Annotated in this window: 45 protein-coding genes, 1 pseudogene and 1 riboswitch (1 of these 47 running past the window's edge); of the genes and pseudogenes, 17 read left to right on the top strand and 29 right to left on the bottom strand. The window is 55.3% G+C overall.

Going from position 1 to position 56,349, the window contains the following annotated elements; genetic code table 11:
- The 15 genes from cpsG to OGY07_RS09530 form a co-directional block, all read right to left on the bottom strand.
- On the bottom strand, positions 1–1,136 hold a 1,136-nt coding region (cpsG, locus tag OGY07_RS09600), incomplete at its 3' end, for a colanic acid biosynthesis phosphomannomutase CpsG (RefSeq protein WP_286598898.1).
- A 121-nt stretch (positions 1,137–1,257) separates the two neighbouring features.
- A complete protein-coding gene (cpsB, locus tag OGY07_RS09595) occupies positions 1,258–2,694 on the bottom strand; it encodes a mannose-1-phosphate guanyltransferase (protein ID WP_060569271.1) in 1,437 nt (478 codons plus the stop codon).
- Positions 2,695–2,697: 3 nt separating this feature from the next.
- The gene (wcaI, locus tag OGY07_RS09590) at positions 2,698–3,921 is read right to left on the bottom strand and encodes a colanic acid biosynthesis fucosyltransferase WcaI (RefSeq protein ID WP_286600192.1); all 1,224 of its coding nucleotides are present in this window, start codon (positions 3,919–3,921) and stop codon (positions 2,698–2,700) included.
- Positions 3,918–4,397 carry a GDP-mannose mannosyl hydrolase gene (locus tag OGY07_RS09585; RefSeq protein ID WP_042284315.1) on the bottom strand — a complete coding sequence of 160 codons (480 nt, stop codon included), beginning with the start codon at positions 4,395–4,397 and terminating at the stop codon, positions 3,918–3,920. The genes wcaI and OGY07_RS09585 overlap by 4 nt, the downstream gene beginning before the upstream one ends.
- Before the next feature lie 2 nt (positions 4,398–4,399).
- Positions 4,400–5,365: a GDP-L-fucose synthase gene (gene fcl, locus OGY07_RS09580; protein WP_286600189.1), complete on the bottom strand. Its 966-nt coding sequence runs from the start codon at positions 5,363–5,365 to the stop codon at positions 4,400–4,402.
- 2 nt (positions 5,366–5,367) lie between these two features.
- A complete protein-coding gene (gene gmd, locus OGY07_RS09575) occupies positions 5,368–6,489 on the bottom strand; it encodes a GDP-mannose 4,6-dehydratase (RefSeq protein ID WP_042284320.1) in 1,122 nt (373 codons plus the stop codon).
- Positions 6,490–6,519: 30 nt separating this feature from the next.
- Positions 6,520–7,113: a colanic acid biosynthesis acetyltransferase WcaF gene (gene wcaF, locus OGY07_RS09570; RefSeq protein ID WP_060569275.1), complete on the bottom strand. Its 594-nt coding sequence runs from the start codon at positions 7,111–7,113 to the stop codon at positions 6,520–6,522.
- 15 nt (positions 7,114–7,128) lie between these two features.
- Positions 7,129–7,875 carry a colanic acid biosynthesis glycosyltransferase WcaE gene (gene wcaE, locus OGY07_RS09565; protein WP_286600187.1) on the bottom strand — a complete coding sequence of 249 codons (747 nt, stop codon included), beginning with the start codon at positions 7,873–7,875 and terminating at the stop codon, positions 7,129–7,131.
- Between the two features lie 13 nt (positions 7,876–7,888).
- Entirely contained in the window at positions 7,889–9,109 is a 1,221-nt protein-coding gene (wcaD, locus tag OGY07_RS09560; RefSeq protein ID WP_042284327.1) for a colanic acid polymerase WcaD, read from the bottom strand.
- Positions 9,084–10,301, bottom strand: a complete 1,218-nt coding sequence (gene wcaC / locus OGY07_RS09555) for a colanic acid biosynthesis glycosyltransferase WcaC (protein WP_200034289.1) — start codon at positions 10,299–10,301, stop codon at positions 9,084–9,086. Before wcaC ends, wcaD begins: the two co-directional genes overlap by 26 nt.
- Positions 10,298–10,786, bottom strand: a complete 489-nt coding sequence (wcaB, locus tag OGY07_RS09550; RefSeq protein WP_199956717.1) for a colanic acid biosynthesis acetyltransferase WcaB — start codon at positions 10,784–10,786, stop codon at positions 10,298–10,300. The genes wcaC and wcaB overlap by 4 nt, the downstream gene beginning before the upstream one ends.
- Positions 10,787–10,788: 2 nt before the next feature.
- Positions 10,789–11,631 (bottom strand): colanic acid biosynthesis glycosyltransferase WcaA, encoded by an 843-nt coding sequence (gene wcaA, locus OGY07_RS09545; protein WP_042284758.1) that lies wholly within the window; start codon positions 11,629–11,631, stop codon positions 10,789–10,791.
- A 61-nt stretch (positions 11,632–11,692) separates the two neighbouring features.
- On the bottom strand, positions 11,693–13,855 hold the full coding sequence (gene wzc, locus OGY07_RS09540; RefSeq protein WP_286600181.1) for a tyrosine-protein kinase Wzc: 2,163 nt from the start codon (positions 13,853–13,855) through the stop codon (positions 11,693–11,695).
- Positions 13,855–14,301, bottom strand: coding sequence for a low molecular weight protein-tyrosine-phosphatase Wzb (wzb, locus tag OGY07_RS09535; protein ID WP_286600179.1), 447 nt, complete (start codon positions 14,299–14,301; stop codon positions 13,855–13,857). Before wzb ends, wzc begins: the two co-directional genes overlap by 1 nt.
- A gap of 5 nt (positions 14,302–14,306) precedes the next feature.
- Positions 14,307–15,443, bottom strand: a complete 1,137-nt coding sequence (locus OGY07_RS09530) for a polysaccharide export protein (RefSeq protein ID WP_042284340.1) — start codon at positions 15,441–15,443, stop codon at positions 14,307–14,309.
- 674 nt (positions 15,444–16,117) lie between these two features.
- On the opposite strand from OGY07_RS09530, the gene OGY07_RS09525 reads away from it, so the two are divergent.
- On the top strand, positions 16,118–17,701 hold the full coding sequence (locus tag OGY07_RS09525; protein ID WP_286600177.1) for a TerC family protein: 1,584 nt from the start codon (positions 16,118–16,120) through the stop codon (positions 17,699–17,701).
- A 68-nt stretch (positions 17,702–17,769) separates the two neighbouring features.
- Here the strand turns inward: OGY07_RS09525 and asmA are convergent, their stop codons facing one another.
- From asmA to udk, 3 genes are all read right to left on the bottom strand, one after another.
- The gene (gene asmA / locus OGY07_RS09520; protein WP_286600175.1) at positions 17,770–19,623 is read right to left on the bottom strand and encodes an outer membrane assembly protein AsmA; all 1,854 of its coding nucleotides are present in this window, start codon (positions 19,621–19,623) and stop codon (positions 17,770–17,772) included.
- A gap of 21 nt (positions 19,624–19,644) precedes the next feature.
- Positions 19,645–20,226, bottom strand: coding sequence for a dCTP deaminase (dcd, locus tag OGY07_RS09515; RefSeq protein ID WP_042284348.1), 582 nt, complete (start codon positions 20,224–20,226; stop codon positions 19,645–19,647).
- 91 nt (positions 20,227–20,317) lie between these two features.
- Positions 20,318–20,959 (bottom strand): uridine kinase, encoded by a 642-nt coding sequence (gene udk, locus OGY07_RS09510; protein ID WP_042284352.1) that lies wholly within the window; start codon positions 20,957–20,959, stop codon positions 20,318–20,320.
- Between the two features lie 259 nt (positions 20,960–21,218).
- On the opposite strand from udk, the gene OGY07_RS09505 reads away from it, so the two are divergent.
- Positions 21,219–24,191 carry a diguanylate cyclase domain-containing protein gene (locus tag OGY07_RS09505; protein WP_286600170.1) on the top strand — a complete coding sequence of 991 codons (2,973 nt, stop codon included), beginning with the start codon at positions 21,219–21,221 and terminating at the stop codon, positions 24,189–24,191.
- Here OGY07_RS09505 and alkA read toward each other — a convergent pair.
- Positions 24,159–25,028, bottom strand: coding sequence for a DNA-3-methyladenine glycosylase 2 (gene alkA / locus OGY07_RS09500; RefSeq protein WP_200034313.1), 870 nt, complete (start codon positions 25,026–25,028; stop codon positions 24,159–24,161). The two genes, OGY07_RS09505 and alkA, sit on opposite strands and share 33 nt — an antisense overlap.
- A 136-nt stretch (positions 25,029–25,164) precedes the next feature.
- Between alkA and yegD the strand changes: the two genes are divergently transcribed.
- Entirely contained in the window at positions 25,165–26,517 is a 1,353-nt protein-coding gene (gene yegD / locus OGY07_RS09495; RefSeq protein WP_181822929.1) for a molecular chaperone, read from the top strand.
- A 101-nt stretch (positions 26,518–26,618) separates the two neighbouring features.
- On the opposite strand, the pseudogene OGY07_RS09490 reads toward yegD, so the two are convergent.
- Positions 26,619–26,675: pseudogene (locus OGY07_RS09490) on the bottom strand (type I toxin-antitoxin system Ibs family toxin); the annotation flags it as partial.
- 279 nt (positions 26,676–26,954) lie between these two features.
- Here OGY07_RS09490 and OGY07_RS09485 point away from each other — a divergent pair.
- From OGY07_RS09485 to yegS, 8 genes are all read left to right on the top strand, one after another.
- Positions 26,955–28,202, top strand: coding sequence for an MdtA/MuxA family multidrug efflux RND transporter periplasmic adaptor subunit (locus OGY07_RS09485; RefSeq protein WP_286600166.1), 1,248 nt, complete (start codon positions 26,955–26,957; stop codon positions 28,200–28,202).
- Entirely contained in the window at positions 28,202–31,324 is a 3,123-nt protein-coding gene (locus tag OGY07_RS09480; RefSeq protein WP_286600164.1) for an MdtB/MuxB family multidrug efflux RND transporter permease subunit, read from the top strand. The genes OGY07_RS09485 and OGY07_RS09480 overlap by 1 nt, the downstream gene beginning before the upstream one ends.
- Positions 31,325–34,405, top strand: a complete 3,081-nt coding sequence (mdtC, locus tag OGY07_RS09475; RefSeq protein WP_211935554.1) for a multidrug efflux RND transporter permease subunit MdtC — start codon at positions 31,325–31,327, stop codon at positions 34,403–34,405.
- Positions 34,402–35,817 (top strand): MFS transporter, encoded by a 1,416-nt coding sequence (locus tag OGY07_RS09470; RefSeq protein ID WP_286600161.1) that lies wholly within the window; start codon positions 34,402–34,404, stop codon positions 35,815–35,817. Before mdtC ends, OGY07_RS09470 begins: the two co-directional genes overlap by 4 nt.
- Complete coding sequence (baeS, locus tag OGY07_RS09465; protein ID WP_042284375.1) at positions 35,814–37,217, top strand: envelope stress sensor histidine kinase BaeS; 1,404 nt, start codon at positions 35,814–35,816, stop codon at positions 37,215–37,217. The genes OGY07_RS09470 and baeS overlap by 4 nt, the downstream gene beginning before the upstream one ends.
- Positions 37,214–37,936, top strand: a complete 723-nt coding sequence (gene baeR / locus OGY07_RS09460; protein WP_042284377.1) for an envelope stress response regulator BaeR — start codon at positions 37,214–37,216, stop codon at positions 37,934–37,936. Before baeS ends, baeR begins: the two co-directional genes overlap by 4 nt.
- Before the next feature lie 172 nt (positions 37,937–38,108).
- Positions 38,109–39,470: a prephenate-dependent tRNA uridine(34) hydroxylase TrhP gene (gene trhP / locus OGY07_RS09455; RefSeq protein ID WP_286600157.1), complete on the top strand. Its 1,362-nt coding sequence runs from the start codon at positions 38,109–38,111 to the stop codon at positions 39,468–39,470.
- 306 nt (positions 39,471–39,776) lie between these two features.
- A complete protein-coding gene (gene yegS / locus OGY07_RS09450) occupies positions 39,777–40,676 on the top strand; it encodes a lipid kinase YegS (protein WP_060569289.1) in 900 nt (299 codons plus the stop codon).
- 55 nt (positions 40,677–40,731) lie between these two features.
- Here yegS and fbaB read toward each other — a convergent pair whose 3' ends face one another.
- On the bottom strand, positions 40,732–41,784 hold the full coding sequence (fbaB, locus tag OGY07_RS09445) for a class I fructose-bisphosphate aldolase (RefSeq protein ID WP_042284383.1): 1,053 nt from the start codon (positions 41,782–41,784) through the stop codon (positions 40,732–40,734).
- A gap of 249 nt (positions 41,785–42,033) precedes the next feature.
- Between fbaB and OGY07_RS09440 the strand changes: the two genes are divergently transcribed.
- Genes OGY07_RS09440 through OGY07_RS09430 form a run of 3 tightly spaced genes read left to right on the top strand, consistent with a single transcriptional unit; the run spans position 42,034 to position 45,265 of the window.
- Positions 42,034–43,305 (top strand): nucleoside permease, encoded by a 1,272-nt coding sequence (locus OGY07_RS09440; protein WP_181823253.1) that lies wholly within the window; start codon positions 42,034–42,036, stop codon positions 43,303–43,305.
- Positions 43,302–44,306, top strand: coding sequence for an ADP-ribosylglycohydrolase family protein (locus OGY07_RS09435; protein ID WP_286600155.1), 1,005 nt, complete (start codon positions 43,302–43,304; stop codon positions 44,304–44,306). The genes OGY07_RS09440 and OGY07_RS09435 overlap by 4 nt, the downstream gene beginning before the upstream one ends.
- A complete protein-coding gene (locus OGY07_RS09430; protein ID WP_286600153.1) occupies positions 44,303–45,265 on the top strand; it encodes a PfkB family carbohydrate kinase in 963 nt (320 codons plus the stop codon). Before OGY07_RS09435 ends, OGY07_RS09430 begins: the two co-directional genes overlap by 4 nt.
- Before the next feature lie 69 nt (positions 45,266–45,334).
- On the opposite strand, the gene OGY07_RS09425 is transcribed toward OGY07_RS09430, so the two are convergent.
- The 3 genes from OGY07_RS09425 to thiM are packed head-to-tail and all read right to left on the bottom strand — an operon-like array spanning position 45,335 to position 47,708.
- Complete coding sequence (locus OGY07_RS09425; protein WP_042284394.1) at positions 45,335–46,081, bottom strand: GntR family transcriptional regulator; 747 nt, start codon at positions 46,079–46,081, stop codon at positions 45,335–45,337.
- Positions 46,082–46,122: 41 nt separating this feature from the next.
- Complete coding sequence (thiD, locus tag OGY07_RS09420) at positions 46,123–46,923, bottom strand: bifunctional hydroxymethylpyrimidine kinase/phosphomethylpyrimidine kinase (RefSeq protein ID WP_199956712.1); 801 nt, start codon at positions 46,921–46,923, stop codon at positions 46,123–46,125.
- The gene (thiM, locus tag OGY07_RS09415) at positions 46,920–47,708 is read right to left on the bottom strand and encodes a hydroxyethylthiazole kinase (RefSeq protein ID WP_286600148.1); all 789 of its coding nucleotides are present in this window, start codon (positions 47,706–47,708) and stop codon (positions 46,920–46,922) included. Before thiM ends, thiD begins: the two co-directional genes overlap by 4 nt.
- 31 nt (positions 47,709–47,739) lie before the next feature.
- A riboswitch (TPP riboswitch) is annotated at positions 47,740–47,836 on the bottom strand.
- 499 nt (positions 47,837–48,335) lie between these two features.
- Between thiM and OGY07_RS09410 the strand changes: the two genes are divergently transcribed.
- Positions 48,336–48,731, top strand: a complete 396-nt coding sequence (locus tag OGY07_RS09410) for a hypothetical protein (RefSeq protein WP_286600147.1) — start codon at positions 48,336–48,338, stop codon at positions 48,729–48,731.
- A 243-nt stretch (positions 48,732–48,974) separates the two neighbouring features.
- Positions 48,975–49,307, top strand: a complete 333-nt coding sequence (rcnB, locus tag OGY07_RS09405; protein WP_042284405.1) for a Ni(II)/Co(II) efflux transporter accessory subunit RcnB — start codon at positions 48,975–48,977, stop codon at positions 49,305–49,307.
- Between the two features lie 43 nt (positions 49,308–49,350).
- On the opposite strand, the gene OGY07_RS09400 is transcribed toward rcnB, so the two are convergent.
- The 5 genes from OGY07_RS09400 to apbC form a co-directional block, all read right to left on the bottom strand.
- Positions 49,351–50,373 carry a fimbrial protein gene (locus OGY07_RS09400; RefSeq protein WP_286600145.1) on the bottom strand — a complete coding sequence of 341 codons (1,023 nt, stop codon included), beginning with the start codon at positions 50,371–50,373 and terminating at the stop codon, positions 49,351–49,353.
- Between the two features lie 15 nt (positions 50,374–50,388).
- Positions 50,389–52,875, bottom strand: a complete 2,487-nt coding sequence (locus OGY07_RS09395) for a fimbrial biogenesis outer membrane usher protein (RefSeq protein ID WP_042284410.1) — start codon at positions 52,873–52,875, stop codon at positions 50,389–50,391.
- Positions 52,876–52,903: 28 nt separating this feature from the next.
- Positions 52,904–53,584, bottom strand: a complete 681-nt coding sequence (locus OGY07_RS09390) for a fimbrial assembly chaperone (RefSeq protein ID WP_286600142.1) — start codon at positions 53,582–53,584, stop codon at positions 52,904–52,906.
- 55 nt (positions 53,585–53,639) lie between these two features.
- On the bottom strand, positions 53,640–54,173 hold the full coding sequence (gene yehD, locus OGY07_RS09385) for a fimbrial protein YehD (protein ID WP_042284416.1): 534 nt from the start codon (positions 54,171–54,173) through the stop codon (positions 53,640–53,642).
- A 436-nt stretch (positions 54,174–54,609) separates the two neighbouring features.
- Complete coding sequence (apbC, locus tag OGY07_RS09380; RefSeq protein ID WP_286600139.1) at positions 54,610–55,719, bottom strand: iron-sulfur cluster carrier protein ApbC; 1,110 nt, start codon at positions 55,717–55,719, stop codon at positions 54,610–54,612.
- A gap of 165 nt (positions 55,720–55,884) precedes the next feature.
- Between apbC and metG the strand changes: the two genes are divergently transcribed.
- Positions 55,885–56,349 carry the 5' end (the start) of a methionine--tRNA ligase gene (metG, locus tag OGY07_RS09375; protein ID WP_286600137.1) on the top strand. 1,569 nt of this gene lie beyond the right edge of the window, so only the first 465 of its 2,034 coding nucleotides appear in the window; the start codon lies at positions 55,885–55,887; its stop codon lies beyond the right edge, outside the window.

The following is a 56,349-nucleotide window of genomic DNA, read 5'->3' as shown; positions in this document are numbered from 1 at the left end:
ATTTCACCGCTCGCCGGGAACGCCGCCATCCGGTCGCGGACCAGCTCGCCCAGCGACTGCCCTTTCAGGCATACCAGCTCCGCCACCAGCAGCCACGGGATCATCCCGCTGTCGCAGTAGGCGAAATCACGGAAGTAGTGGTGGGCGCTCATTTCGCCGCCGTAAATAGCATCTTCCGCACGCATCCGCTCTTTGATGAACGCATGACCGGTTTTCGACATCACCGGCGTGCCGCCTGCGGCCTTCACCACGTCGACAGTGTTCCAGGACAGGCGCGGGTCGTGGATGATCTTCGCGCCCGGGTGTTTTTCGAGGAACGCTTCCGCCAGCAGGCCGACGATGTAGTAGCCCTCAATAAACTGCCCTTTTTCGTCGAACAGGAAGCAGCGATCAAAGTCGCCGTCAAAAGCAATCCCCATGTCCGCGCCGTGCTCAATCACCGCATTGCGGGTATCGTCGCGACATTCCGGCAGCAGCGGATTAGGAATACCGTTCGGGAAGTTGCCGTCCGGGGTGTTATGCACCTTGATGAACTCCACCGGTACGCCCCGGGCCTTAAAGCGCGCTTCAATAGCGTCCACCACCGGACCCGCCGCGCCGTTACCCGAGTTGATCACCAGCTTCAGCGGGGTGAGGTTGTTGACGTTGATGTAGCCAAACAGATGATCGATATAGGCGTCGCGCAGGGTGATCTGTTTATAGCTGCCGCGCTTATCCATATTGACCGGCGGAAAGTCATTGGCTTCCGCCAGGCGCTGGACGTCGCGCAGGCCGGTGTCGCCGCTGATTGGGCGCGCGCCCTCACGCACCAGCTTCATGCCGTTGTAGTCCATCGGGTTATGGCTGGCGGTGACTTCAATGCCACCGTCAACGCCGAGGTGGAAGGTGGCGAAATAGATCTCTTCGGTGCCGGAAAGGCCAATATCCAGCACATCGACGCCCGCGTCCTGTAACCCCTTCGCCAGCGCCAGCTTCAGCGCCTCACTGGTCAGACGCACGTCGCCGCCGAGTACAATGGTTTTCGGTTTGAGAAATTCGCCGTAGGCGCGGCCAATCCGCCACGCAATATCTTCGTTTAATTCTTCGCCCAGTCTGCCGCGAATATCGTAGGCTTTGAAACAGGTTAATTTTGTCATGTTTTTTTACCCTTCTTCAGGCAACAGTTAGCCCTCTCCCGGAAGGAGAATTATCATTTCGGATACCCATTCGATTTCGCGTTACAGGAAGCCTGCGCCCCTGCGCCGCGAAAGATGATGGTCAGACGCGGCCGTAGCGATCCTCGAAGCGAACGATGTCGTCCTCTTCCAGATAGGCGCCGGAGCGCACCTCAATTAAGTCGAGCGGAATTTTTCCCGGGTTTTCCAGACAGTGGGTCGCGCCCAGCGGAATATAAACAGACTCGTTTTCACCAAGCAGTTTGATCTCGCCGTTGATGGTGACTTTGGCGGTGCCCGCCACCACCACCCAGTGTTCGGCGCGGTGGTGGTGCATCTGCACCGACAGCCCCTCGCCCGGTTTAACGGTAATGCGTTTCACCTGGTAGCGGTCACCGGCGTCGATAGAGTCGTATTTGCCCCACGGACGGTACACTTCACGGTGAATATGGTGTTCATGACGCCCGTCGGCTTTGATTTGTTCAACCACTTTTTTGACATCCTGCACCGCGTTGCGATCGGCAATCAGCACCGCGTCTTTGGTCTGCACCACCACCAGGTCTTTAACGCCAACGGTCGTCACCAGGCCAGACTCGGCATAGACGTAGCTGTTCTCGGTTTTGTGGCTGATCACATCGCCGTGGTGTACGTTACCTTCGGCGGTATGCGCGCTAATCTCCCATAGCGAGGACCAGGAGCCCACGTCGCTCCAGCCCGCGTCCATCGGCATCACTACCGCATCCGCCGTGCGTTCCATTACCGCGTAATCCACCGATTCTTCCGGACAGGCGAGAAACGCCTCTTCATCCACCCGAATGAAGTCCAGATCCGGGTCAACGACGCTCATCGCTTTTTCGCAGGCCGACAGAATATCGGGACGGTATTTTTGCAGTTCTTCCAGATAACGACCGGCGCGGAACAGGAACATACCGCTGTTCCAGTAGTAATCGCCGGTTGCCACATACGCCTGAGCGGTCTCCAGATTCGGTTTTTCGACAAACTGCGCCACCTCAAAGGCCACCGCGTCTTTCTCGCCCGGCACCACCTCGCCGCGACGAATATAGCCATAGCCGGTTTCCGGCAGATCCGGCACGATGCCAAAAGTCACCAGCTTACCCGCCTCAGCGTACGGCATGGCGTTACGTACGGCCTCACGGAAAGCGTCTTCGTTGGCAATCACATGATCGGCCGCCAGCACCAGCATCAGCGGATCGCTGTCCGGACTGTGGCGTTTTGCCGCCAGCGCAGCCAGCGCGATCGCCGGCGCGGTGTTACGACCCGCCGGTTCGAGAATGATGTTTTCCGTGAGTTTATTGAGCTGTCGCAGCTGTTCGGCGACAATAAAACGGTGCTGCTCGTTGCAGATCACCACCGGGCTTTCGCACTCCACGCCGTTCAGACGACAAATGGTCGTTTGCAGCATGGTCAGATCGCCCTTCAGGCATAAAAACTGCTTTGGATAAAGTACGCGGGAAAGCGGCCACAAACGGCTACCGGAGCCACCAGCCATCACAACCGGATAGAGTTTATTTTGCCCCATGATTCATCCCCGAATATCTGTAATAAATTGACGTAACACGTTCTCTTTATCGAGCGTGCGTTCGGCATATTCACGTGCCACCGTGTTGTGTTTTGGCATGGCGAGTGCGGTGGTAATCCCCGCGACCAGCGCCGGGACCGATTCCGGCTCAACGCAAACGGCGATACCCGGCGCGTTGCTGCACAGCTGGCCCAGTTCCGTTTCCGGTTCGGCGGTGATGACCGCGTTGCCGCCGACCGCCAGAATGTTGGTTAACTTGGACGGTAAAACCGCATCCGCCGCGCCGCGCTTTTGCACCACCAGATGGCAATCGCCCATTTTCAGCAGCGCAGGCAGCGCTTCGTAAGGCTGCAACGGATAAAACCTGATGTTATCGAGGCCGCGCTCACGGGCCATTTTTTCCAGTCGCGCTTTGCCGCCGCCCTGCCCGACAATGGCGAACACCAGCGGCTTATCGCACAACTGAGCCGCGGCTTCGATGACGTTTTCCAGCCCCTGCTTTTCTCCGATATTGCCGGAATAAAGCACGATTTTTTTGTCATCCGGCAGACCAAGCTGATTGCGCAGCGCAAGCACATCCGCGTCATTGACGTTCTGAAAGCGCGCCACTTCCGACCAGTTCGGAAAGAAAATCACTTTTTCCGCCGGGACACCTTTTTCCTGCGCTTTATTCATCATTGAACGCGAAATGGTGGAAACGTTGTCGACGTTATGCAGGCCGCTGCGCTCAAAGGCGGAGGCCAGCTTTGCCACTTTGCCGCTCTTGCCCTTTCCGGCCAGACCGAGTCCAAGCATCGCGTCCACTTCATAATCCTGAATATGCAGTAAGGTGCGCGCGCCAGAGAGCTTCGCCAGCAGGCGCATGCCCGGTGTGCAAAACAGCGTCGGCACCACGCCGATAATGCGATCCGGCTTCCAGCGGCGCTGGGCCATCAGCGGGAAAAAGCTGCTCAGCGCGAAACTGCCGAGATGCAATAATCGTTTCAGCGTCGAGGGCTGCTTCGGCACATACAGCGGGCAACGCCAGACGGTGGCATCGCCCTCTTCCCGGCGGTAGCGCCAGGCGGAATAGCGCTCGCCCACCTTCCACTGCGGGTAGTACGGCGGCGCGGTAATGACCCGCACCTCATGCCCCTGACGCGCCATCCACTCGACCATCTCGCCGGTGTATTTGCCGATGCCGGTCAGCTCCGGCGAGTAGTTGATTCCATACACCAAAATTTTCATAAGCCCGGCACTCCGGACTGACGATCAGCCAGGAAATAGGCACGACTGTTGTCGTGCACGTTGTCACTGGCAAGCAGCGCCTCTGGCGACAGCCAGCGGTAGTCGTCATGCTGAGAATCAGGCAGAGGCAGGTCAGCCTCTCTCACCTTCAGACGGAACCCCAGCACGATGTAGTGCGTGGTGAAGTCGCTGCCCGAAAAGTTATCGTCATAGAAGTGCTGCCAGACCCCGTAAAACTGGCCCGCTGCCATCGGCAGTCGCAGGCCCAGTTCCGCCAGAGTAAGGCGCGCAAAGGCATCGCTGAGCGTTTCATCCTTCTGCACACGCCCGCCGGGCACGAACCAGAAGCCCTGTGCAGGACGATTCGTTCGTTTTCCCAGCAGGAACTCGCCGCGTTCGTTTTCCACAATCAAATCAATGGAGATCAGCGGCGTGGAACGAACGATCGTGGCAAAATCTTCCTGACGTAAAAACATGCTTACCCCCGAAACCGGTGCTGATTCTCAAGGAACCACTGGTAGGTGCTGGCGAGTCCAGCGTCCAGCGAGATCTCGTGATACCAGCCCAGTTGATGCAGGCGGGTGACGTCGAGCAGTTTGCGCGGCGTGCCGTCCGGTTTGGTGGCGTCGAACACCACGCGGCCCTTGTAGCCCACCACCTGCGCGATCGTCTGCGCCAGCTCGCGGATGGTGCAGTCAATGCCGGTACCGACATTAATGTGCGACAGCATCGGCTGGGTGTTTTCCTGCCAGACTTCGCGATCCAGCTCCATCACGTGAATGCTGGCGGCGGCCATGTCGTCAACGTGGAGGAATTCACGCATCGGCGTACCGCTGCCCCACACCACCACATCCGGCGCGTTTTCCACGGTCGCCTCATGAAAACGACGCAGCAGCGCCGGGATCACATGGGAATTGCTCGGGTGGAAGTTGTCGTGCGGCCCGTACAGGTTGGTCGGCATCACCGAGCGATAGTCGCGGTCATACTGACGGTTGTAGGACTCGCACAGCTTGATCCCGGCAATTTTGGCAATGGCGTAAGGCTCATTGGTTGGCTCAAGCGTTCCCTGCAACAGCTCGCTCTCAGCCATCGGCTGTTTCGCCAGCTTCGGGTAGATGCACGATGACCCGAGGAACAACAGCTTATTGACGTTATTCAGGTGCGCGGCATGGATGATGTTGCTTTCCATCATCATGTTCTCAAAGATGAAATCCGCCGGGTAGGTGTTATTCGCGACAATGCCGCCCACTTTCGCCGCCGCCAGATACACCTGATCGATGCGTTCACTGGCGAAGAAGTCATGAACGGCACGACTGTCCAGCAGGTTCAGTTCCTCGCGGGTGCGCACGATCAGTTCCGCGTCGCCGCGCTGTTCAAGCTGGCGTTTTATCGCGGAACCGACCATCCCGCGATGGCCGGCAATGAAAATTCGTTGTTTGCTCATTCTCAGGACTCCAGCGCGATGGCAACCTCGTAGCCGTGAGACTTCAGCAGGGAGTGTTTCTTCGCCGCTTCCAGATCTTTCGCGACCATTTCGGAAACCATTTCCTGCAGGGTAATTTCCGGTTTCCAGCCCAGCTTCTCGTGCGCTTTACTCGGATCGCCCAGCAGGGTTTCCACTTCCGCAGGACGGAAATAACGCGGGTCGACGGCAACAATCACATCGCCTGCCTTCACGCCTGGCGCGTCGTGGCCCGTGACGGAGACGACAATGCCTTTCTCATTTACGCCTTCGCCTTCAAAGCGCAGTTTGATGCCCAGCTGTGCCGCGGCCATCTCAACGAACTGACGCACTGAGTACTGCACGCCGGTGGCGATAACGAAGTCTTCCGGCTGTTCCTGCTGCAGCATCATCCACTGCATCTTGACGTAATCTTTCGCATGGCCCCAGTCACGCAGGGAATCCATGTTGCCGAGGTACAGGCATGACTCCAGACCCTGCGCGATGTTAGCGATCGCACGGGTAATTTTGCGGGTGACAAAGGTTTCGCCGCGGCGTGGGGATTCGTGGTTGAACAGAATGCCGTTACAGGCGTAAATGCCATAAGACTCGCGGTAGTTAACGGTGATCCAGTAGGCATACAGTTTCGCCACGGCATACGGTGAACGCGGATAGAACGGCGTGGTCTCTTTCTGCGGAATTTCCTGCACCAGACCGTACAGCTCAGAGGTGGACGCCTGATAGAAACGGGTTTTCTTTTCGAGGCCCAGGAAACGAATCGCTTCCAGCAGACGCAGGGTCCCCATGGCGTCAACATCGGCGGTGTATTCCGGCGACTCGAAGGAGACCGCAACGTGACTCATCGCGCCCAGGTTATACACTTCATCCGGCTGCACTTCCTGCAGGATACGGGTCAGGTTGGAAGAGTCCGTCAGGTCACCGTAATGTAGATGGAATTTGGGGTTGCTGGCGTGCGGATCCTGATAAATATGATCAACACGTTCCGTGTTAAAAGAAGAGGCACGACGCTTAATACCGTGCACTTCATACCCTTTTTCCAGTAGCAGCTCTGCCAGGTAAGAACCATCTTGTCCGGTAACGCCGGTGATGAGAGCGACTTTAGACATGTTTATTTTCCTCTGTACTTATCAAAGTTTTCAAACCCTGCTCATAAGGCTATCTGTCTTGCCATTCTGAACCGGGCTCTTCGTTTCAACGCGTTCGCGTATCACCACTGCGGGATTGCCACGGCAAATCGTATTTGCCGGTAGCGATTTAAAAACGCTGCTGCGGGCGCCAACGACCGTGCCATCGCCAATCGTCACACCGGGCGCAACGAAGACATCGGTTGCCAGCCAGCACTTCTCGCCAATCACAATCGGCGTGGCGGTAATATCAAAATGCGCGCTGGCGTGATCGTGACTGCCGGTACATAAATAACTTTTTTGCGAAACCACCGAGTTTGCGCCGATAATAATCTCGCCGAGGGTGTATAAATTGACCTCATCGCCGACCCAGGCGTAATCCCCTAACGTTAATTTCCACGGATAGGTAATTTTTACCGAAGGTCGGATGACTACGTTTTTTCCGATTTTCGCGCCAAATAAACGGAGCAAAAATGCGCGCCAGCGATAAAGGACCTGCGGAGACCAGGCAAATAATGTCGCCTGTACCGCCCACCACAATTGAACTTTTATGCCATTCGCGCCACGAAAACCTTTCGGCACGGAAAAGCCGCGTAAATCCTGCATATTATTTCCTTATATTTATGATTTGTTATATAAGGCTTTCGTTTTACCCGTCGTGCGCTGGCGTAAATGCCATGACAACTCCGCCCAGAAACCGGGGACATGTAATATGTTACGCTGAACCTTTTTCGCATCTTCGCAGAGTTCAAGATTATTCGTTGTCGACACGCCGCCCATAGAAAATTCAGACACCAGGCCATTTAATTTTTTAAAACGATAACCCGCTTTATACATTCTGGCGGCCAGCGCATAGTCGGATGACACTTTATATTGCAAATCGTAATACCAGATTTTTAACCCTCTGACCGGGAAAAAGATCGCCTGATGGCTGGCTGGCAGACTGTGATAGATATACCAGCCGGGTTTCGCGCTGCGTTTAATTTTATGACCATTGCCAAAATCCAGCAGCGCATCACCGGTCATCATGGCGTCATCTTTTTGTGTCTTCAGCTGACGCACGAACCGGGCAGCATCCGGATGAAAAATATCACCGGAATTGAGGAACAGCGCAAACGTTCCCTGCGCCATCTCTATGCCTTTATTCATCGCATCATAGATGCCATTATCCGGTTCGCTCACAAAGCGTAAGTCGTACTCACCATTGAGGTTTTCGAGAAACTCGCGGGTCCCGTCGTTCGAGCCGCCATCCACCACAATCCACTCGAAGCTGATATCATTTGCCTGGGCCAGGTGCGCAAGTGACGCATGGGTTTTGACAATGCCGTCCAGATTGCGAAACGCGACGGTGATAATGCTGAGCAGCATAGGAATAACCTCATCATACTTTTGTAATATTGAGCGCTTTGCGCAAAATAAACGGACAGACAATTAGAAACGCATATTCCGGGCTAAATATTGAACCGGTAAAAAACAGTGACACCGGGGTAAAAAGATAAAGCTGCACCCGAAAATTCTGATTATCACCAAACGCATTAAGCGTCATTTTTACCACTTTCCCCATGTACCACAGAGTCATGAGTACCGCGAACCAGGAAAAATAAATAATCAGCAGATACAAACCATTGTCTATTGTTTTTCCGACATCCGCACCGTTAAAGATTCCGAATGATGCGACATATTCGTAAAGTGAGCCAAATCTGACAACGCCGTCAATATGGGTCAAAGAATAGCCGACCATAACCAGCGGGCCGACGATACGATAATAAGACGATGACCCTTCTGTGCCTAAATCACCGAGGCGCGTGGAGATATAAGGAAATGCGAACATCACCCCCACCAGAAATACGGTTAATGAAATTATCGCCAGCGGCAGTTTTTTCTTAATCGCATCCTTATTCAGATACTGAAATGCCCATTCCAGCAGGTAAAACAAGATAAATGTCATTACCCCTGAAAACGATCCTGATAATACTATCCCTGCCAGAATCATAGCATCGGTTTTAGGTGTTTTGATACCAAACTGTTTGATGCTGAGCCAAATTGAGATTAACGCCAGAGCAAAAAAGGCCGGTTCGAAATAGAGTGCGGTGGTTCGCTTGCCGCCAAATTTAATAAAGTTCAGTACATAACTGTTACTGTAAATAAGATATTTCGAAATCGCTTCCATTAAGCTACTGCCGCCGGTGAGGATAATTTGCGCCATCTCGGCAGCGGCGAGCAGTACCACCAGCCCTACCACCAGATAAAAAAAGCGCAGGATCTTGCGGTGGTTGTGCGGCGAAATGGTTTTAAAGCGAATACTCCAGACCATGCCGATAATGATCACAATGTAAACAAACAGCATGGTGGAAGTGACGTACTTGCTGGCGTCCAGCGACTGGCCGAAAAGGTAGTTAAACGCCGTCAGCCCGGCGCCGATCCCCAATGCAATCATCAGTTTTTTCAGGTTGATGCGTTCCACATAAAGCAGCAGCAAAACCGGCAAAAAGGTGACGATGGTGATGGGAAAACTTTCGCCCAACTGGGCAATTTTGACGTTGACCAGCAGGTAGATCAGCGGCAGCAGCAGATAGCTACAGATTCTGATAGAACGAGACATATTCCTCCAGCATCTGTTGTCCACTGTAAGCCGCCCGGCTGCGCTCGCGAAAGGCGTCGAGCGAAGTGCCAAAGACGGCCTGCGCGATATCGGCTTTGCTTAACTGTACCAGGCGAAGTACGTCGCTGTCGTCGAAGGTTTTACCGCCGGATTTTTGCAGGACCTCCTGCGCCGCCTCGCTATGGGTGGCGATAACCGGCACGCCAATCGACAATGCTTCGCAGAGAATCAACGGATAGTTATCCACCCGTGAACTGAACACCAGCGCGTCCATCTGGTTCAGTGCGCTCATCAGCTTACGCTTGTCGGTTTCAAATCCGTGATTGACCACGTTCGTTCCGTCAAACGGCGAAAACTTACCGAAGGTATGTAATTCGATCGCCTCGCCCAGCGCCATCATTTCGCGCACCAGCCGCTGGTTGGTTTTACCGTCATAGCGCAGATCGTGGGCCACCACCGCGATTTTCGGTTTTCCTTCCGTCGCGCTGACCGGGGTCAGCTCCGCGAGAATCGCTTCGGTCGCCACGTCGATACCGTTATTGATGATGCGGCAACGCCCTGCCCCGTACAGGCTGTTAAAGGCATCGGCGACGTGCTGGCTTGGTGAGATAAACTGACAGCCGAGCGCCAGCATGTCACGGAAAAGCTGGCGCTTACCGTGCACCAGCGCATGGGCGCGGTCGACCTTCACCGGTGGGTAATTGTTCAGCGTCGGGCATTTCCGGCAGTCCGACTTCCAGCCTTCGCAACCGTCGGTAAAGGCGCAGCGGCCAGTTACGCTCCAGTGGTCGTGCAGCGTCCAGACCAGCGTGACGTCCGGCTTGTGGTTTTTCACCTTTTCGCAAAACGCCACCACCTCGGCCAGATTCAGCCAGTAGCTGTGCAGGACGTGAAAATGCAGCACCAGCGGCCCCGGCGTGCGGGTGACGCTGCGGTATACATTATTGAGATTGCCAAACAGGTCGCGGTTAAACAGACGAAACAGAGCGATATTCGCCACCGACGTCAACCGTGGCGTCTGCTTACTCACATGCGGATAATGATTGTGGCTGACGCTTTTCTTTCCGCCTTTGCCGTAGCCGTACACGAAACGTGAAGCCAGTCCTTTTTGCAGCGCGCGCTGATGCAGATCTAATGCCACTCCAGCCGCACCGCCTTCCGCCAGCCGCACATTAAATTGCAGAATGTTCATTTTATTCCCTTCACTCGTGCCTTCTCGCCTACCACCAGCGCATTGTCCGGCACGGCGTCAAGCACCACGCTCCCGGCGCCAATGGTCACGTTATTACCAATAGTGATATCACCCAGCACAATGACGTTCGCGCCCAGCTCCACCCCGTTGCCAATCACCGGGCAGGCGAGGCTGTCGGCGCCGCGGTTGCCGATGGTGACACCATGACGAATCGTAAAATCGTCCCCGGCGACCACGTTTTTATTTATCACCACGGCATAACCGTGATGAATAGTGAAACGTCGGCCAATGGTCGCTGCGGCCTGTATCTCGTAGCCAAACAGGCACTCGGTGATCAGGCGATACAGCACCAGCACCGGCGCGGCCCACAGGTTGTTAAGGACATTTTTTTTGCGCCAGACGGAACAAAAGTGGGCGACGCGATAAGCCAGCACCATGCAGCACGGGCGCAGACTCCAGCTGTTGGCGCGAATATCTTCCAGCATGCTTAACGCCCTCGCAGTCCGTCAGCCAGCCGTTTGCCGTTACGAACGGACAGCAGCGTGAGCAACGTGCGCCAGGTCATCCGTTTATTGCGGATCTGGTAAAGGGTGAACAGCTGATATTTCTTGCTCGCGCGGTCGAATTTATCTTTGTGCTTGCGATAAAAATGGAAATAGCCGGAGAATTTTTTCGGCGACGAGGTGATCTGCATTTCGCCGTGGTTGATATGCAGGATCTGCGTCGCGTCTTCCACCTTCCACGGTTCGCCGTACTCCACCACCATGCGCAGGAAAATATCGTAATCCTGCGCCGCCTTCAGTTCAGTGTCGAACAGGCACTCTTTAAAACGCCACGCCCAGGTAAACACCTGGTTGCCGATGATGTTGCGCTTGTAGAACAGGCGGCGAGAGTACGGGGACTTCGGGTAGAGCGGCAGACTGGCCGGTTGCGAATAGACTTCGCCTTCACAGACATAATCGTTCGCGTAAAGGAACGCATGAGTGACCAACTGATGCTTATGGGCGAGAAACACGCTCAGGCGATTTGGCGTCCATTCATCGTCATCGTCAATACCCGTGATGTACTGCCCGTTCGCCTGTCGGATCGCCTGGTTACGCACCGCGCAGGCGCCGGAATTGACGTCGTTATGGGTATAACGCACCCGTGGATCGTTTAATCCTTCGACGAACTGTTGCAGCTGTTCATAGGCGCTGGAGCAATCATCGACAATGATCATTTCCCAGTGGGTATAGTCCTGGCGCAGCACCGATTTGATGGCCCGAATCGCCAGTTGTTGCCTGTTCCAGGTGGGCATATAGATTGAAATCAGCGGGTTGTCTTTATTCATGCTCGTTCCCCAAAGCGTTTTCGCAGGATGGCGTTTCGCTGCCATCCGGCATTCTCGTTTTTTATTTGGAATCTGACTTATATTCGTACTCGTAATACCCGTAATCCTGGTATCCGGTGGCGCGACGGAAGATAGAGTTGAGGATCACCCCTTTCACCTGAATGCCGTTTTGCCCGAAGCGGCTGAGGCTGGTCTCCACCTCTTTCAGGGTATTCACGGCGTAACGCGCCACCATCAGGGTGGTTCCCGCGTGGCGACCAACAATCGCCGCGTCAGTCACGGCCAGAATCGGCGGCGTATCGATCAGCACCAGGTCATAGTGACTGCTGGCCCACTTAATCAACTCGCCAAAACGTTCACTCATCAGCAGTTCCGACGGATTTGGCGGCACCTGGCCGCGCGGGACGAGATCGAAGTTTGGGATAGAGGTTGGTCTGGCGCAGGCGGAAATATCTCCCTTGCCGACCAGAATATCGGACAGACCGTTCACGTTGTTGGTGCCGAGCAACTCGTGGGTGTACCCCTTACGCATGTCGCAGTCGATCAACAACACGCGCTTGTTGGTCTGGCTGATGACCGCCGCCAGGTTGGCGCAGACAAAAGTTTTACCGATTGATGGGCTGACCCCGGTCAGCATCAGCACGTTGTTCTGCGCCTGCATCATGGCGAAGTGCAGGCTGGTACGCAGACTACGCACCGCTTCAATCGCCAGATCGGTCGGGTTCCCTACCGCCAGCAACTGGCTCTGCTTGTAACGCTTCACGCCTTTGATGGTTTTCACGTTATCGCGCGCTTTCTGCCATTCCGACAGCGGAATGCTGGCGTAAACGCTGATCCCGTTCTCTTCAAGCACCTGCGGGCTTTCGATACCGCGATTGAACAACGAACGCAGCAGGACGCCGACGATTGACAACATCAGGCCAAGAATAATGCTGCCCAGTATGATCAGCCCCTTCTTCGGCTTCAGTACACCCGGTTGGGCAATCGCCGGGTCAACAATTCGCACATCGCCGACGGTGCTGGCCTCGTTGATCTGCAGTTCCTGTTGCTTATTCAGCAGCTGCATGTAGACCTGCTGACCGGACTCCACGTCACGGGTCAGACGCACGATCTCCTGCTGCGTTTTCGGCATTGCCGTCACGCGCCCGTTGAGCTTCGCTTTTTCATCCTCCAGCGCCTGGCGTTTTTCCAGCAGTGTGCGGTAAGCCGGGTGCGCTTTGGTGTACAGCTTGGAGATTTCCGCTTCTTTAAAGGTCAGCTCATTCAACTGGGCGTCGATATTGACCATTGAGTCCAGCACCGCTTTTGCTTCCAGCGGCAGGTCAACGGAGTCTTTATCCTGGCGGAAGGCGTTGAGTTTGTTCTCCGCGACGTCCAGACGGCTGCGCACTTCCGGCAGTTGTTTTGCCAGGAATGCCAGGCTTTTCGCTGCCTCTTCCGATTTACGCGCCACGTTCTGTTCAAGGTAGTTGCGGGTAATGCTGTCGAGAATTTCGCGAATTTGTTCGCGATCCTCACCGGTAAACGTCAGGCTTAACACGCCGGTGTCTTTGCCGGTTTCGGTTACCGTCAGGTTGTTTTGCAGGGTGTTGATCATCCCGAGCGTGGAGAATTTATTGACGGTAAATTCGGTGTCCGGGCGGGCATGGATCTCGCTCACCACCATCGTCACGCCGTCTTTGTTCAGGGTTTGACCGATCTGCCCACGGGCGCTAAACCCGCCGTCGCTGGTCAGCGAGTAGGACTTATCGTCCAACACGTTCAGCGTGAAAACCTGGTCGTTCATTCCCTTCGGCAAGGTAAAGGTGGTGACTTTCACCGTCTCATTCTGGCGTCCCATCAGCCGTTCCCAGCCTGCGCCAAACAGCGGGAAGGTGTTTTTGCTGACGGAGATATCCAGGTCCAGGTCATCCACCGTTTTGCCTAACACCAGACGCGAGCGAATCAGCTGAATTTCGGCCTCAGAGGCGGGGGGTTTATCGGACAACGCCGAGTTGATATCCTGCACCAGCGAGCTGCCAGCGTTCTGTTCAATCTGCACCAGCGCATCCGCACTGTAGATTGGCGTGGCGAAGAGCGTGTAAATCACTGCGCAAAATGCGAATAATGCCGTAATCCCCAGCACCCACCAGCGTGCTTCAATGACGGTGCCCACCAGGCGGCCGATATCGATTTCATCGTTGCCCGTTACCGGAGCGGCAGACTGTCTTACTTTTTCTGTCATTATTTTACCTGCTCTGCGTTCAATGCCTGCGCCCACTGGCGGGCAGACCGTTCAAGTAATGCGTACACCGCTTCAAACGCCTCGCGGCTTTTACGATACGGGTCGGGAATGTCGCGCTCATCGTCCCAGTGACCAAACAACATGACTTTGCCGCGCATTTCCGGCGCCAGCTCATGCAGAGACGCAATGTGTCTTTTCTCCATTGCCAGGATCAGGTCATAGTCCCGGCACAGCCGTCCGGTGATCTGCCGCGCGCAGTGTCCGTCCAGCGACAGGCCGTGATCGGCCGCCACGCTAAGGGCAGACGCATCTGCGCCCTTACCCACCAGCGCGCCAAGCCCCGCCGACTCGACGGTCAGCGCCGGGTGGTAGCGCTTCAATAAGCGTTCTGCCGTTGGGGAACGGCAAATGTTCCCCACGCAAACAACTAATATTTTGTTAAACATGACGATTACCAGGCGTGAATGTCGCTGGCCGTATCCGTCATATAACGGACACCGCTGATGGTCGGCAGCAACTGATTGATCAGACGGTTCCAGCGCGCAACCGGTGCGGTGGTGACATACACCACGTCATAAGGCTGCAGACGGAATTCCGTCGCCATGACCAGAGAGGTCGCATCAGACATATCGAGCTGATAAATATTGGCAATCTTGCCGCCCGGACCTTTGCCTTTCAGCGGACGGATCACGAAGATGCCGCTGGCGTTGGAGGTGGTCAGATCGATACCTTCGGCGTTGCCCAGCGCTTCGGTCAGCGTCATGCCGCTGAAGTCCATTTTGAGCGTGCTCTGTTTCTTCACTTCACCCATCACAAACACTTTCAGATCGTCATTGCGCGGAACATAAAGAATGTCGCCCGGATACAACAGGCGGTTCTGGCTGAGATCGCCGTTTTGCATCAGCGCCTGCAGGGAAATCCGTTGTTCTTTGCCGTTATGGGTCAGCACGACGTTGCGCCAGTCGGCGTCTTCGGTCAGGCCGCCTGCGGCGTTGATCGCATCCAGTACGGTGAGCGGCACGTTGGTGATCGCCTGCTGGCCGGATTTGTTCACCTGGCCGGAGATATAGGCTTTTTGCGAACGGAACGCGGCGATATTAACGTCCACCTGCGGGTCAGCGATGTACTTCGCTAAGCGCCCGGTAATATCACTGCGGATCTCTGCGAGTGTTTTCCCCACCACGCTAACCTTGCCGATATAGGGATAAAACATCGTGCCGTCCGGCTGCACCCAGTTGCCGGTGTCGCTGGAGCTGCGGTACTGCCCCGCTGGCGTTGTCAGCTCAGGGTGGTCCCATACCGTCACGTTCAGAACATCCCCTGCCCCGACGCGGTACTGATAGCTGGCAAGCTCCTGGTCCAGCGACATATTCGGTTGCGCCACGTTTGGCCGCGGACGCAATTGCTCAACCAGTCGCGGGGTGAGTGGATACACATTCACCATCCGGTCGAGATCAAAATCAGCGTCCTGCTGTTTAATCACGTCTTTACCCATCGTAGACATATTGCTGCCCGGAAGTACTGTGCAACCGCTTATCAAGGTTACCGACACCAATAATGGCATCAATTTCATTTTGGATTTCATCATTGATTATTTATCACTTTGGCAGAGTAATTATCCTGTGCAATTTAAATAGCGACTTCGCCGTACACATTTACATTGCAGTTAATTGAAAAGAAATTTAACTGGCATCAGTCCTAAAAAATTTGAATTCATCCGTAAGCTATTGACAGAATAATGCAGACTCGTCATCAGGCGTTCAGGCACGCTACCGCCCTTGGCTTTTTAGCTACCAATACACTGATTAAGTTAGATTTTTGCAAACCTCGTGATTTTTCTCCTGCCACAACAGAGAAATACGTAAGGTAATAAGAATGTCGGCGGTTAATGATTAACGATGCCGGTCAATATATTTCTTCACACCTCATTAACGCTGGAAGAATTGTTACAGCTAACGTATTAGCAGGCAAGGCAACAAGCCTGCTATTTTGTCTTTTTAAGATTAATATTAAGTCATATAAAGCAGCATTTTTAGGAATTACTTGATGTTGACAAAATGCATATATTCCACCGACCCTGCGATATATCCGAAATTGTTTTTAATCCAGAATTTATTCCCGACAGAAACATTAAGGTTATTATTACGGGTGGGACGAAATACAAAAGCAGGATAAATCCCGCTCTGGCATTGCATTTTCCGCCAGCTTTATCCATGATCGAATTGTGACAATTGTCATATAACGAAGGGTTTTACGCTTACTATGGAATGGATTGCCGATCCGTCAATCTGGGCCGGTCTCGTCACGCTGGTGGTGATCGAGCTGGTCCTCGGCATTGATAATTTAGTCTTTATTGCCATCCTCGCCGAAAAACTGCCGCCCGCGCAACGAGACCGCGCGCGCATCACCGGCCTGATTCTGGCGATGCTGATGCGCCTGCTCTTGCTGGCGTCAATCTCCTGGCTGGTCACCCTGACGAAGCCGCTCTTTAGCGTTCAGAGCTTAAGCTTTAGCGCGCGCGACCTGATCATGCTGTTCGGCGGGTTCTTCCTGCTGTTTAAAGCCACGATGGAGCTTAACGAGCGGCTGGAAGGGAAAGACAGCGACAACCCCACCCAGCGCAAAGGGGCTAAATTCTGGGGCGTGGTGGCGCAAATCGTGGTGCTGGACGCCATCTTCTCGCTCGACTCGGTCATTACCGCCGTCGGTATGGTGGATCACCTGGCGGTGATGATGGCGGCGGTGATTATCGCGATTACGCTGATGCTGCTCGCCAGCAAATCACTGACCCGTTTTGTCAACAGCCACCCGACCATCGTCATTCTCTGTCTGAGTTTCCTGTTAATGATCGGCTTTAGCCTGGTGGCGGAAGGTTTTGGTTTCCACATTCCGAAGGGTTACCTGTACGCCGCCATCGGCTTCTCGGTGATGATTGAAGCCCTGAACCAGTTGGCTATCTTTAACCGCCGCCGCTTTCTTTCCGCAAACCATACGCTGCGCCAGCGAACGACCGAAGCAGTGATGCGCCTGTTAAGCGGGAAGAAAGAGGACGCCGAACTGGATGCGGAAACAGCCTCGATGCTGGTGGATCATGACGACACGCAAATTTTCAACCCGCAGGAGCGGCGGATGATTGAGCGCGTACTCAACCTGAACCAGCGCACCGTCAGCAGCATTATGACCTCGCGCCATGATATCGAGCATATCGATCTCTGCGCGCCTGAGGCGGATATCCGCGCCCTGCTCGAAAAAAACCAGCATACGCGACTGGTAGTCACCGGCGAAGATGACCAGGAGGATCTGCTTGGCGTGGTGCACGTTATCGATCTGCTCCAGCAGTCGCTGCGCGGAGAGCCGCTCAACCTGCGGGTACTGGTGCGCCAGCCGCTGGTGTTCCCGGAAACGCTCCCGCTGCTGCCGGCGCTGGAGCAGTTCCGCAACGCCCGCACGCATTTTGCCTTTGTGGTTGACGAGTTTGGGTCTGTCGAAGGGATTGTGACGCTGAGCGACGTGATGGAAACCATTGCCGGTAATTTGCCGAACGAAGTGGAAGAGATCGACGCCCGCCATGATATTCAGAAAAATCAGGACGGTTCGTGGACGGCAAACGGTCATATGCCGCTGGACGATCTGGTGCAGTATGTTTCCCTGCCGCTCGATGAGAAACGCGAGTATCACACCATCGCCGGCCTGTTGATGGAATATCTGCAACGCATACCGAAAGAGGGTGAGGAGGTTCAGGTGGGCGACTACTTGCTGAAAACGCTACAGGTAGAAAGTCATCGCGTACAGAAGGTGCAACTGATTCCGTTACGCGCGGACGAAGACGGGGAATACGACGCGTAGTGGCAATCGCCGGACAGCGGCGCTTCGCGCCCTGTCCGGCCTTACAAAAAGGGACTCGCCACAGGCGGTTACAGCTTATCCAGCAGCTTCCTGACATCTTTGCCGTCGCGGGTATCTTTGTTCCGCTCCGCCCAGTCGTTGAGACGACGTTTCGCTTCATCCTGGACATGCTTACGCAGCACCTGGTCAACCTGCAGGTTATAATTCAGCGCCTGCCACTTACCGTAAACCCGCAGCGGCACCGGCGTGTTTTTCAGGAAATCGATCAACTTACCTTCCCCTTTCCAGCCGCCGAGCACCCGCACGTTAAACTGCGTGTCGCACGACTCTCCGACCAGATCGAGCGTACCTTTACCAGTCAGGGCCAGCACAGAGGATTCGCCTTCCATGCTGTTCAGCCCCAACTTACCGTGGTCGAGCGTCAGGTCAGTGACGAAACGATCGAGACGGGTGGCGTTATCGTAATTACGCATCGCCTCAACGTCGCCGCCGCTGCGCTCCACCGCCTGCTGAACCAGCTGCTGAAAGTTCATGCCATCCATCCGCGTATCGCGCATCTCGACGCGCGCCTGACCTTGCCAGTTATGGCGAAACGCCTGGGCATCAATGTCCGCGCCGGAGAAATCGCCCGTCAGCGACATTTTACCGGTCAGGGCAATGGGATAATGGAACGCGTTCAGAATCGTGCCTATCTCCACATCATTAAGACGCGGCTGGAACACCACGCGCGGAGTGTCAGCGCTGGCATCCAGCGTGCCGGGCAGTGAAATCGTGCCGCCATCAAGCTTGCCCTCGAGCTGCGCGATTTTCAGCACGCCGGCCTGATTCGTCATTCGCGTCGAAACGGACGAGAAATTCATCCCGCGCCATAATACGCTCTCTGCATTCAGCGCGATCTCCGCGGAAAACCCCTTCAGCCCCTGATAGGCCGGTTCATCGACCCGGCTGGCGATGACCGGTCGGGCCAGAGACGATGACGTCACGCCCTGCTCGCCACCGCCGTTAGCGCCGCTGCTGTTTTCCGACAGCGGAATAATGGAATCCAGATTCAGCTTGCCGAAATTCAGGTTAATGCGCCAGGCCGGTTGCTCCGTCAACGTCACCTGGGCGCTTCCGGTCAGCGTACTGTCGTTCGCGGTCAGATCAAGCTGGCTGAACGAGAGTAATTTCGCGTCTTCCTGCCACTGCGCCTGAAGCTGTCCTTGTCCCTCAATCCCCTGTTTCGGCAGATCGGCACCCTGGAGCTGCCAGCTAAGCTGCTGGATCCCGGCAGAGAGGTTATGCGGATAGTCGGACGCATCCACCGTACCGTTTAAGGCCAGATTCAAATCACGCTGATCGCGGTTAATCCGCCCGGAAAACTCAAAAGCGCCGCGATGCTGCGCATCCTGCTCCATTTGCAGGCGGATGTCGCGAACGGTGACCTGTTCATCATTTTCATGCTGGAACACCAGCACGCTGTCGGCCACCCGCAGGCTGGCGATATCAAACGACCAGCCGCGATCTTCCGCGACGTCCGGTAAGTTATTGTCTTTAGGAGGCACCGGCGCGTTTTCGTTGCGCGCCGCTTCCGTTTGCGGGGTGAGCTGAATCACCGCGCCTTTGAGCATCACCTGCTTGACGCTCAACTGATGGCTAAGCAGCGGCCACAGCGCAACGTCAAGCCGCATGTTATCGGCGCGCACCAGCGGTTCACTGGCGCCTTTCGCCGTCAACGCCATGCGTCCGGAGAGGATACTGAGCTGAGGCCAGACGTGCCAGCGCAGTGGGCCATCCAGCTGTAGCTGATAGCCGCTACGCGCCGCGACCTGTTGCACCATATAGGTACGGAAGTCGTTCGGGTTGACCAGCATTACTAACGCAGAAAAGCCGGCCACCAGCACGACCAGCAAAATCATCAGCGTCGTCAGAAATCGTCTCATGCTATCCTCAGTGGATCAGACTCAGTCTTTATCAATCCGGCTGGCGACCGCGCCCTGCTGATCGCGATATTTGGCATCTTCGCGACGGTTATAGGGGCGAAGCGCCGGACCGGAAAGCGGTTCAAAGCTCAGCGCGCCGATCAACATGCCGGGGCGCAGCGCCAGCGGCAGTTTACCGGAGTTATAAAATTCCAGCACGATACAGCCGGACCAGCCGGGATCGATACGGTGGGCGGTCACGTGCACCATCAAGCCAAGACGCGCCAGGGAAGAGCGGCCATCCAGCCAACCGACTAAATCCGCGGGTAAGGTCACCGACTCATAGGTCACCGCCAGCGCCAGTTCGCCCGGATGGAGATAAAACGCTTCGCCGTCGGCCAGCGCAATCTCGTCGCTCATTACGCGGTCGAGCGCGGCGCTGACTTCATCTTTTGGCCCACTTAAATCAATAAATGCTGCGGTGTGGCCGCTGAAGGTACGGAATTTATTGCCAAGGCGCACATCCACCGTCGCGCCATTAATACGCTCCACAGGCGGACGCGGGTTGATCGACAAACGGCCTTCATCAAGCCAGGCTTCAATATCTCGGTCACACAGACGCATGGCACTTTCTCCTTTCGTGCAGCAGGCCCTTAACGCATTGTGTCGTAAGGGCAAACCAGGTTATCACTGAACGGTACACAATTCGCAGGGCTTATTCAAAGAACTGACTGATTTTCGCTTTCAGAATATCGATGGCGATGCGGTTTTTCCCGCCGCGCGGCACGATAATATCCGCATACTGCTTGGATGGCTCGATAAACTGCAGGAACATCGGACGCACCGTTTTCTGGTATTGCGCCATCACGGAATCCATGGAACGCCCACGCTCGTTAACGTCGCGCTTGATGCGGCGCATCAGGCAGATATCCAGCGGCGTATCGACAAAAATAGAGAAGTTCATCTCTTCGCGCAAACGGGCGTCGGTGAGCAGCAAAATGCCTTCCAGAATAATGACTTTCTTCGGCTCCACGCGCACGGTTTCTTTCATGCGGGTGTGTTCGACGTAGCTGTAGACCGGCAGTTCAATCGCGCAGCCGCGCTTAAGCGCTTGCAGATGTTGAAACAACAGGCTGTGATCCATCGCGTTGGGATGGTCATAGTTGGTTTTTACGCGTTCTTCCATCGACAGATGGCTTTGATCTTTATAGTAGCTGTCTTCGGGGATCACGCCGATATGTTCGTCACCGACTTGTTCACGTAATTCACGATAAAGAGTACTGGCAATAAGACTTTTGCCAGAAGCCGATGCGCCAGCAATACCGATAATGACGCACTGATGAGACTGATCAGTCATAAATTTAGCGACCTGAATAACCTGTAAGGAAGGGAGACGCCGGAGCGTCAAACGCCGGCAATTATACACAAATTCAGACAAGATGCATCGCGGCGAAACGTCACGCCAGCCCCGTCCCTGCGCCCTGATGACTTCTAGATTGACGGCAAATTATGCGCAGCCGGGATATAAAAGGTAAAAAGTTTGTACTAGCATAAACACAGACTCACACTGACGCGTCCTGGCGTGCTTCGACGTTCCCGGCTATTCGGATAGGGTAATGAGTAAACCAACCCAACATGTTTTAGTTCCCTTGCCGCACCCTCTGCTGCGCTTCGTCAGTTTAGGTCTGGCGGCGTTTGTTTTTACGCTCTTTTCACTGGAATTATCCCAGTTCGGCAATGCGTTAGCGCCTCTGTGGTTTCCTACCTCCATCATGATGGTGGCTTTTTACCGCCATGCCGGTCGCATGTGGCCGGGCATCGCCCTCGCCTGTTCTCTGGGCAGTATTGGCGCCTCGCTGGTGCTGTTTCCCCCGGACGCGCTCAACTTTACCTATACGGCGATAAACATTATTGAAGCGGCAACAGGCGCGCTGTTGCTGCGCAAGCTCCTGCCTGGGTATAACCCGTTACAGAATCTGAACGACTGGATCCGTCTGGCCTTCGGCAGCGCGGTGATCCCCCCACTGCTCGGCGGGATGCTGGTCTGGATGTTGTCTCCGCACGATACCCCGCTGCGGGCGTTTCTGTTCTGGGTGCTGTCAGAATCCATCGGCGCGCTGGCGCTGGTGCCATTGGGCTTGCTGTTTAAGCCACACTATCTGCTGCGCCACCGCAACCCTCGCCTGCTGCTGGAAACGCTGCTGACGCTGATCGTCACGCTGGTGCTAAGCTGGCTGGCGATGAAGTTTGTCCCCTGGCCGTTTACCTGCGTCATCGTGCTGCTGATGTGGAGCGCGGTGCGCCTGCCGCGCATGGAAGCTTTTTTAGTCTTTCTCGCCACGGTGATGGTGGTTTCACTGATGCTGGCCGCCGACCCGTCGCTGCTGGTTACGCCGAAGGTGAATCTGCTGACGCATCTGCCGTGGCTGCCGTTCCTGATGATCCTGCTGCCGGCGAATATCATGACCATGGTGATGTATGCGTTTCGCGCGGAACGTAAACACATTACGGAAAGCGAAGAACGCTTCCGTAACGCCATGGAATATTCCGCCATCGGCATGGCGTTGGTCGGCACCGAAGGACAGTGGTTACAGGTCAACAAAGCGTTGTGTCAGTTTCTTGGCTACCCGCAGGACGAACTGCGCACGCTCACGTTTCAGCAACTGACCTGGCCGGAAGATCTGCATAACGATCTGGAGCAGCTCGACATGCTGGTGCGTGGCGACATCAACAGCTATTCGCTGGAGAAGCGCTATTACACCCGCAGCGGTGAAGTGGTGTGGGCGCTGCTGGCGGTTTCTCTGGTCCGTCATACTGACGGCACGCCGCTCTACTTTATTGCTCAGATTGAAGACATTAACGATCTTAAACACACGGAATGGGTAAATAAGCGCCTGAATGAAGCGCTGTTTCAGGAAAAAGAGCGGCTGCACATTACCCTCGACTCCATCGGCGAGGCGGTGATCTGTGTAGACGTCGATATGAAAATCACCTTTATGAACCCGGTCGCTGAAAAAATGAGCGGCTGGCAGCAAGAAAACGCCATCGGCGTACCCTTACTGACAGTGCTGCACATTACCTTCGGCAATAACGGTCCGCTGATGGAAAACATCTACAGCGCGGATATGTCCCGCTCGGCCATCGAACAGGACGTGGTGCTGCACTGTCGCAACGGCGGCAGCTACGATATTCACTACAGCATCACTCCGCTCACGACGCTGGACGGCGGGAACATTGGTTCGGTTCTGGTGATCCAGGATGTCACCGAGTCACGCAAGATGTTGCGCCAACTGAGCTACAGCGCCACGCATGATGCGCTCACACAGCTGACTAATCGCCCCAGCTTTGAGACCCGGCTAAAGCAGTTGCTGCAAACGGTGCGCAGTACCCACCAGCATCATGCGCTGGTATTTATCGATCTCGACCGTTTTAAAGCTGTCAATGACAGCGCCGGTCACGCCGCGGGCGACGCGTTACTGCGCGAACTCGCCCAACTGATGCTCGGTTTGCTTCGTCCTGGCGACGTACTGGCGCGTCTGGGTGGTGATGAGTTTGGCCTGTTGTTACCGGACTGTCATCTTGAAAGCGCGCGCGTTATCGCCACCCGGCTCATCACCGCGGTTAACGAGTACCCTTTTATGTGGGAAGGCCGTCTGCACCGGGTTGGGGCCAGCGCGGGCATCACCCTCATTGACGACGACAACTGCCAGCCGGTGGAAGTGATGTCACAGGCCGACATCGCCTGTTACGCCTCGAAAAATAGCGGTCGCGGTCAGGTCACCGTCTACGAGCCGCAGCAGGAAATGGCGCAGCACCCGCGCGCCATGATGTCGCTGGATGAACAGTGGCACATGATAAAAGAAAACCATCTGCTGATGTTAGCCCGCGGCGTCGCGTCGCCGCGTATTCCGGAAGCGCGCAGCCTGTGGCTCATCTCACTTCGTCTGTGGACCAGCGAGGGCGAGGTTATGGAAGAACAGGCGTTTCGCGCCGGGCTGGCAGACCCTGCGCTCAATCATGCGTTGGATCGGCGGGTCTTTCATGCCTTTTTCCATCATGCCGCCCCGGCGGTCGCGCACAAAGGACTGAGCATCGCCCTGCCGCTGTCCGTCGCCGGATTAACCAGCGCGACACTGATAGACGAACTGCTGCAACAGCTGGAAAAAAGTCCGCTACCGGGGCGTCTGCTGCACCTGATTATTCCGGCGGAAGCACTGCTGCTCCACGCGCAAGAAGCCGCGCCCGCCTTGCAGACCCTTCGTCAGGCGGGCTGTCGCATTATCCTCAGCCAGATCGGGCGCGACCTGCAAATCTTTAATCTGCTGGCCCCCAATATGGCCGACTACCTGCTGCTCGACAGCGAGCTTAGCGCCAGCATCCACAGTAACCTGATGGATGAAATGCTGGTATCGATCATCCACGGTCACGCCCAGCGTCTGGGATGCAAAACTATCGCCGGCCCGGTGCAGGCGGCGGTAGTCATGGATACGCTGTCGGGTATCGGCATCGACCAGATCTATGGCGACATCATTACGGAAGCCCAGCCTCTGGATCTGCTACTGAATACCAGTTACTTCGCCATCAACTGACGGTTGCCAGCCGTCGGTATACCAAATGTGCAACAGGGCGTAGGAGCGCCAGGGTTTCCAGCGCTCCGCGTAGCGCCGGATCTGCGCCGACGTCATGCCCGCAAAACGCTGTTTGATCAGGTAATCATCCGGCAAAAACACGTCTTTCGCCTGCCAGCCTCTGAGTGCGAAATAGTTCGCCGTCCAGCGTCCAATCCCCGGAAACGCCTGTAGCGCTTTCACCCCAGACTCAACATCTTCAGGCGCGCTGGTGGGCAGTATCCCGTCACGCGCGGCCAGCGCGAGGTGGATCAGCGCCTCAGCGCGTTTAAGCGGCATCCCCAGCGCTTTCAGATCCAGCGGATCGGCGCCGGCAAGGATGTCAGGGCCGGGGAAACAGACGTAGCCTGGCGCGTCGGCCAGCGGTTCGCCATAGCGCTGCGCCACTTTTGCAGTGAGCTTTGCCGCCATCGCCACGCTGACTAACTGCCCCAGGATTGCCCGTACCCCCTGCTCAAAGGCATCTACCGAACCGGGCAGGCGCAACCCCGGACGCGCCGCGCCCAGATCGCCAAGTGCCCGGGTGATTTTCGTCGGCTCGCAGCCGAGATCGAACAACCGCGCCATTTTTTCCAGACAGACATCCGCTACCGGCAGCAGCCCCCCGGTTAAGGTGACCGCCAGCGTATGCGTCCGTTCATCGGGCACCACGCTGACTATCCCCCGATGCTCCCCTACCGCCAGGCTGCGCGTATAGCGCATATCACCGACCCTTTCCACACCGCTCACCGCACGAGCGGCGAGAAAACCCAACATCCAGGACCAGTCATAAGGCGGCTGCCAGTTCAGGAAAAACATCACCCACTCCTTTTTCTGCAAACCCTGAGCATAACCCCTATTCCATTGTTACGCCTTGCTTTCATATTCCAGTTGTCGGCGCGATGACATTTCGCTAAAGTCACGCCCCTTCTTCACTGGCATGGGGATTTATAAGGTGTTTATTGGCTTTGATTACGGTACCGCGAACTGCTCGGTCGCGATCATGCGCGACGGCGCGCCGCAGTTACTGAAAATGGAAAACGACAGCACGCTGTTACCGTCAATGCTCTGCGCGCCCACCCGGGAAGCCGTGAGCGAATGGCTGTTCCGCCATCACGCTGTACCAACGCCGGATGAAGAGACGCAGGCGCTGCTGCGCCGGGCGATCCGCTTCAACCGCGACGAAGATATCGAGGTTCACGGCGGCAGCGTCCAGTTCGGCCTGTCTTCGCTGGCGCAATACGTTGACGATCCGGAAGAGGTCTACTTCGTTAAGTCGCCCAAGTCTTTTTTGGGCGCCAACGGACTCAAACCACAGCAGGTTGCGCTGTTTGAAGATTTGGTTTGCGCCATGATGCTGCACATCCGAAATCAGGCGCAACATCAGCTTGCCGACGCGATTACCCAGGCCGTCATCGGTCGCCCGATCAACTTTCAGGGGCTGGGCGGTGACGAAGCCAACCGTCAGGCGCAGGGCATTCTGCAGCGGGCCGCTACCCGCGCCGGATTCCAGGATGTGGTCTTTCAGTACGAGCCGGTCGCGGCAGGGCTGGATTATGAAGCCACCCTGCAGGAAGAAAAACGCGTACTGGTCGTGGACATCGGCGGCGGAACCACCGACTGTTCGCTGCTGCTGATGGGACCCCAATGGCACCATCGCGCCGACCGTGGTTCCAGCCTGCTCGGACACAGCGGCTGCCGCGTTGGCGGCAACGACCTCGACATCGCGCTGGCGTTCAAAAACCTGATGCCGCTTCTCGGCATGGGCGGCGAGACCGAAAAAGGCATTGCCCTGCCGGTGCTGCCGTGGTGGAACGCCGTGGCCATCAACGACGTTCCGGCGCAGAGCGATTTTTACAGCAGTGCCAACGGTCGCCTGTTGGACACGCTGGTACGCGATGCCCGCGAACCGGAAAAAGTGGCGTTGCTGGTGAAAGTCTGGCGTCAGCGGCTGAGCCATCGTCTGGCGCGCCGCGCCGAGGAGTGCAAAATCGCCCTTTCCGACCAGCCAGAATTTACCGCCACACTGCCGTTTATTAGCGATGAACTGGCGACCGCCATCAGCCAGCAGGGGCTGGAAACAGCGCTGGATCAACCGTTAACGCGCATTCTGGAACAGGTGCGACTGGCGCTGGATAACGCTCAGGAGAAACCGGATGTGATCTACCTGACCGGCGGCAGCGCCCGCTCGCCGCTGATTAAAAAAGCGCTGGCGAGGCAATTGCCGGGCATTCCGATTGCCGGCGGCGATGACTTTGGTTCGGTGACCGCCGGACTGGCGCGCTGGGCGGAAGTTGTTTTCCGCTAACCGCCTCGCTGGCTGCAAGCAAACGCATTGACATGAGCGTTGGTGTGGCTTAGTTTCAGGATTGAGGGTAAGGGAGGGTCGCCCCTCCCCCTGGTGTCTGAGTAAGCCTGGAAGCTCATGACTAAGAGTCTCACCAGTATGATGACTGACTTCATCATAACCCTTTCCTTATTCTGGCCCCTTCCTCGGGAGGGGCTTTCCCTTTTCAGCGTCATGCTGAAATCCGTGGCTTACTTCCTTCATCGCCTTGCCGCCACTCTAACGCCATTTTCCGCCAGCGCTTTTTTCGTTATCGATTGTTGCGTAACGTCTCGCAACGCGCGCCACCATTAGGATGAATCCGTACCGGGTTTCATAATTCCTCCATTTTTCTCCCTTGATGGCTGTCTAAACTAGTATCATTCCGTGAAACGTTTCAGGATGAGAAACTCATAACGATGAAAGGCAGTAACAAATCCCGCTGGGTGATAGCTCTCGCGGTGGTCGTGGCGGCCATCGCCGCAGTCTGGTTCTGGCAAAACCATAGCGAGCCGCAGAGCGCGGCCCCGGGTGCGACCGGGCAGGCGAAAGCGCCTGCGGGCGCGGGTCGTCGCGGGATGCGCGCCGGTCCGCTGGCGCCCGTACAGGCGGCGACCGCAGTAGAACAGGCGGTGCCGCGTTATCTCAGCGGATTAGGAACGATTACCGCCGCCAATACCGTGACGGTGCGCAGTCGCGTCGACGGGCAGCTACTGGCGCTGCACTTCGAAGAAGGCCAACAGGTCAAAGCGGGCGACCTGCTCGCTGAAATCGACCCCAGCCAGTTTAAAGTCGCGCTGGCACAGGCGCAGGGCCAACTGGCGAAAGATAAAGCGACGCTGGCGAACGCCCGCCGCGATCTGGCCCGTTACCAGCAACTGGTCAAAAGCAACTTAGTTTCTCGCCAGGAGCTGGACGCCCAACAGGCGCTGGTCAGTGAAACCGAAGGCACGATTAAAGCCGATGAAGCCAGCGTTGCCAGCGCGCAATTGCAGCTTGACTGGAGCCGCATCACCGCGCCAGTGGACGGTCGCGTGGGGCTGAAACAGGTGGATGTGGGGAACCAGATTTCCAGCGGCGACACCACAGGTATTGTGGTGATCACCCAGACGCATCCGATCGATCTCATTTTTACCCTGCCGGAAAGCGATATCGCCACGGTGATGCAGGCGAAAAAAACCGGTAAGCCGCTGGTGGTGGAAGCCTGGGATCGCACCAACGCGCAGAAGCTGAGCGAAGGCGTGCTGCTGAGCCTCGACAATCAGATTGACCCCACCACCGGCACCATCAAAGTGAAAGCCCGCTTCACGAACCAAGATGACACGCTGTTCCCCAATCAGTTTGTTAACGCGAGAATGCTGGTGGATACCGAACAGAACGCGGTGGTTATACCCACCGCCGCCCTGCAGATGGGCAACGAAGGTCACTTTGTCTGGGTGTTAAATGACGAAAACAAAGTCAGTAAGCATCGGGTACAAACCGGTATTCAGGACAGCCAGAAGGTGGTGATCAGCGCCGGGATTTCCGCTGGCGACCGCGTGGTTACCGACGGTATTGACCGTCTTACCGAAGGGGCGAAAGTGGAGGTGGTGGAAGCGCAAAGCGCCACCGCGCCTGACGCAAAAGCCACCGCGCGCGAATACGCCAAGAAAGGAGCGCGCTCCTGATGCAGGTATTACCTCCAGGCAGCACCGGCGGCCCGTCGCGTCTGTTTATTATGCGTCCTGTCGCCACCACCCTGCTGATGGTGGCGATACTGCTGGCCGGGATCATCGGCTATCGTTTTCTGCCCATCTCCGCACTGCCGGAGGTGGACTATCCAACCATTCAGGTGGTCACGCTCTATCCCGGCGCCAGTCCGGATGTGATGACCTCCGCCGTCACCGCCCCGTTGGAACGCCAGTTCGGCCAGATGTCCGGCCTCAAGCAAATGTCGTCGCAAAGTTCCGGCGGCGCTTCGGTGGTCACGCTTCAGTTCCAGCTCACCCTGCCGCTGGACGTGGCCGAACAGGAGGTGCAGGCGGCGATTAACGCGGCGACCAACTTGCTGCCAAACGATCTGCCGAACCCACCGGTGTACAGCAAAGTCAACCCGGCGGATCCGCCCATCATGACGCTTGCCGTCACCTCCAGCGCCATGCCGATGACGCAGGTTGAAGATATGGTGGAAACGCGCGTCGCGCAGAAAATTTCCCAGGTATCCGGCGTCGGTCTGGTGACCCTCTCCGGCGGGCAGCGTCCGGCGGTGCGGGTGAAGCTCAACGCCCAGGCGATCGCCGCGTTGGGACTGACCAGCGAAACGGTACGCAACGCCATCACCGGCGCCAACGTTAACTCGGCAAAGGGGAGCCTTGACGGCCCGACTCGTGCGGTGACGCTCTCTGCCAACGACCAGATGCAGTCCGCCGAGGAATACCGTCAACTGATCATCGCCTATCAAAACGGCGCGCCGGTGCGGCTGGGCGATGTCGCTACCGTCGAACAAGGGGCGGAGAATAGCTGGCTCGGCGCCTGGGCCAATAAAGAACAGGCGATTGTGATGAACGTTCAGCGCCAGCCCGGCGCCAATATCATCGCTACCGCCGACAGCATTCAACAGATGCTGCCGCAACTGAAAGAAAGCCTGCCGAAGTCGGTAAACGTGACGGTGCTGTCCGACCGCACCACGAACATTCGCGCTTCGGTCAGCGACACCCAGTTTGAACTGATGCTGGCGATCGCGCTGGTCGTGATGATTATTTATCTTTTCCTGCGTAACGTTCCCGCCACCATTATTCCCGGCGTCGCCGTTCCGCTGTCGCTGGTGGGCACCTTCGCGGTGATGGTGTTTCTGGATTTCTCGATCAATAACCTGACGCTGATGGCGCTGACCATCGCGACCGGTTTTGTGGTCGACGACGCCATCGTGGTGATTGAGAATATTTCGCGGTATATCGAAAAGGGCGAAAAACCGCTGGCCGCCGCACTGAAAGGGGCGGGCGAAATTGGTTTTACCATTATCTCCCTCACCCTCTCGCTGATTGCGGTACTGATTCCGCTGCTGTTTATGGGCGATATCGTTGGACGCCTGTTTCGCGAGTTTGCCGTCACGCTGGCGGTGGCAATACTTATTTCTGCCGTGGTGTCGCTTACCCTGACGCCGATGATGTGCGCCCGAATGCTGAGCCAGGCATCCTTGCGCAAGCAAAATCGTTTTTCCCGGGCCTCGGAACGTCTGTTTGAGCGGGTGATCGCCGGGTATGGCCGCTGGCTGGCGAAAGTGCTTAACCACCCGTGGTTGACGCTCAGCGTGGCGTTGGGCACGCTGCTGTTAAGCGTGATGCTGTGGGTGGTCATCCCGAAAGGCTTCTTCCCTGTGCAGGATAACGGCATTATTCAGGGCACCCTGCAGGCGCCGCAGTCCAGCTCGTTTGTCAGCATGGCGCAGCGTCAGCGGCAGGTGTCCGACGTGATCCTCAAAGACCCGGCGGTGGAGAGCTTAACGGCGTTCGTTGGCGTCGATGGCACTAACCCGTCGCTGAACAGCGCGCGGCTGCAAATCAACCTGAAGCCGCTCGACGATCGTGACGATCGGGTGCAGAAAGTGATCGCCCGTCTGCAGGAGGCGGTGGCGCGTGTTCCCGGCGTTAACCTCTATCTTCAGCCGACGCAGGATCTGACCATCGACACCCAGGTGAGCCGCACCCAGTATCAGTTTACGCTTCAGGCCACGTCACTGGACGCCCTCAGCACCTGGGTGCCTCAGTTGATGGACAAACTGCAGCAGTTGCCGCAGCTTTCCGATGTCAGCAGCGACTGGCAGGACAAGGGCCTGGTGGCGTATGTGAAGGTCGATCGCGACAGCGCCAGCCGGTTAGGCATCAGCATGGCGGATGTCGATAACGCCCTGTATAACGCTTTTGGCCAGCGGCTGATTTCCACGATTTATACCCAAGCTAATCAGTACCGCGTGGTCCTGGAGCATAATACCGAAAGCACGCCAGGACTGGCGGCGCTAGACACCATTCGCCTGACCAGCAGCGACGGCGGCATCGTGCCGCTGAGCGCTATCGCCAGCGTTGAACAGCGCTTTGCGCCGCTCTCCATTAACCATCTGGATCAGTTTCCGGTCGCCACCCTGTCGTTTAACGTGCCGGACGGCTATTCGCTGGGCGATGCGGTGCAGGCGATTCTCGACGCGGAAAAAACGCTTAATCTGCCTGTGGACATCACCACCCAGTTCCAGGGAAGCACCCTCGCCTTCCAGGCTGCGCTGGGTAGTACGGTGTGGCTGATTGTCGCGGCGGTGGTGGCGATGTACATCGTGCTCGGCGTGCTGTACGAGAGCTTTATTCATCCGATCACCATCCTGTCCACCCTGCCAACCGCTGGCGTCGGCGCGCTGCTGGCGCTGATGATCGCCGGAAGCGAACTGGATGTGATAGCGATCATCGGCATCATTTTGCTGATCGGCATCGTCAAGAAAAACGCCATCATGATGATCGACTTTGCCCTTGCCGCCGAACGCGAACAGGGCATGGCGCCGCGCGACGCGATTTATCAGGCCTGCCTGCTGCGTTTTCGCCCGATCCTGATGACCACCCTTGCCGCGCTGCTGGGCGCTCTGCCGCTGATGCTCAGCACCGGCGTTGGCGCAGAGCTGCGCCGTCCGCTGGGGATTGGCATGGTCGGCGGTCTGCTGGTGAGCCAGGTGCTGACGTTGTTTACCACGCCGGTTATTTATCTGCTGTTTGATCGGCTGTCGCTGTACGTAAAAAGCCGCTTCCCGCGTCAGGATGAGGAAGCGTAAATGAAATTTTTCGCCCTGTTCATCTATCGCCCGGTGGCGACGATTTTGATTTCCGTCGCCATTACCTTGTGCGGCGTGTTGGGGTTTCGTCTGCTGCCCGTCGCCCCGCTGCCGCAGGTGGATTTTCCCGTGATTATGGTCAGCGCCTCGCTACCGGGCGCGTCGCCGGAAACCATGGCGTCGTCGGTGGCGACGCCGCTGGAGCGATCGCTGGGTCGCATCGCCGGCGTCAGCGAAATGACCTCAAGCAGTTCGCTTGGCAGCACGCGGATCATTCTGCAGTTTAATTTTGATCGCGACATTAACGGTGCGGCGCGCGACGTACAGGCGGCGATCAATGCCGCGCAAAGCCTGCTGCCCAGCGGGATGCCGAGCCGCCCCACCTACCGTAAAGCCAACCCATCCGATGCGCCGATCATGATCCTGACGCTCACCTCGGACACGTATTCGCAGGGCGAGCTGTATGACTTCGCCTCCACGCAGCTGGCGCAGACTATCGCGCAGATAGACGGCGTCGGGGATGTTGACGTGGGCGGCAGTTCGCTGCCCGCCGTGCGCGTGGGATTAAATCCGCAGGCGCTGTTTAATCAGGGCGTGTCGCTTGACGACGTGCGCACCGCCATCAGCAATGCCAACGTGCGAAAACCGCAGGGCGCGCTGGAGGACGCCAGCCATCGCTGGCAGATCCAGACCAACGACGAACTGAAAACCGCAACAGACTATCAGCCGCTGGTGATCCACTATAACAACGGTGGCGCGGTACGCCTGGGGGACGTCGCAACGGTGACCGACGCTGTGCAGGACGTGCGCAACGCCGGGATGACCAACGCTAAACCGGCTATTTTGCTGATGATCCGCAAGCTGCCGGAAGCCAATATTATCCAGACGGTCGACAGCATTCGGGCAAAGCTGCCGGAGCTACAGTCCACCATTCCGGCGGCAATCGATCTGCAAATCGCCCAGGACCGCTCTCCCACCATCCGCGCCTCACTGGAAGAAGTCGAGCAGACGCTGGTGATTTCCGTCGCGCTGGTGATTCTGGTGGTCTTTTTATTCCTGCGCTCCGGGCGGGCAACGCTGATCCCCGCCGTGGCGGTACCCGTTTCGCTGATAGGCACCTTCGCCGCGATGTATCTCTGCGGCTTTAGCCTGAACAACCTGTCTCTGATGGCCCTGACGATTGCTACCGGCTTTGTCGTCGATGACGCCATCGTCGTGCTGGAAAATATCTCGCGTCATCTGGAAGCAGGGATGAAACCGTTGCAGGCGGCGCTGCAGGGAACGCGCGAGGTGGGCTTTACCGTCCTCTCGATGAGCCTGTCGCTGGTGGCGGTGTTTTTACCGCTGCTGCTGATGGGCGGCTTACCGGGACGCCTGCTGCGCGAATTTGCCGTCACGCTGTCGGTCGCCATTGGCATTTCGCTGCTGGTGTCCCTGACGCTGACGCCGATGATGTGCGGCTGGATGCTGAAATCCAGCAAACCGCGCGAACAAAAACGGCTGCGCGGCTTTGGCCGGATGCTGGTTGCCCTGCAGCAGGGATACGGCAAATCGCTAAAATGGGTATTGAATCATACCCGCCTGGTGGGCGTGGTGCTGCTCGGCACCATTGCCCTTAACGTCTGGCTGTATATTTCGATTCCGAAAACCTTTTTTCCGGAACAGGATACCGGCGTGCTGATGGGCGGGATCCAGGCCGACCAGAGTATCTCCTTCCAGGCAATGCGCGGGAAACTCCAGGACTTCATGAAAATCATTCGTGACGACCCGGCCGTGGATAATGTTACGGGTTTCACTGGCGGTTCGCGCGTTAACAGCGGGATGATGTTCATTACCCTAAAACCTCGCGGCGAGCGTAATGAAACGGCGCAGCAGGTGATTGACCGCCTGCGCGTGAAGCTGGCAAAAGAGCCGGGAGCAAACCTGTTCCTGATGGCGGTGCAGGATATTCGTGTCGGCGGACGCCAGTCGAACGCCAGCTATCAGTACACGCTGCTGTCGGACGATCTGGCCGCCCTGCGGGAATGGGAGCCGAAGATCCGTAAAGCGCTGGCAGCCCTGCCCCAACTGGCGGATGTCAATTCGGATCAACAGGATAACGGCGCCGAGATGAATCTGGTTTACGATCGCGAAACCATGTCGCGCCTCGGTATCGACGTGCAGGCGGCGAACAGCCTGTTGAACAACGCCTTTGGCCAGCGGCAAATCTCCACCATTTACCAGCCGATGAACCAGTACAAAGTGGTGATGGAAGTCGATCCGCGCTATACCCAGGACATCAGCGCGCTGGAGAAAATGTTCGTGATAAACAGCGATGGCAAGGCAATTCCGCTCTCCTATTTCGCTAAATGGCGACCGGCTAACGCGCCGCTGTCGGTGAATCATCAGGGGCTGTCTGCGGCCTCGACCGTTTCCTTCAACCTGCCGACCGGTTCGTCGCTGTCTGAGGCCAGCGAGGCTATCACCCGCGCGATGACCCAGCTTGGCGTGCCGTCGACCGTACGCGGCAGTTTCGCCGGCACCGCGCAGGTGTTCCAGGAAACCATGAATTCACAGGTGATCCTGATTATCGCCGCCATTGCCACGGTTTATATCGTGCTCGGAATACTGTATGAAAGCTATGTTCACCCGCTCACGATTCTCTCCACCCTGCCTTCAGCGGGCGTTGGGGCATTGCTGGCGCTGGAAATTTTCAACGCCCCGTTCAGCCTGATTGCGCTGATTGGCATCATGCTGTTAATTGGTATTGTAAAGAAAAATGCCATTATGATGGTCGACTTTGCGCTGGAAGCGCAAAGACAGGGTAACCTCAGCCCGCAGGAAGCGATTTTCCAGGCCTGTCTGCTGCGTTTTCGCCCGATAATGATGACCACGCTGGCCGCGTTATTTGGCGCGCTGCCGCTGGTGCTTTCCGGCGGCGACGGCTCCGAACTGCGCCAGCCGCTGGGGATCACCATTGTCGGCGGTCTGGTGATGAGCCAGTTGTTAACGCTCTATACCACACCGGTGGTGTATCTTTTTTTCGACCGCCTGCGGCTGCGTTTTTCCCGGAATAAAGGTGACCCGATAACTGACCTATGACTGAACTTCCTAACAGCACCCGCTGGCAACTATGGATTGTGGCCTTCGGCTTTTTTATGCAGTCGCTGGATACCACCATCGTTAATACCGCGCTTCCCTCGATGGCGACAAGCCTCGGGGAAAGCCCGCTTCACATGCATAGGGTGATTGTGTCATATGTACTGACCGTGGCGGTGATGCTCCCCGCCAGCGGCTGGCTGGCGGATCGGGTGGGCGTGCGGAATATCTTTTTTACGGCGATTACGCTGTTTACGCTGGGATCGCTGTTCTGCGCGTGGTCCAGCACGCTAAATGAACTGGTGATGGCGCGCGTATTACAGGGCGTGGGCGGCGCAATGATGGTGCCGGTTGGCAGGCTGACGGTGATGAAGATCGTTCCGCGCGCGCAGTACATGGCGGCGATGACTTTCGTCACGCTGCCGGGTCAGGTCGGCCCGCTGCTGGGACCCGCGCTGGGCGGGATCCTCGTGGAATACGCCTCCTGGCATTGGATCTTTCTGATTAATCTGCCGGTGGGCATCGTCGGCGCCATTGCCACGCTGATGCTGATGCCCAACTACACCCTGCAAACCCGGCGTTTCGACCTGTCGGGTTTTCTGCTGCTGGCCGCAGGCATGGCGCTGCTGACCATTGCGCTGGACGGCAGCAAAGAGACGGGAATGACTCACTTCGCCCTCGGCGCGCTGGTGGTATGCGGCATCGCGGCGATTTTGCTGTACCTCAACCATGCCAGAAACAATCCACGCGCCCTGTTCAGCCTGACCCTGTTTCACACGCCGACCTTTTCGCTCGGTTTGCTGGGCAGCTTTGCCGGACGCATCGGCAGCGGTATGCTGCCCTTTATGACCCCGGTCTTTTTGCAGATTGGTCTTGGCTTCTCGCCGTTTCACGCCGGGCTGATGATGATCCCGATGGTCCTTGGCAGCATGGGCATGAAGCGCATTGTGGTGCAGGTGGTTAACCGCTTTGGCTATCGTCGGGTACTGGTATGCACCACGCTGGGGCTCGCAGGCGTAACGCTACTGTTTATGTCCGCCGCCCTGCTGGGCTGGTACTACGTGCTGCCGTTTGTCCTGCTGTTGCAGGGGATGATTAACTCGACGCGTTTCTCATCCATGAACACCCTGACGCTGAAAGATCTGCCGGATGAGTTGGCCAGCAGCGGCAACAGTTTATTGTCGATGATTATGCAACTGTCGATGAGTATCGGCGTGACCGTGGCTGGCCTGCTGTTGGGTATGTTCGGACAGCAGCACATCACCGCCGACAGCGGCGCAACCCACACCGTTTTTCTATACACCTGGCTTTGCATGGCGGTGATCATCGCTCTGCCCGCCATTGTCTTTGCCCGTGTCCCCAATGACACGCATAAAAATGACGTCATTGCGCGGCGCAAAAGGAGAACCAGATGAAGCTCTGGCGGCCCGGCATTACCGGCAAACTGTTTCTGGCGATTTTCGCCACCTGCATCGTACTGCTTATCAGTATGCATTGGGCGGTTCGCGTCAGCTTTGAGCGCGGATTTATCGACTACATTAAGCACGGCAACGAGCAGCGCTTAACCCTGCTGGGCGACGCGCTGGGCGAACAGTATGCGCTGCACGGCAACTGGCGCTTTTTGCGAAATAACGACCGCTTTGTGTTCCAGATCCTGCGCTCGTTCGAGCATGAGAGAGATGACGACAAGCCCGGGCCCGGCATGCCGCCGCATGGCTGGCGCACTCAGTTCTGGGTGGTCGATCAAAACGCCAGAGTCCTGGTCGGCCCACGCGGTCCGGTGCCGCACGACGGCTCACGGCGGCCGATTATCGTCAACGGTGTGGAGGTTGGCGCAGTGATCGCCTCTCCTGTAGAGCGCCTGACCCGCAATACCGACATTAATTTCGACAAGCAGCAGCGGCGTACCAGTTGGCTTATCGTCGCGCTCGCCACGCTGCTCGCGGCCCTGGCGACCTTCCTGCTGGCGCGTGGGCTGCTGGCCCCGGTCAAACGCCTGGTTGACGGGACTCACAAGCTGGCGGCGGGCGATTTTACTACCCGGGTGACCGCCACCAGCGCTGACGAGCTGGGCAAACTGGCGCAGGACTTTAACCAGCTGGCCAGTACGCTGGAAAAGAACCAGCAGATGCGCCGCGATTTCATGGCCGATATCTCTCATGAACTGCGCACGCCGCTGGCGGTACTGCGCGGAGAACTGGAGGCGATTCAGGACGGCGTTCGCCAGTTCACGCCGGAGTCGGTGGCATCATTACAGGCTGAAGTGGCGACGCTGACCAAGCTGGTGGACGATCTGCACCAGCTTTCCATGTCCGACGAAGGCGCGCTGGCCTATCAAAAAACGTCCGTGGATTTAATCCCGCTGCTGGAAGTGGCGGGAGGCGCGTTCCGGGAACGCTTTGCCAGCCGTGACCTGACGTTACAGCTTTCCCTGCCGGACAGCATCCAGATGTTTGGCGATCGGGATCGTCTGATGCAGCTTTTTAACAATCTGCTGGAAAACAGCCTGCGCTACACCGACAGCGGCGGAAAATTGCACATCAGCGCCGAACAGCGCGACAAACGGGTGCTTCTCGTTTTTGCCGATTCTGCGCCGGGCGTCAGCGATGAGCAGTTACATAAACTGTTTGAGCGCTTTTACCGCGCCGAAGGCTCCCGCAACCGCGCCAGCGGCGGCTCCGGACTGGGGCTGGCGATTTGCGTCAACATTGTTGAAGCGCACAATGGCCGCATCCACGCTGCCCATTCGCCTTTTGGCGGGGTTAGCATTACAGTAGAATTTCCGCTGGAACGCGATATACAGAGAGACGTATGACTGAGTTACCCATTGATGAAAACACACCGCGTATTCTAATCGTGGAAGATGAACCCAAGCTGGGGCAGTTACTGATCGACTATCTGCGCGCCGCGAGCTATGCCCCGACGCTGATTAGCCATGGCGACAAGGTGCTGCCCTATGTGCGCCAGACGCCGCCCGACCTGATCCTGCTGGATCTGATGCTGCCGGGGACTGACGGCCTGACCCTGTGCCGTGAAATACGCCGCTTCTCTGACGTGCCGATTGTGATGGTCACGGCCAAGATTGAAGAGATCGACCGTCTGCTGGGGCTGGAGATTGGCGCGGATGATTACATCTGCAAACCGTACAGCCCGCGAGAAGTGGTCGCCCGCGTGAAGACCATCCTGCGCCGTTGTAAGCCGCAGCGCGAGCTACAACAGATGGACGCCGAAAGCCCGCTGATTGTCGACGAAGGCCGTTTCCAGGCCTCCTGGCGCGGGAAGATGCTCGACCTGACCCCGGCGGAATTTCGTCTGCTTAAAACCCTTTCGCACGAACCGGGAAAAGTGTTTTCCCGCGAACAGTTGCTCAACCGTTTGTATGATGATTATCGCGTCGTCACCGACCGCACCATTGACAGCCATATCAAAAACCTGCGCCGTAAGCTGGAAGCGCTGGACGAAGAGCAGTCGTTTATCCGCGCGGTGTACGGCGTAGGCTACCGCTGGGAAGCGGACGCCTGCAGGATGGCCTGATGACGCCACGCTTATCCGGCCTGTTTATCCTCCGTCAGGTCGGATAAGGCGTTTCCCTTTACTTTACCTGCCTTCTCTGCGGCGCTACAATGCCCGCCCTTAACGTGAGGACTCTCCTCCTGCCGCTTCATCAGGTGAAGCGGATCTGACCTGTCATCAGAACGAGAACACTATGTTTAAACCGGAACTCCTTTCCCCGGCGGGAACGCTGAAAAACATGCGTTACGCTTTCGCCTATGGCGCTGACGCCGTGTATGCGGGCCAGCCGCGCTACTCCCTGCGCGTGCGCAATAACGAATTCAACCACGAAAACCTTCAGCTTGGCATCAATGAAGCCCATGCGCTGGGGAAAAAATTCTACGTGGTGGTGAACATCGCGCCGCACAACGCAAAGCTGAAAACCTTTATCCGCGACCTCAAACCGGTGGTGGAAATGGGTCCGGATGCCCTGATCATGTCTGACCCCGGGCTTATCATGCTGGTGCGGGAAAACTTCCCCGATATGCCGATCCATCTCTCCGTACAGGCCAACGCCGTCAACTGGGCAACGGTAAAATTCTGGCATCAGATGGGGTTAACGCGCGTGATCCTTTCCCGCGAACTGTCGTTGGAAGAAATAGAAGAGATCCGCAATCAGGTGCCGGACATGGAGATCGAAATTTTCGTGCACGGCGCGCTGTGCATGGCCTACTCCGGCCGTTGCCTGCTCTCTGGCTACATCAATAAACGTGACCCGAATCAGGGCACCTGCACTAACGCCTGCCGCTGGGAGTACAACGTCCAGGAAGGCAAAGAGGATGTGGTCGGCAATATTGTTCACAAATACGAACCGATTCCGGTGCAAAACGTCGAGCCGACGCTGGGTATTGGCGCGCCTACCGATAAAGTGTTCATGATAGAAGAAGCCCAGCGGCCCGGCGAGTACATGACCGCGTTCGAGGATGAGCACGGCACCTATATCATGAACTCAAAAGATCTGCGCGCCATCGCTCACGTTGAGCGCCTGACCCACATGGGCGTGCACTCGCTGAAAATTGAAGGCCGCACCAAATCTTTCTACTATTGCGCCCGCACCGCGCAGGTGTACCGGAAAGCCATTGACGACGCCGCCGCCGGTAAACCGTTCGATCCGCAGCTGCTGGAAACCCTGGAAGGTCTGGCGCACCGTGGCTACACCGAAGGCTTCCTGCGTCGTCATACCCACGACGACTACCAGAACTATGACTATGGTTATTCGGTGTCTGAGCGCCAGCAGTTCGTGGGGGAATTCACCGGCGAGCGTAAAGGTGAGTTAGCCGCCGTTGCGGTGAAGAACAAGTTTTCTGTCGGCGACAGCCTTGAGCTGATGACGCCGCAGGGCAACGTCAACTTTACTCTGGAACAAATGGAAAACGGCAAAGGCGAAGCGATGTCGGTCGCACCGGGCGACGGCTATACCGTATGGATCCCTGTACCGCAGGATCTTACGCTGGATTATGCTCTGCTGATGCGCAATTTTTCCGGTGAATCAACGCGTAATCCGCACGGTAAATAGTTAATCAGGGTTATTTTTTCATGCCAGGATGATTCTTAGAAACCGATCACATACCGCTTCGTTCTTTAAGGGTATTATCCGCCGTGCTGAAAAACATAACCCATAAATGCTAGCTGTACCAGGAACCACCTCCTTAGCCTGCGTAATCTCCCTTACGCAGGCTTATTTTTTGGGCGGCTGTTTTTTTTATTTCCAGACGCCCTTCTGCAAAAAGCGGAACCCTTTTTCAGTCAGTTCTGTCCGCGCGGTTTTTCATTCTGCTATACACTTCTTGTGTTCTGATAAAACAATAAGGCAAAAACGAGAATGGCTAATTTTCCCGCCAGTTTACTGATTCTGAACGGCAAGGGGGCCGATAACCCCACGCTTCGTGAAGCGATTGGGCTGCTTCGTGACGAAGGCGTAGAAATTCATGTTCGCGTTACGTGGGAAAAAGGCGACGCGCAGCGCTATGTTGAAGAAGCCCGCCGTCTCGGCGTGGAAACGGTGATTGCCGGCGGCGGCGACGGAACAATTAATGAAGTGGCGACCGCGTTAATTCAGTGCGAAGGCCAGGCCGTTCCGGCGCTGGGTATTCTGCCGCTCGGCACAGCCAACGATTTCGCTACCAGTGTCGGCATACCAGACGCGCTGGATAAAGCGCTGAAGCTGGCCATCGCCGGGAACGCCGTCGCGATTGATATCGCAAAAGTGAACGACAAAACCTGCTTTATCAATATGGCGACCGGTGGATTCGGTACCCGCATTACCACCGAAACGCCGGAAAAGCTGAAGGCCGCGCTGGGGGGCGTGTCGTATATCATCCACGGGCTGATGCGCATGGATACGCTGAAACCTGACCGCTGCGAAATTCGCGGCGAGAACTTTCAGTGGCAGGGTGACGCGCTGGTGATCGGCATTGGCAACGGTCGCCAGGCGGGTGGCGGACAGCAGCTCTGCCCGGACGCGCTGATTAACGACGGTTTACTGCAACTGCGAATCTTTACCGGCGAGGAGATCCTGCCCGCGCTGTTTTCCACCCTCAAGCCGCCGGAAGAAAATCCCAATATCGTCGACGGCGCCTCCTCGTGGTTCGAGATACGCGCGCCGCACGACATTACCTTTAACCTGGACGGCGAACCGCTGAGCGGTCAGTCTTTTCATATTAAAACCCTCCCCGCCGCGCTACGCTGCCGTTTACCACCGGACTGTCCGTTGTTGCGTTAATGCTTACTTCTGGTCGTGATGAAAAGGCTGCGACCACGCGCCGCAGCCCTGCTGGTCAGGCGATAGTGACCTTATTGTCGAGGTAGACATCCTGTACAGCGTTGATCAGCTTCACGCCGTCCGCCATCGACTTTTTGAAGGCTTTGCGGCCGAGGATCAGCCCCATACCGCCAGCACGTTTGTTGATGACCGCCGTACGTACCGCGTCGGTCAGATCGGTCTCGCCGCCCGCCGCGCCGCCGGAGTTAATCAGACCCGCACGTCCCATATAGCAGTTCGCCAACTGGTAACGCACCAGATCGATCGGGTTGTCGCTGGTCAGTTTGCTGTAGACGCGATCGTCGGTGTAGCCGAAATTAACCGCTTTATAACCGCCATTATTTTCCGCCATTTTCTGCTTCACGATATCCGCGCCGATGGTCGCCGCCAGATGGTTAGCCTGCCCGGTGAGATCCGCAGAAACGTGGTAATCGGTCCCCTCTTTCTTAAACGCCGAATTACGCAAATACGCCCACAGCACGGTGACCATCCCCAGCTCATGCGCCCGTTCAAAGGCCGCGGAAATCTCTTCAATTTGCCGACGGGACTGCTCGGAACCGAAGTAGATCGTCGCGCCGACGGCGACCGCCCCCATATTGAACGCCTGCTCGACGCTGGCATACAGGGTCTGATCGTATTCCGTTGGGTAGCTTAACGTTTCGTTGTGGTTCAGCTTCACCAGGAACGGAATACGGTGGGCGTAGCGGCGCGAGACGGAAGCCAACACGCCGTATGTGGATGCCACACAGTTACAGCCGGCTTCAATCGCCAGCTCAACAATATTCTTTGGATCAAAATAGAGCGGGTTGGCGGCAAACGACGCGCCTGCCGAGTGTTCCACGCCCTGGTCAACCGGTAAAATAGACAGATAACCGGTTCCCGCCAGACGTCCGGTATTATACAGCGTCTGCATGTTACGCAGCACCGCAGGCGGACGGTTATTGTCCACCATCACGCGGTCAACGTAGTCATGTCCTGGCAGATAAAGTTGGTCAGAAGGTATGGTCATACAACGATGCTGTAACAGGCTGTCGGCGTCTTTGCCAAGCAACTGCGCAATATCAGTCATAGCTATGCTCCCGTAAGTTCCGAGGGATTCGGAATGTGGATTGCCCTGACCCGCTTTTGCGGGCAGCATTAAGCCTGGTACCGACCGGCCATTTTTTCCATTTTCAGCGCACTTTTCAGCGCTATCTGCTGGCACGATTCACTGACGAAAAAGTGTTATGACGGTCAAGATTTCGCCGCAAAGGTATTTTAAAGGTATTATTTAATGGTACTGTCATGACGTACCTTACCTGTCATGAAGGATTTAATGATGAAAACTACAGTGAAACTGTCATTCATGATGTTCGTTGAGTGGTTTATCTGGGGGGCCTGGTTCGTTCCGCTGTGGCTCTGGTTAAGCAAAAGCGGCTTTACTGCCGGTGAGATTGGCTGGTCTTACGCCTGTACGGCGATAGCGGCGATCCTCTCGCCGATCCTTGTGGGTTCGCTGACCGACCGCTTTTTCTCGGCGCAAAAGGTGCTCGCTGTGCTGATGTTCGCAGGCGCGGCGCTGATGTATTTTGCCGCCCGACAAACGACCTTTGCCGGGTTCTTTCCGTTGCTGCTGGCCTATTCGCTGACCTATATGCCCACTATCGCCCTGACCAACAGTATCGCTTTCGCCAACGTGCCGGACGTGGAACGTGATTTTCCGCGCATCCGCGTAATGGGGACGATTGGCTGGATTGCGTCGGGTCTTGCCTGCGGGTTTCTGCCGCAGATGCTGGGTTATAACGATATCTCGCCGACCAATATTCCGTTGCTGATTACCGCCGCCAGTTCCGCGCTGCTGGGCGTGTTCGCTTTCTTTTTGCCGGACACCCCGCCAAAAAGCACAGGGAAAATGGACTTCCGGGTCATGCTCGGGCTGGACGCGCTGATCCTGCTGCGCGACCGCAACTTCCTCGTTTTTTTCTTCTGTTCGTTTTTGTTCGCGATGCCGCTGGCGTTTTATTACATCTTCGCCAACGGGTATCTGACGGAAGTCGGCATGAAAAACGCCACCGGCTGGATGACGCTCGGTCAGTTCTCCGAAATCTTCTTTATGCTGGCGCTGCCGTTTTTCACTAAACGCTTTGGTATTAAGAAGGTATTATTGCTTGGTCTTATCACCGCGGCGATCCGGTACGCGTTCTTTATCTACGGCGGCGCAGAAGAATACTTCACCTATGCGTTGCTGTTTCTTGGCATTTTGCTGCACGGCGTCAGTTACGACTTCTACTACGTGACCGCCTATATCTACGTGGATAAAAAAGCGCCAGTGCATATGCGCACCGCGGCCCAGGGACTGATCACCCTGTGCTGTCAGGGCTTCGGCAGCCTGCTGGGCTATCGTCTTGGCGGCGTGATGATGGAAAAAATGTTTGCTTATCAGGAACCGGTTAACGGTCTCACCTTCAACTGGGCGGGAATGTGGACGTTCGGCGCGGTGATGATCGCTGTCATTGCCGTACTGTTTATGATTTTCTTTCGCGAATCAGACAAAGAGATCACCGCTATTGAGGTTCGCGATTCTGCGTTGACACAAGGAGAAGTAAAATGAAAGCAGAGCGTATTCTCGGTGCTCTTTACGGGCAGGCGTTAGGGGATGCGATGGGGATGCCCTCTGAGCTGTGGCCGAGAAGCCGCGTGAAAGCGCACTTCGGTTGGATCGACCGCTTTCTGCCAGGTCCGCAGGAGAACAGCGCGGCCTGTTATTTTAAGCGTGCGGAGTTTACCGATGATACTTCGATGGCGCTCTGTCTGGCAGATGCGCTACTGGCGCGCGACGGCGACATTGATCCCGACCTGATTGGCCACACGATTCTCGACTGGGCGCAGGGCTTTGACGCTTTCAATAAAAATGTTCTCGGGCCGACGTCGAAGATTGCACTTAACGCCATACGCAACGGTAAACCGGTAGCGGAACTGGAAAACAACGGCGTCACTAACGGCGCGGCGATGCGCGTGTCGCCGTTGGGATGCCTGTTGCCGCCGCGCGATCTCGGCGCCTTTATTGATGACGTGGCGCTGGCGTCCAGCCCCACCCACAAGTCGGATCTGGCCATTGCCGGCGCGGTAGTGGTGGCCTGGGCCATTTCCCGGGCGGTAGACGGCGACGCGTGGTCCGACATCGTGGCATCACTGCCCGCCATTGCCCGACACGCTCAGGAAAAACGCATCACCACTTTCAGCGCCTCGCTGGCTGCACGGCTGGAATTGGCGTTAAAAATCGTTCGCCAGGCCGATGGCCCTGAAGCCGCCAGTGAACAGCTGTATCAGATCGTGGGCGCGGGCACCAGCACGCTGGAGTCGGTCGCCTGCGCCATCGCTATGGTCGAGCTGGCGCAGACCGATCCGAACCGCTGCGCGATACTTTGCGCTAACCTGGGCGGCGATACCGATACCATCGGCGCGATGGCGACCGCCATTTGCGGCGCGCTGCACGGCATTGATGCCATCGATTCCACACTGAAACGAGAGCTGGATACGGTGAACCGCCTCGATTTCACCCGCTATGCTACGGAGCTGGCGCGTCTGCGTCAGCGACGGGAGGGAATATGAACGCTTCACGCCTGTACGGGATGCTTGCGGATCTCGACTCCCGCCAGCCGGTCACGGTAGTCGGCGCGGCGGTCATCGATGTTATCGCCGACGCTTACGCTCTGCCCTGGCGCGGCTGCGACATCGAGCTTAAGCAGCAAAGCGTTAACGTCGGCGGCTGCGCGCTAAACATCGCCGTCGCGCTAAAGCGCCTTGGGATTACGGCGACCAATGCTCTGCCGCTCGGCCAGGGCGTATGGGCGGAGATTATCCGCAACCGGATGGCGAAAGAGGGCTTATATAGCCCGATTGATCATGCTCAGGGTGATAACGGCTGGTGTCTGGCCCTGGTTGAGCCGGACGGTGAACGCACCTTTATGTCTTTTAGCGGCGTAGAAAATGCCTGGAACGCCGACTGGCTGGCTCAGCTCTCGGTGCCGCGAGGTAGCCTGATTTATCTGTCCGGCTATCAACTTGCGTCGCCGTGCGGCGAATTACTGGCGCACTGGCTTGAAAACCTCACGGACGTGACGCCCGTTATCGATTTTGGTCCGCGGATTGGCGATATCCCCGATGCGCTGATGGCCCGTATTCTGGCCTGTCGTCCGCTGGTGTCGCTTAATCGCCAGGAGGCGGACATCGTCAGCGATCGCTTTACGCTAAGCAAGGAAATCCGGACATTTGGCACAGAATGGGTCAGGCGTTTCGCTGCGCCACTGGTAGTGCGTCATGACAAAGACGGAGCATGGTATTTCACTGACGATGCCGCTGGCTGCGTCCCCGCCTTCCCGACAACGGTGGTTGATACCATTGGCGCGGGCGACAGTCATGCCGGGGGATTGCTGGCCGGTCTGGCCTCTGGCTGGTCAGTTGCGGACGCGGTGCTGCTTGGTAACGCCGTCGCGTCGTGGGTCGTGGGACACCGGGGCGGCGACTGTGCGCCGTTCCGTGAACAGCTGCTGGTTTCGCTCAAGAGATAAATCATACAGCCGCATCGGCGCAAACCAGTGCGGCTTTTGCCTCATGCAGACGACCGGTCTGCAAAAGCGCTACTCCTCACAAACAAAGACATATAAATCGCTACGGCAATAGCTAATACTGTACTCAATGGGCCGCTGCTGCTGGTCGAGCGCGACCTGTTTAATGACCAGCACGGGGATTTTAGCATCCAGCTGAATATGCGACTGGAATTCGGCGTCCGGCATTTTTGCGCTCACCCGTGAACGGGTTCGCTGCGGATGAATATGCTGACTACGGAAATAATCATATAATGATACGCCGATATCATCCGCATCATGAATAAGATGCGCAGGCACCCAGGATTCCTCGATGGATACCGCCTCTTCATCAACATAGCGGATCCGCTTAAGTAAAAAGACGTCGCTTCCGGTTTCGACCGCCAGCTGTTGCGCCACGTCATCCGGGCATTTTACCACCCGCTTGTTGACCCACAGGGTGTCCGGTTTTTTCCCGCGCAGGACCACCTGCTGAGAGAAACCGCGCGCCTCTTTCAGGGAGTACTCAAAAATGTTGTTAATTTGCGTACCGTACCCACGCGCGCGCGTCACCACGCCTTCATCCTCAAGCGCCTGCATCGCCTTGCGCACCGTTATGCGCGAGACGCCGGTCAACTGACTCAAATCGCGCTCGCCGGGCAGAATATTGCCATGCTCCAGCACGCCGCTGCGCACGGCGTTTTTTACCGTTTCGGCGAACTTAATGTACAACGGTGTATTGTCCACCGCTGCGATACGTTCGTTGAGCTGTGCGATAAGCCGGGTATGCGCTTGTTCCATGGACGTTTTTCCTGACAGCAAGTCTTTTGCCAGTATATACGCTACCACCAGGCATGGAAATGATGAACCGGTCCAATCCCCTCCCCAACCTCCAGCGTATCTGCCTGGGCCAGCGCCGCAGAAAGCCAACTTTTCGCCTCCTGCACCGTTTCGGTCCAGTCGGCATGGCGCGGGCGCAGCGCCGCGAGCGCTGCAGAGAGCGTACAGCCCGTACCGTGGGTATTTTTGGTCATCACCCGCGGCGCGGTAAAACGCTGCTCGCCCGTCGGCGTAAACAGCCAGTCCGGGCTTTGCGTATCGTCCAGATGTCCGCCCTTCATCAGCACCGCGCCACATCCCAGCGCCAACAACGCACGTCCCTGCTCCAGCATCTCTTTTTCCGTACGGGCATGCGGACATGACAGAAGCGCCGCGGCCTCGGGCAGATTGGGCGTAATCAGCGAAACCTGGGGCAGTAAACGCGTCCGCAGGGTGGCGACAGCCGAAGGCGATAGCAGCGGATCGCCGCTTTTCGCCAGCATAACCGTATCCAGCACCACATTTTTCACCTGATGGCGCCGCAGACGTTCAGCTACCGCTTCCACAATATCGGTTTCGGCGAGCATACCGATTTTGGTGGTATCGATACGCACATCGCTGAACACCGAGTCCAGCTGTGCGGCGACAAAATCAGGCTCAATACGATAAACCGACTGCACGCCACGGGTGTTTTGCGCCACCAGCGCGGTGATGACCGAGCAACCATACGCGCCAAGCGCAGAAAAGGTTTTCAGATCGGCCTGAATGCCCGCGCCGCCGCTGGGGTCCGTCCCGGCGATAGTTAATGCGTTGATCCGTTTCATGCCAGCGCCTCCTGGTCGAGTTGATACAGCGCGTCGAGGAATGCCGGGATAAAACTCCCCGGACCGCGACAGACTTCGCTGGCACGTTGTCCGGCGCGTTTCATCCACCAGCAGGCGGATGCGACATTTTCTGTCCGACTGCCCGGCAGCGCGCAGACAGCCGCCACTGCTGCCGAGAGCGCGCAGCCGGTGCCCACAACGCGGGTCATTAACGGATCGCCGCCGACGACGATCAGGGTACGTTCGCCATCGGTGACATAATCTATTTCCCCGGTGACCACGACAACGGCCCCCACCCGTACGGCCAGCCGCTTCGCCGCGGGCAACGCAGCGGCGGCAGCGTCGGTGGTATCCACACCGCGACCGCCGGCTCGCTCACCGGCTAAGGCGAGAATTTCAGAGGCATTGCCGCGAATGGCGGCGGGTTTCAGGTTCAATATGTCCAGGCAGAACTCACGGCGATAGTCGAGCGCTCCCACCGCGACGGGGTCGAGCGCCCACGGCGTATGCGCGCTGTTCGCCCGTTCAACCGCCGTCCGCATCGCTACTGCGCGCGGCTGGGTTAGCGTGCCGACGTTGATCAACAGCGCGCTGGCAATCGCGGCGAACTGACACGCTTCGTCAGCTTCAATCACCATCGCGGGGGAAGCGCCGAGCGCCAGCAGGGTATTGGCGGTAAAGCTCTGAACCACATCATTGGTCATGCAATGGGTTAACGGAGAGTGTTGTCGAAAATGTTGCAGAGTACGCACCGCAAGTGCGGGGCTGAGCAGGTCAGGCTGCATAGTTACGCTCCTGCCCGCGCGAAGAAGGGACACGAGCAGTGTCTGACTTCCCTACGCTGGCATTATCCAGATCAGGTGGTACGGGTATTTCTCAGCCTTCGCGTGGAAGGGCACCCCGAGTCAATGTGCATAAATGCGTTATGCAAGGTTAAAAGGGTAAGGTAAGCCTCTGCGCTTTGCAAGATGGTTTTAAACTGGAGGCAGGAAGGATAAGGATCACCTTATATCAGATTATTTTCCCCGACGCCGCCTCCTGTTTTCAAATAACCCACGCTAATTATTTACGCAATCGCCACATTAACGTAATGTCATCATTTTATTTTTTGGCATTTATTTTCCAGGAGGCATTTCATATGATCTGCATCAACGTCATGCGGGCTTATTTAAAACATAGTCTTTATATTCAACAGGCCGATTGCTGACATTAATACAATGTCTCTCTCATTCCACGCTTGACTCCAAATTCAGTCTGGCCAACGTGTACGTTAATTACCTTGAAAGACTTAAAATTTTTAATTTTGCAGGTCAGTATGTATTTTCTGTTTCTGCTTTGTGGCTTTTTCGCCGGGGCGATGTACGCCCAGCGACTAAGCTTTTGTGTATGGGGTTAAATATAATGGTGATGATGTGAAAAACGTAACGAGGTTATGTCTGATTCCTGTTGTCGTCGCGCTGGCGGCATGTGCGTCGCCAGCTGACAGCATGGCAAAACACGGTGGGCAAAAAAATGTTAACGATATAGCGCAACATGCACAGGCAGCAAACGCCAGTCATGTTGCCGATCCATTGCGAATGGCAGAATTCAGCGGGCCGGGGATTAACGCCAGTATTAACAACGGATTTACCGTTGCGCATATTAATCACAAAAAAGCGACCGTCAAACGCGTCAATGCCGCTTACTACGAAGTCAGCGGTAACGGATATATACTCTCCATCACGCTTAATGATGAAGGGGTTGAAACGGCCTCTTACACTAAAGCGCATAGCCGCGTACACGGTATCCTTCAGGTGGTACAGAAATAACCATCCCCCCGCCCGGCGCGGGGTTTTCCTCGAACGCTTTCCTCCAGTCAGTCTGTTCAGATAAGACATATCTCATGTCGCAATGAGATGCGGCGGAAGTAATCTCTGTTTGTGAAACGCCGGAGAGGAAGGTTACAATTTTTACTCAAAAGCCGGGAATCTCACAAAAAGGCGCTTGCCTGACCTGGCTCTGCGGTTGAATCATGTACGACCTTGATGGATAACCCGAAGAGTGGAGTGTGTATGGGTATAAAAAATACTATGTTGCTGGGCGCATTGCTGCTCGCTTCCAGCGCGGTCTGGGCCGCACCTGCTACAACCGTCGCCGCAAAGGGGATTGATCAATATGAGCTCAGCAGCTTCGTGGCTGACTTCACCCATTTTAAACCCGGCGATACGGTTCCCGAGATGTACCGCACCGATGAGTACAACATCAAACAGTGGAAATTACGTAATCTGCCCGCGCCCGATGCCGGAACCCACTGGACCTACATGGGTGGCGCGTATGTGCTGATCAACGACGCTGACGGTAAGATCATCAAAGCCTACGACGGCGAAATTTTTTATCATCGGTGACGCTATACGCACTCTCCTCCAGGAGAGTGCGGCAAGAAGATGCTCAGTTATAAGTCACAATGATTAACGCTTTGGATTGCAAGGCGCCTGCTTTAACTTTTTTGGGATCAATTACGTAGTAGGTGGCAAAAACAGGAATGGATTCTACCGCGTTGACGGCGCTGCCTTTGCTAAACGTTTTGAACGTACTGTTTAGTGTGGTCCCTTTATTTATTTTGAGCGGTTGATGACCGGCATCCCTGAGTATAAATCCTACCCCGTTTTCTGTATCGGGGGTCAGTACTGCTTCATTTTCATCCCAGACAAAGTCGCTTCGCAGATTGACGGAAATCTGCCGGGATGCCAACGCAGCGTTACGCACCTGGTTTTTACAGTCTAAGAGAATATCGCCTTGTTGCATAAAATCATTCACTTCTCCTTTAGTACGAAGTTTGGTTACAGGGATCGGATCCAACGAAATAGTTAAATTTTGCGGGGCACAGGTGGTTTCTTTCCGATGATACGTTATTGTTAAATTAGACTTATAAACTCCCTGTCCATTCAGCGAAGCTAAAATTCCGGCTATACACTCACGATTACCCAGACACGCAAGGTACCGTAAACCGATGACTACCCATTCCCCTAAGCTCCTTTGATTTGTTGCACCTGACAATACGGCGATATTATCTATTGTGGCAGAGTACCCCCCCTGCGCAGAATACGTCACAGCTTCCGTGGTATTTATTTCAGATAGCGTAATTTTAAAAGGCGAATCGATTACACCATTTTTGTTACGCATACTTATCGAAGCACTGCTTTGCCATTCCACTTTCACTTTCAATTTAACGCTATCATTTGGACCCATGCCTATAATATGCTCAGACACTTCTAATTTAGAGACGGTATCATTACCAGTACAGTTAGTATCAGTAAAAGTGTTAGCAATAATAACTGTCTCCTCACCGCCCAGCATCAGGCTATCGGAAATAATAGTATAATCTTTGGCATTCGTTATTGTCGCACTGCATGCTGCATAACCAAACTGAGACAATAACGACAACATAAACAAAAATAACAGTCTTTTCATAGCATCACCTGAGTATTAACGACAAATATAAATGTTGTTTTCATCTATCTGCTTATCAAATGTGATCTGACAGAAAAGACCTTGTTGTTTATCTGTAGCGATTTTAACCCACGAGGGGACGGTTTCAGTACGAATGAATATCCGGCTTCCCTGACCTACCAGCCCAACATTATTTCCGTGATGATCTTCAACCTCATACCCAAAGGGTAACGGTTCGCCATTTAGACGCCGGGCCTGAAAATAAAACGGTTTACTTTTTTCCGTATCAAATACCATTAACACGACTGCCCCACGGTAAGGTACAGTGACTTTCCGGTTACCCACCAGGGCGACCTCACTGTCAGTATCAGAGACGTCCAGTGAAATGAAATTTTGCCGATAGGGGGTTAATGCTTCATAGACAGCGTAACCCTTCGCATTGGTGCGTAAATATGATCGTCCCTGCACGGTCGCATCGTTAAGGTGCGGCGCCTTAATAATCGCAATAGTATCATTAAGACGCGGCGCTAAATGGACGCCGTCGGACCAGGCCACTAGCCCCCCCTGGATATTACCGCCAACCTGATGATAATGACTGGACTGGCTATAACTGCCTGCGACGGTCGCTAACGGTGTATTCCAGGTTAGCGCTCCGCCAAATGTCGTTTGGTGCTCCTGCCGCTGATTGCTTAGATTCGTGGTGTAATTAAACTGATCGCGTTGGCCAAAGGTACCACTTAAGCTGGCGTTATTCGACGCATAACCTTTTTCGTCAAAGGTGGTGGAATTCGAAAAATGGCTTTCGCGATGCACGCCAGACCCCGCTTCTCCCCACGAAAAAGGGACTGAGAAATAGAGATTAAAACGTTTGTCTTCCCGGTTGTTACTGTCATACGTCTGAGTGGCGGATAAGGTAAAGCTCACGCGTTGCCATGCGGTGCTGTAACTTAACTGGTAGTCCTTTCCACTACCGCTACGTCCCCAATAGTCTCGCCATAACGCGCTGGCGGTAAAATAACCCCAGCCATCCGGCAAAGACTGGTTGATATTGAGCGTGAACGTATTTTTACGCCCAAAATCATTTTTGTAATAGTCTGCAATATCATATATATCATCCTCATCACGTTGATAATGATCCCGATTATTGGCCCAAATATGATCGTTAAAAGACCGATAGTTACGTGATGAATAACGATAAGCCGCAAGAGAAAAATGGGTAGCCGACTGCGGTAAATATTTATTCCAGGCGACCTGGTAGCTTTGCCCGTCCAATGCATCGCCATTGTCCTGCTTGCTATACGAGAGTGTTCCGTCGACAGAGACCGCACCAATAAATGTATTCCACCCTGACCCAAGGGTGAACGAGCGATAATCGTTGGCAAGTATTGTTCCGCCATATAGCGTCAACAGGTTATTGATCCCGTACTGGTAGGTTCCTTGCAAAAAATCGGTTTGCTCGGATGCTCCCTCAATATCACTTTTCCCGGCGACAAATTCATACTTCGCCACGCCTGGTTGAACCATATTGGTAACCGAAGAATAAGGAACAATATAACGAGAAACGGAACCATTTGTCTCTTTAACGCTCACGTCAAGATCGGCGCCGCCCCCGGCGAGCTGAAGATCCTCAAACATAAAAGGCCCCGGGGGCACTTCTTTTTGATAGACAATAAAGCCGTTTTGCTCAATCGTTACCAATGCATTGCTTTGCGCTACACCACGTACAACCGGAGCGAAATTTTGCTTAGAATGCGGCAACATCTGCATATCCCGCCAGAAGCGCACGCCGCGAAAGCGTACCGTTTCGAACATATCCCCGCTGCTGTACTGCTCGCCAATTCGCATCGTTCCCATCACCGAAGGGAAATCACGCTCCAGATATAAGGTATTGCTTTGCCATTTGCCTTTCGCGTTCTCGTTTTTGGAAAAATTCGCGTTTGAATGTAATTGCCAGCCCAGTAGATTTACCCCACTGACAAAGTTCGCGTACGTATTTTTCTCGCTGCCACCCTTTTTATAATGGCTATAATATTCACTGGCATAGTAAGAGGTATAAAAAGCGTTAATCCCGCGATCCCATGTTTCCGGCGGCGAATACCCAGCTTCATATTCCAGCACAAACGCCTGCGGCACACTAAGATAAAGGTTAAAAGAACCCGTATCATAGAATACGCTACCACCTTGCACCACACTATTGAGAGGAACGCAGTCGTTTCTTAAACTTTCAACTGGAGACGGATATTTGATTCCCAGGCTGGCGATCAGTTCCCGGTGAATGCAGGTATTTTCCGTCTTATCCTGAATGTCAATATTATAAGTACCGCGCCACTCTTTATTGACATAGACATCCATCTCATAGACCCCGGCCATAGGTTTATTACTGTCGATCTGATATCGGGATACTTTTTCGCCTTTTATTCCGCCGAACATAAAATGCGTATCGAATGATTCTTCTTCTGCCCACGCGGGCGAAATGAGCAATGCTGAAAGTATCGACAGAGTGATGGTGTTAAACTTTTCCATTACCTATCCTTAGATGTTATTTCCATTTTTAATTTATTGCTTTTATTGATTCACTCAAATAATTTCCTGAATCATCGATTAACGTCACGGTAAAGTCATTCGCAATTGACGTGCAAGTTATTGCCTGGGACGTTCCTGGGGCAAGCAGCAGCGTTTGTTTGTTGACTTTATCTTTCGCTTTAATTTCCGGAATGGTAATCCAATTCGCTGAATTATTTTTTAGCTTTATCCCGGTATGCGTACGGATAATCTGCAAGCGAGAAAACGTATTTTTATCAACTCTCCTGATACCTTGTGGTCGGTAAATTAATTTTATTCGGTTTTGCAAAGCAAATTTAATGACATTTTTATCTTTGCTGCTTTCTGAGTTTGGAGGAATATCCAGAACGTTCAGATAGAACATACTCTCACGATCCGACGGTAAATGATGAGCAAGCTGCTTAATTTTCAGCTGCTGACCTGAATTGGTCGCGACCCTGATGACGGGCGGCGTCACCATAAAGGGAACATGTATTTTCTCCGGCGGCAGACTGGTATCGCCATCATCTATCCATGCCTGAATCAGAGCGCTTCGCTTGTCATCATTCATTAATTGCACTGTAATATCTTTATTCTGTGCGGGATAAATAACGCGTGTTCCATAAATATAAATGCCGCTCCACGCTGGCATAGCGGCGCAGACCAGCCATAACGCTATAATTCTTTTCATGGCAGTTAACCTTTTACATGTAAGGCAGGCGGCTAAATTTAGCCGCCCAAAATATTTAGTCGGTCAGGACTGTCATCGTCAGAACGGATTCAACAGGGCCGGGAGTGACACTCGTTGTCACCGCCGCATAGCGGGCAAAAAATTTCATAGTATAAACGCCATTGACAGCATCATCTTTGTTGAGAGGGAAATTACCCGCTTCATCGGGTTTTACCTGGCTCCCATTAAGATAAACCGCGAAACCGGCCCCATTATCGTCGGCGTTATTTCTGGTCACCTTTAACCCATCCACAAACTGTGAAGGGTTAAAACTAATACGCGGATTATTATTATCTGCACATTTAACTTGTAAGCTAACTTCCGGGCTTGTATATCCGCTGTAAACGTCACCTGCGTTTAAACCCGTTAATCTGTCGGCACCGACCTGGGACAGTTCAATAGTCGCGTTATTTTCTCCTTCGAAAGTACAGGATGTACCCACAATTTCGCCTTTGATTTTTAATTCCCCCATATCTTCATTTGCAGCAAACGCCCCTGCACTCATAAAAATACCCGACAGTACTGCAGCAGCAATAATAGAATTGTTCATAGTCTTTTCCCTATTAAAGATATTTCCGTTTATTACAGTGTGTTTCCAACGCAGTGAAATTTACACTCTCAGAAAGTTATCGCAATGTGAACATGTTGTTTTATTGATTTAAAACAATTTACATTGTGCAATATAATTGCAACAAATGAATTAAGCTTAAACGTATATTTAGAATTAATGAATTAATACGCATTTAAGAGGCTTTTTATTTTATTGAGGAATATAAAAATACAAATCATTCATTTAAATGATCTGTATTACGTTACAGGCGTAAATATAACGTTATTCAGGGTGAGTAAAGAACGCGTTGTTTTTGCGGTCAACGCCAAAGGGAAGGCGCGAGGGGAATTTACCTGAAGTGAACCACTCAAATTATTCACCACATCAATATAGCACTGATGCGGTGAACGTTTCCATGTCAGGCGGTCAGGCGGTATTACACGGCGCGGAAGGCGATTTCTCCGGGGATCACTTCCCCCTGCCAGTACAATTGCGCGGCAACACGTCCCGCCAGCGCACGGTACATTGCGGTAAATTCGCTTTCCGGACGGCTGGTTACCGTTGGGGTACCGCGGTCAAGGTCTTCGCGCAGGCTAATATGCAGCGGCATCTGCCCCAGCAGTTGGGTGTGATATTGCGCAGCCAGCTTCTCCGCGCCGCCAGTACCAAAGATAGGCTCATGGTGGTCGCAGTTGCTGCAAATGTGCATGCTCATATTTTCGACGATACCGAGTATCGGCACCTCGACTTTTTCAAACATGACGATGCCTTTTTTGGCGTCGATCAGCGCGATATCCTGCGGCGTGGTCACCACCACAGCACCGGTTACCGGGATGTTCTGCGCCAGCGTCAGCTGAATGTCACCGGTGCCCGGCGGCATATCCAGTACCAGGTAATCCAGATCCGGCCACAGCGTCTCCTGCAGCATCTGCAACAGCGCTTTGCTGGCCATCGGGCCGCGCCACACCATCGCGTTATCGTCGGTTACCAGATAGCCAATGGAATTGGTTGCCAGGCCATGCGACATAATCGGCGCCATATGGGTTCCATCCGGCGACGTCGGGCGCTGATTTTCCGCCCCCAGCATGGTGGGGATCGACGGGCCATAGATATCGGCGTCAAGAATACCGACTTTTGCCCCTTCCGCCGCTAATGCCAGCGCCAGGTTAACCGCGGTAGAAGACTTACCGACCCCGCCCTTCCCGGAACTGACCGCGATGATATTTTTCACCCCGTTCACGCCCGGCTGATTTTTCACCCGCTTCAGGGTGGCGATGTTATGCGACAGTTTCCAGTCAATCGCTTTCGCACCCGTGATACGCAGCAGATCAGCGCTGCATTGCTCTTTTAGCGCCTCAAACGCGCTATGCCAGACGAATGGCATCACCAGCTCAACGTGCAGCGTGTCATCCATCCACGCGACATGGTGCAGCGCTTTCAGGGTCGTCAGATTATGCTTCAAAGTGGGGTGCTGAAAATTCGCCAGCGTCCCGGCGACCATCGCGCGCAGGGTCTCTGGTGATTTGGCCTGGGATTGTGCGTTCATCCCGACTCCTTTTTGTTGTTCTGAAAAGTACAAGTGTAGCGACCTAGTGTACTCCAGCGATAATGATTAATCATTTATGGTTTGATGCCCTTATTTCTTGGCGTAGTTATTACCTTTCAGGTAACATCAAAACCCCCTTTTAACAGAGAAGAAGTAATACCTACTATGACTCAAGTCGCGAAGAAAATTCTGGTAACGTGCGCGCTGCCGTACGCCAACGGCTCAATCCACCTCGGCCATATGCTGGAGCACATCCAGGCTGATGTCTGGGTCCGTTACCAGCGAATGCGCGGCCACGAGGTCAACTTCATCTGCGCCGACGACGCCCACGGCACGCCGATCATGCTGAAAGCGCAGCAGCTTGGCATTACGCCGGAGCAGATGATTGGCGAGATGAGTCAGGAGCACCAGACCGATTTCGCCGGGTTCAACATTAGCTACGACAACTATCACTCCACGCACAGCGAGGAAAACCGTGAGCTGTCAGAGCTTATCTACACCCGTCTGAAAGAAAACGGCTTCATTAAAAATCGCACCATTTCTCAGCTGTACGATCCGGAAAAAGGCATGTTCCTGCCGGACCGTTTTGTGAAAGGCACCTGCCCGAAATGTAAATCGCCGGACCAATAC

This window comes from Citrobacter sp. Cs237 (genome assembly GCF_030332325.1).
Classification (GTDB): domain Bacteria; phylum Pseudomonadota; class Gammaproteobacteria; order Enterobacterales; family Enterobacteriaceae; genus Citrobacter_A; species Citrobacter_A sedlakii.
This window is presented reverse-complemented; position numbering and strand designations above follow the sequence as displayed.

Bases quoted from the DNA above. Each gene is read 5' to 3' on its own strand.
- OGY07_RS09480 (WP_286600164.1), top strand. From the start codon at position 28,202: ATGCAGGTATTACCTCCAGGCAGCACCGGCGGCCCGTCGCGTCTGTTT.
- OGY07_RS09440 (WP_181823253.1), top strand. From the start codon at position 42,034: ATGAAAACTACAGTGAAACTGTCATTCATGATGTTCGTTGAGTGGTTT.
- OGY07_RS09505 (WP_286600170.1), top strand. From the start codon at position 21,219: ATGAGTAAACCAACCCAACATGTTTTAGTTCCCTTGCCGCACCCTCTG.
- wzc (WP_286600181.1), bottom strand. From the start codon at position 13,855: ATGACAGAAAAAGTAAGACAGTCTGCCGCTCCGGTAACGGGCAACGAT.
- wzb (WP_286600179.1), bottom strand. From the start codon at position 14,301: ATGTTTAACAAAATATTAGTTGTTTGCGTGGGGAACATTTGCCGTTCC.
- yegS (WP_060569289.1), top strand. From the start codon at position 39,777: ATGGCTAATTTTCCCGCCAGTTTACTGATTCTGAACGGCAAGGGGGCC.
- fbaB (WP_042284383.1), bottom strand. From the start codon at position 41,784: ATGACTGATATTGCGCAGTTGCTTGGCAAAGACGCCGACAGCCTGTTA.
- OGY07_RS09395 (WP_042284410.1), bottom strand. From the start codon at position 52,875: ATGGAAAAGTTTAACACCATCACTCTGTCGATACTTTCAGCATTGCTC.
- OGY07_RS09390 (WP_286600142.1), bottom strand. From the start codon at position 53,584: ATGAAAAGAATTATAGCGTTATGGCTGGTCTGCGCCGCTATGCCAGCG.
- wcaF (WP_060569275.1), bottom strand. From the start codon at position 7,113: ATGCAGGATTTACGCGGCTTTTCCGTGCCGAAAGGTTTTCGTGGCGCG.
- OGY07_RS09525 (WP_286600177.1), top strand. From the start codon at position 16,118: ATGGAATGGATTGCCGATCCGTCAATCTGGGCCGGTCTCGTCACGCTG.
- asmA (WP_286600175.1), bottom strand. From the start codon at position 19,623: ATGAGACGATTTCTGACGACGCTGATGATTTTGCTGGTCGTGCTGGTG.
- wcaD (WP_042284327.1), bottom strand. From the start codon at position 9,109: ATGTCTCGTTCTATCAGAATCTGTAGCTATCTGCTGCTGCCGCTGATC.
- rcnB (WP_042284405.1), top strand. From the start codon at position 48,975: ATGGGTATAAAAAATACTATGTTGCTGGGCGCATTGCTGCTCGCTTCC.
- thiM (WP_286600148.1), bottom strand. From the start codon at position 47,708: ATGCAGCCTGACCTGCTCAGCCCCGCACTTGCGGTGCGTACTCTGCAA.
- baeR (WP_042284377.1), top strand. From the start codon at position 37,214: ATGACTGAGTTACCCATTGATGAAAACACACCGCGTATTCTAATCGTG.
- trhP (WP_286600157.1), top strand. From the start codon at position 38,109: ATGTTTAAACCGGAACTCCTTTCCCCGGCGGGAACGCTGAAAAACATG.
- alkA (WP_200034313.1), bottom strand. From the start codon at position 25,028: ATGTTTTTCCTGAACTGGCAGCCGCCTTATGACTGGTCCTGGATGTTG.
- mdtC (WP_211935554.1), top strand. From the start codon at position 31,325: ATGAAATTTTTCGCCCTGTTCATCTATCGCCCGGTGGCGACGATTTTG.
- gmd (WP_042284320.1), bottom strand. From the start codon at position 6,489: ATGTCTAAAGTCGCTCTCATCACCGGCGTTACCGGACAAGATGGTTCT.
- dcd (WP_042284348.1), bottom strand. From the start codon at position 20,226: ATGCGTCTGTGTGACCGAGATATTGAAGCCTGGCTTGATGAAGGCCGT.
- OGY07_RS09435 (WP_286600155.1), top strand. From the start codon at position 43,302: ATGAAAGCAGAGCGTATTCTCGGTGCTCTTTACGGGCAGGCGTTAGGG.
- apbC (WP_286600139.1), bottom strand. From the start codon at position 55,719: ATGAACGCACAATCCCAGGCCAAATCACCAGAGACCCTGCGCGCGATG.
- wcaA (WP_042284758.1), bottom strand. From the start codon at position 11,631: ATGAATAAAGACAACCCGCTGATTTCAATCTATATGCCCACCTGGAAC.
- OGY07_RS09470 (WP_286600161.1), top strand. From the start codon at position 34,402: ATGACTGAACTTCCTAACAGCACCCGCTGGCAACTATGGATTGTGGCC.
- wcaI (WP_286600192.1), bottom strand. From the start codon at position 3,921: ATGAAAATTTTGGTGTATGGAATCAACTACTCGCCGGAGCTGACCGGC.
- wcaE (WP_286600187.1), bottom strand. From the start codon at position 7,875: ATGCTGCTCAGCATTATCACCGTCGCGTTTCGCAATCTGGACGGCATT.
- cpsB (WP_060569271.1), bottom strand. From the start codon at position 2,694: ATGGGGCAAAATAAACTCTATCCGGTTGTGATGGCTGGTGGCTCCGGT.
- OGY07_RS09430 (WP_286600153.1), top strand. From the start codon at position 44,303: ATGAACGCTTCACGCCTGTACGGGATGCTTGCGGATCTCGACTCCCGC.
- OGY07_RS09400 (WP_286600145.1), bottom strand. From the start codon at position 50,373: ATGAAAAGACTGTTATTTTTGTTTATGTTGTCGTTATTGTCTCAGTTT.
- OGY07_RS09425 (WP_042284394.1), bottom strand. From the start codon at position 46,081: ATGGAACAAGCGCATACCCGGCTTATCGCACAGCTCAACGAACGTATC.
- OGY07_RS09585 (WP_042284315.1), bottom strand. From the start codon at position 4,397: ATGTTTTTACGTCAGGAAGATTTTGCCACGATCGTTCGTTCCACGCCG.
- udk (WP_042284352.1), bottom strand. From the start codon at position 20,959: ATGACTGATCAGTCTCATCAGTGCGTCATTATCGGTATTGCTGGCGCA.
- baeS (WP_042284375.1), top strand. From the start codon at position 35,814: ATGAAGCTCTGGCGGCCCGGCATTACCGGCAAACTGTTTCTGGCGATT.
- fcl (WP_286600189.1), bottom strand. From the start codon at position 5,365: ATGAGCAAACAACGAATTTTCATTGCCGGCCATCGCGGGATGGTCGGT.
- yehD (WP_042284416.1), bottom strand. From the start codon at position 54,173: ATGAACAATTCTATTATTGCTGCTGCAGTACTGTCGGGTATTTTTATG.
- OGY07_RS09530 (WP_042284340.1), bottom strand. From the start codon at position 15,443: ATGATGAAATCCAAAATGAAATTGATGCCATTATTGGTGTCGGTAACC.
- wcaC (WP_200034289.1), bottom strand. From the start codon at position 10,301: ATGAACATTCTGCAATTTAATGTGCGGCTGGCGGAAGGCGGTGCGGCT.
- thiD (WP_199956712.1), bottom strand. From the start codon at position 46,923: ATGAAACGGATCAACGCATTAACTATCGCCGGGACGGACCCCAGCGGC.
- OGY07_RS09485 (WP_286600166.1), top strand. From the start codon at position 26,955: ATGAAAGGCAGTAACAAATCCCGCTGGGTGATAGCTCTCGCGGTGGTC.
- wcaB (WP_199956717.1), bottom strand. From the start codon at position 10,786: ATGCTGGAAGATATTCGCGCCAACAGCTGGAGTCTGCGCCCGTGCTGC.